The organism is Streptomyces albireticuli, from assembly GCF_002192455.1.
GTDB lineage: Bacteria > Actinomycetota > Actinomycetes > Streptomycetales > Streptomycetaceae > Streptomyces > Streptomyces albireticuli_B.
Genome location: NZ_CP021744.1, coordinates 4,363,479 through 4,417,425, shown reverse-complemented (window position 1 = coordinate 4,417,425; position 53,947 = coordinate 4,363,479). Strand labels below are relative to the sequence as shown.

The window sequence follows — 53,947 nt, the reverse complement described above, 5'->3', positions numbered from 1 at the left end:
CGCCGCGCCCGCGACGCCCGCCCCGCGCCGCCAGGCGGCCGGCGCGGCGGAGGCGGTGGCCTCCGTGGCCGCGGTGGCCGCCGTGAGAACGGAGGCGGCCGTGGCCGCCATGTCCCCGCCCGTGTTCGCGCTGTCGCTCATTCCGTGACCCCCGTGTCCTAGCTCTGCTGCTGGTTCACGCTCTCGTTCACGTTCTTGTCCGTACCCGCGCCCGGGTCCGTGCCCGCGTCCTCACCCACATAGACGCGCGGGACCCGGTTCGAGATGCGCGTCACGACCTCGTACGCGATGGTCCCCGTGGCCCGTGCCCAGTCCTCGGCGGTCGGCTCACCCCGGTCACCCGGGCCGAACAGCACCGCCTCGTCACCGACCCGCGCCGTGTCGCCGCCGAGGTCGACCACGAACTGGTCCATGGCCACCCGGCCGGCGACCGTCCGCCACTTCCCGCCGATCAGCACCGGCCCGGTGCCGGACCCGGCGCGCGGGATCCCGTCCGCGTAGCCGACGGGAACCAGGGCGAGAGTAGTGGGTCCCGGGGTGATGTAGTGATGCCCGTACGAGACACCGTGCCCGCCCGGCACCCGCTTGACGGAGGCGAGGGAGGCCGACAGCGTCATCACCGGGCGCAGGCCCAGCTCCTGCGGGGTGCCGATCTCGGGGCTCGGCGAGACGCCGTAGGCCGCGACACCGGTCCGCACCAGGTCGAAGTGGCTCTCCGGCAGGGTGAGCATGGCCGGGGAGTTGGCTATGTGCCGCACCTCGGGCCGCACGCCCTGCCGCTCGGCGTAGGCCACCGCGTCCCGGAAGACCCGCAGCTGGGCCTGGATGGAGGGGTGGCCGGGCTCGTCCGCGCAGGCGAAGTGCGACCACACGCCGGTGACGCGCAGGACGCCCTCGTCCTCGGCGGCGCGGGCGGCGGCGATCAGTTCCGGCCAGTCGTCGGGCTGGCAGCCGTTGCGGCCCAGACCGGTGTCGATCTTCAGCTGGACGCGCGCGGGCCGGCCCGCGGCCCGGACGGCCGCCCGGACCTCCTCGACGGCCCACACACCGCTCACGGTGACGTCGATGTCGGCCTCGATCGCCTCCCGCCACGGCCCGCCCGGGGTCCACAGCCAGCACATCAGCCGACCCTCGTCCCCGGCCGCGCGCAGCGCGAGCGCCTCCTGCGGGGTGGCCGTGCCGATCCACGTGGCACCGGCCTGGCGGGCCGCGCGGGCGCAGGGCACCGCGCCGTGGCCGTACGCGTCCGCCTTGACCACGACCATCAGCTGCGCCTGGGGCGCGCGGGCGCGCAGCACACGTACGTTGGCCCGCAGGGCGGCCAGGTCGACCAGGGCACGGGCGCGCATCGGAGTCTCGTTCATCCCCGTCAGTGTCTCAGGACGTCCGGGATGGGCGTGAGGGGTGGGGCGCCGGGGGCGTGCGCCGGTGCCTCGTCGGTGTCCCGTCCGGTGGCCTGTCCGGTGCCTCGTCCGGTGCCTCATTTCGGGGGCGGGCGCCGGGCCCGACGGTGACACTGGGGGCATGAGGACTGCCTACAGCGTCGAGACCGTACGGGCCGCCGAGCGCGCGCTCATGGCACAGCTCCCCCCGGGCGCCCTGATGCAGCGCGCCGCCGCCGGGCTGGCGGCGGCCTGCGCGGACCTGCTGGGACGCACGTACGGGGCACGGGTGGCGCTCCTCGTGGGGAGCGGCGACAACGGCGGGGACGCGCTCTACGCCGGCGCGCGCCTGGCGCGCCGGGGGGCCGGGGTGACGGCGGTGCTCCTCTCCCCGGAGCGGGCCCACGCGGGCGGCCTGGCCGCGCTGCGGGCGGCGGGCGGCCGGGTGGCCTCGGCGGAGGAGGGCGACCGGGCGGTGCGCCGCGCGGACCTGGTCGTGGACGGGATCGTCGGCATCGGCGGCCGCGGCGGGCTGCGCCCGGAGGCCGAGGCGCTGGTCACGGCCGCCGAGGGCGCCCTCGTCCTCGCCGTGGACCTGCCGAGCGGCGTCGACGCGGACAGCGGCGAGGTGCGCGGCGCGACGGTGCGCGCGGACGCGACGGTGACCTTCGGCGCGTACAAGCCGGGCCTGCTCGTCGACCCGGCCCGGGAGCGGGCCGGCGCCCTGCGTCTGATCGACATCGGCCTCGGGCCGCACCTGCCGCGCGTCCCCGCGGCCGAGGCGCTCCAGCACGCGGACGTCGCGGCGCTGCTGCCGCGCCCGGGTGCGGAGAGCGACAAGTACCGGCGGGGCGTGGTCGGCGTGGTGGCCGGCTCCGCCCGCTACCCCGGCGCGGCCGTCCTGGCCGTGGCGGGCGCCCTGCACGGCGGCGCGGGCGCGGTCCGCTACGCGGGCCCGGCGGCGGACGCCGTGGTCACCCGCTTCCCCGAGACCCTCGTCTCGGAGGGCCCGCCGTCGAAGGCCGGCCGGGTCCAGGCGTGGGTCGTCGGCCCCGGCGTCGGCGACGACGCGGCGGCCCGCCGGGCCCTGGACGACGTCCTCGCCTCGGACGTCCCCGTCCTGGTGGACGCGGACGGCCTGCGGCTGCTGTCGGAGGAGACCGTACGGGCGCGGGACGCGGAGACCGTCCTGACCCCGCACGCGGGCGAGGCCGCCGCCCTGCTGGGCGTCACCCGCGCCCGCGTCGAGTCCGCCCGCCTGTCCGCCGCCCGCGAGCTCGCCGCCCGCTTCGGCGCGACCACCCTCCTGAAGGGCTCGACGACGGTCGTCGCCGCCCCCGGCCGCAAGGCGGTCCGCGTCAACCCCACGGGCACCCCCTGGCTGGCCACGGCGGGCAGCGGCGACGTCCTCTCGGGCGTCACGGGCTCCCTCCTGGCGGCGGGCCTGCGAGGGCTGGACGCGGCGTCGGTGGGGGCGTACCTGCACGGGCTGGCGGCGCGCTCGCTGGGCGGGGCGCCGCTGACGGCTTCGGGGGTGGCGGGGGCGCTGGCGGGGGCTTGGGAGGAGGTGCGGGGGCGCTCGGAGGAGTGACGGGGACCGTCCTGGACCGGCGGCCGGCCGAGGCTAGAAGGTGATCCAGGGCTGGGCGGTCAGTTCGACGCTCTCGGGGAGCTGGTCCTGGTTGAGCAGGGGCCCTCGATGGACGACGTCCAGCTTCAGCGCGTGGCCGAGCTCCCGGAAGACCGCCAGGTCGACGGGGTCCGACGTGGTCACCCGCAGGAAGAGGGTCTTCAGCCGCGGATAGGCCCGGAAGAGCTGGGACGGATCCGGCAGCCGGACGGGGTCGGTCAAGGTCACCCGCTCCACCTGGGGCAGCGGGGGCGCCTCGTCGAGGAGGTCCGGATGCTCCGCCGTCACTTCGAGCGCCCTGAGCTCGTCGAGCGCGTCCAGGGCGAGCTGCCGCCTCAGGACCGAGTCGGGAACGGCGTGGAAGGCGACCGTTTCGAGGCGGTGATGCCCCCGCACCCCGGCCGACCACAGAGCCGCGCACAGGCCCGGCCCCAGGTCGAGACGGGTGAGCCCGGGCGGCAGCGACAGCGTCTGCCACCGCTGGTGCCCGCGCTCGGGCCAGTGCAGCCGCAGCGACGTGAGCTCCGGCATGTCCGCCAGGACGTCCAGTCCTTCCGGGCACTCGTCCAGGGAGACATGGAAGGTCCGCAGCGCGCTGCTGTCCAGCTCCGCCAGGTGCGAGATCCCCTTCGTGGCCCCGATCCACAGGCCGTGCAGCGGCGCGCAGTGGCCGAGCGTCCGCAGGTCGACGACCTCCGGGCACTGCTGGAGGGACAGGTCCACGAGCGCCGGCGTGGCGAGGTCCGCCGGACCGGCCGCCGCCAGCGGCCCGTTCAGCTGGATCCGGGGCCGTCCGCCCCAGCGCTTGAGCACGCGCAGCTGCTCCGCCGTCTTGGCGACGAACTGAAGCTGTTCGAAGTCCTCACCGGCCCAGGGAAGCGCGCCGACCACCGCCTCCGCGTAGTGCTCCGTGTCGAACCGGTCCCACGACCACGCCAGCTGCGCCCGCACCCGGACCGACGGATGCGTCGCGTACCGCGCCAGCAACGGAATAGCCCGGTCGTCCGCCACCACCGTCGCCGCCACGACCACCGCGTGGGCGACCACGTCGTCGAGCCCCTCCGGCCCCGGCAGCAGGTCCAGCACCACCTGCCCCGCCGCCGCCAGCGCCTTCGCCGCCTCCTGGTCACGGGGCGGGACCAGCTCCGCCGCCGCCTTCTCGACCCGCGTACGGACGTCCGCGTCGACCTCCGTCGCCTGCTCCAGGCAGGCGGCGGCCAGCAGGTGCAGCCGGTACCGGTTGGGCTCCTCGCGCTCGCCGCGCTCCAGCAGCTTGCGGAGGAGCTCCGCGCGGGCGCGCGGCGGGGCGTGGCCGACGGCCATCCGGAGGACGTCCTCCCACTGGTCGTCGTGGGCGTGGTTGACGAGCAGGTCGAAGTCCCAGTCGTCGACGGCGGCCTGGGCGCCCAGGTAGTCCTGGAACGTCCGGTGGATGAAGTCCAGGGTCTCGCTGGTCGGCTGCCGCAGCAGCCCGCTGCGCAGCACCAGATGGCGCAGGATCTCCTCGGCGCTGCCCCGGGCCGCGACCGCGGGCATCGCGGGGAGGGCACGGTCGAGGATCTCCACGGCCCGGTCCCACTCGATCTCGGAACGGCCGTTGCGGATCAGCCAGTACGCGATCTTCTGGAGGAGCGCGGTCTGGGCCTGTTCCAGCTCCGGGCCCTCCAGGCCGACGACGATGTCGCGCTCGCGGTCCCGGCGGATCAGGAGGAGCTCCAGCGCGGCCCGGTAGAGCTCCATCCGGCCGTGCGGCAGGTAGCCGCGCCGGGAGCGGTTGAGGGCGCAGATCAGCGCGCACATCAGGGGGTTGGTGGCCAGCCGGCCGAGGTCGCGTTTGGTGACGACCGCGGCGGTCAGGGAGTCGCGGAACGCCCGTAGCCGCTCGTCGTGCGCCTGCCCGGCGGCGGTGTGCCAGCGGTCGATGAAGTCGGCGACGTCGGCCCGGCTCATCGGCTGGAGCTCCAGCTCGGTGAACCCGGCGTCCGACAACCAGCCCTCGCGCACGGCGGAGGGCCGGGTGGTGAGGACGTAGCGCGCGTCGGGGTATGCGGCCAGGAGGTCCTTCAGCCAGGACAGGGTGCGCCGGCGGTCGGCCTCGGGGACCTCGTCCACGCCGTCGATCAGGATCAGCGCGGTGCCCTCGGCCAGCCGGCGGGTCACCCAGCCCTGCGCGGCGGGCAGCCCGGCGAGCGGCCGGGCCGCGGCGGCCAGGAACTCCTCGGGCTGCGGAAGTTCACCCTGACGTATGAGGGTGCGCAGCGGCAGGGTGAGCGGCATGCAGCCGCTGAGGTGGCCGAGGCCGGGCGGCAGGTCACCGCGGGCGGTGACGGTGGCCAGCCATTGCAGGAGGGTGGTCTTGCCCGACCCGGCCGCGCCCCGCAGCAGGACCCGCCGCTGCCCGGCGAGGGCCTCCTCGGCGCGCTGCGGCGCGGGTACGGACCGGGCGGGGCCCGCCGGGTCGCCGGTGGGCGGCTCGAAGCCCTGCCCGTCCGCCGGGCCGCCCGCGCCGACCAGTTCGAGGCTGAGGTACGCGGCGTCCAGCGGCCAGGTCTCGCCCTCGCCGTCGGAGAGGGTGAGGCCGATGATGGTGAGCGCGCCGGCCTTCTCGACGAGGTAGTCCCGCAACCGCTGTTCGAACACCTCGACCTCCAGCTGCCGGTGCGAGGTGAGCGAGCGCGACTCCGGTTTGTGGCCCGCCATCAGGCACTCGCTGAGGAACCGGAAGTGCGACCACAGGGTGGCCGAGGGGGTGACGGTGAGGCGTCCGTGCCGCCAGCCGCCGGGGTCGGCGCAGACGACGCCGGCGAGGAGGCCGTCGACGAAGACGGCGGAGCCGGACATGCCCGCCCACGGCGAACCGCCGCCACCGGGCTCCTCGGGGGCGGCGTGCTCGCTGTCGAGGACGTGGCGGCCGCCGATGAGGTTGCTGCCCGGCTTGAAGGTGCCGACGATCTGCTCGGTGTCGAGCTCGTCGTCCCCGTCCCGCTGGACCTGCGGGAAGCCGACGGCCTGGGCGCCGGGCCAGGCCCGCAGGTCGTAGGCGCGGCCCCAGACGAGCGGCTCGAAGGCCGCCGCGGTCTCCACGTCGACGAGGTCCCGCTCGGCGACCAGCAGGGCGGCGTCGCAGCGCCGGCTGTCGTCGCGCGCCCAGACCGTACGGCAGCGGACCGGGCCGGTGCCGCCGGGCACGACGGCCCGTGGGGTGTCGCAGTCGCCGATCACGTGTGCGGCGGTCAGTACCAGGTTCGGTGTGAGCAGATAGCCGCTGCCCTGGGCCCGGCCGAATACGGCCGCGATGCGTTCCTTCGCCGGGTGCACGCCCCGCTCCCTCCTGGCCTCCGCCTGACTGAGCGCGGCGCTGACGATACGCCAGATGAGGGGCGGGTGTGGGGGATCGGAGGGGGACGGCGGTACGGAGCCGCGGACTCCGCCCGGCCCGTCCCCTCCACCGTCTCAGCCCTCGGTGGCGGCCCCGGCGCCCCTCGCCCGCAGCCCGGCGCTCAGCCACTCCACGGCCGGGCCCATGCCGGGCGTCACCGGCCAGCCGTTGACGACGGCGACGAGCCGCCAGTACCGCTCGTACCGCGAGTCATTGCCGATCTCCAGCCGTCCCAGCAGCCACTCCCGGAACTCCGGCCCGTCCTCCCGGCCGGACAGCTCGGCGCTCCGCCGGACGAGCTCGTCGACGATCGGCCCGGCGGCCTCGGAAGCCGGGTCGATGCCCGCCTCGCGGGCCGCGTCCGTCCGGGCCCGCATGATTTCGGCCAGTTCCCGGGTCTCGTCCGGGCCCGGCCGCCCGACCTCCTCGGCTGCCCGGACCTGGTCCTCGGCGGCGCGCCGCATCCCGGCGCGGAACTCGTCGTCCTGGACGAGCTCGGCCAGCTCGACCCAGGCCGCGACCTGCTCCGGGGCCGGGTCGTCCGGCAGTACGGGCACGGAGCCGCGCATCGTCGTCATGAACGCGTCGTCGACGTCGACGCCTTGGAAGGCGTGGTCGATGAAGTCGTGGATCAGGCGGCGGCGTTCCTGGTCCGAGAGGTTCGCGAGCTTGTGCATGAGTTCCGTCTCCTCGGGTGTCGCCCCGCGTCCGGCCACCGCTCTCAGCACGGCCCGGCGCAGCCGCAACGTGCGGATCTGCACCTCCAGCGCCTCGGCGTGCGCCGCGGCGACCTCGGTGACGGTGATCTCGCGCTCCAGCACACGCCGGATGTCCACGAGCCCGACGCCGAGGTCGCGCAGCGTCCTGACGAGGCCGAGGCGGGCGAGCGCCTCCTGACCGTAGAGCCGGTAGCCCGCGGGGGTGCGGGCGGTCGGCGGCACCACTCCGGCATCGGACCAGAACCGGATGGTCTTGACCGTGAGACCGGTCAGCCGGGCCAGGTCACCGATGGAATGGAGGGCGTCGTCGTCCATGTCCGCCACCTTGGGGTCTCCCTCAGCTGGAGGGTCAAGCGTAGGCGGCGACGACCTCGCGCAGGACGCGGAACGCGGCCGTCCGAGCCCCGCCTGGGCCCCGCCCCCCGCTCAGTGCGGGTGCCCGCCGGCCCCCTCCCGCAGCTCGAACCAGACCCGCTTGCCGACGAGGTCCAGCCCGTCCCACACCCACGTCACCCCGGAGGCGTGCGCGAGCCGCCGCACGAGCCCGAGCCCCCGGCCGCCCTCCCCCACGTGCTGCGGGCCGCGCGGCCACGGCGGCCGGGCGGGGTCGTCGTCCCGTACGGCCACCACGACGTGCCCCTCGCCGACGGTCATCTCCACGCTGAGCTCGGGCACGCGCGCGTGCCGCACGACGTTCGCGACGGCGTCGGAGACGCAGATCCGCGCGTCCTCGATCAGCGGCCGCCGCTCCGCCGCGACGAGGGCGGCGGTGACGAAGTCCCGGGCGAGCCGGGCGGTGGCGGGGCTGGTGGGGGCCACCATCTTGTAGCTTTCCTGCCGGACGGGCACGGCGACGACGCCGGGGCTCGCGCTCATCGGGCCTCCCCCTCCGCGTACATCAGGTTGATCCCGTGCGCCCCGACCACCATGCGCGGTACGGGTCCGCCGTCCGGCGTGGGTGCCGCTCCCCGTTCTGTCCTGAAGCCGAAACGGGCTCTCGCCCAGAGGGTGATCCGGCGGCTAAGGTCTCGCATGTCGACGCTCCTTGTAAGCGTGGGCCACGCCCCCGGGCCGTTCACGCGGTCGCGGGGGACTTCGCTGACCCGGTCAGCCTGCCGCCGTTCGGCTGCCGGAAGTTGCACCGATCTGTGCAACGTCCGGACGTGACTTCTGGCGTCAGACGCCGACCCACTCGGCGAAGTGGGCCAGGGTCCCCCGGCTCTGCCGCTCACGCTTCCGGAGCTGTACGACCGTCTCGCGGACCTGCGGGTGGTATCGCGTCTGCTGGGGTGCCACCCGCTGGGCGTCCAGCAGGCTGCGGAACGCCGCGTCGTCCTGGCCGGTCCACAGGTGCGAGCGCGCCAGGTCGATGTGCACCTGGCCGGCGCGCATGGCGGGCCAGCCCTCGGGAATGCGGAGCGTCCGGCCGACGCGCACCGCCTGGGCGTGGTCGTTGTGGTCGGCCAGGGCTGAGATGCGGTGCGCCGCGACGTTGGTGGGGCCGAACGCGTACCAGTGCACGCCCCTCTCCCGGAAACCGATCCGGTCCGGCGCGACCACCTCCGGGGGGTCGGAACCGAGCCAGCGGGCCGGTGTCACGTCCCCGGTGCGCCGCGCGTACCGCTCGGCCTCCTCAAGGTGACCGTGCGCCGCGTCCATGTCACCGCACCGGACGTCGAGGAGCGCGGCCGCGAGCTCCATCTGCCCTGTTGCCGCGTCCCGTTCAGGCCCTTCGGCCACGTCCTCCACGTACCGCATCCCGACCGCGTGCAGGCGCCTACCGGTGGCGAACTCGCCCGAGCGCAGGCACGCGATGGTGTGCATCCACTTCGCCATCGCCGCAAGCGACGGATCCTGGGCGCGCTCACACGCGTACTCCGCACGGCCGGCGGCGACGAGCGAGAGGTCGTGGAACCCGAACTTCGCCGAGACATTGAACGCCACCCGGTCCAGCCCCGCCAGCAGGGCCCACGCCCGAGGGTCGCCGGTGGCATGGGCGACGGCGATCGCCTCCACCATCAGGGCGGGCAGATCCGCCGCGGCCTTCCGGAGATCGGTCTCATGTACGAGCAGGCAGACACGGTCACGATCACCGGCCAGTTGTTCCAGTGGGCGAGGCCGAACGCTCGGATCGTGACCGAGGTTGTGCAGATTCAAGGCCTCCCGGATGGGCTGGATCAGCAGATCCAGCTGATCCCGCCGCAGCTCGTCGAGATAGGGCTGCCCCAGCAGATCGGCGGGCATAACCCCAGGCCACGAGCACACGCCGCCACTAGCTCGGGCGACGCGGGCCGCTGCCCGCACTCCACCTTCGACAGCAGCGACTTGGAGACATGGGCCCGCATCGCCAACCCCTGCTGAGTGAGCCCCCGGTCCGCGCGCCGCTCCGCGATCCGCGCGCCGATGTACTTGTCAATCTCGTCAGGCATACTGAGCTCCGTTCTGACTTCGACACTCGGAACGGTACTCCTGGCACACCCGGGAGTAAGGCCAACGGCCCCCAAACCGGGGGCCGTTCGTCTTTGCGGGCGAGCCCGGACGGCTCCCTGCACGGCAGCCGACCGCGATGTGGTCAACCGGTGATCTTTTATTCCGGAACGGGAATAGTTCGCGGTGCACGTGGACGCGCCACCCGACGCTTCACTAGCGTCGACCGGCGGCCTCGGGCGAGGCCGGGACAAGGGGGCACCATGGCGCGCCAGGAACTGACCCGGCTCACCGGCAGGTCCGGTGGACCCCAGTGCGATGACGACGACTGCCCCAACGTGTACCGCCATGAGGGCAGGAGCAGCGTCGTCGTCCAAGGCGACATCTACCGCGGCTTCGTCGCGCCGGAGGGCGAAGCCCTCGTAGAGATCCCGGAATCGGTACTGAAGGAGGCGGTCCGTGCACTTGGATGGCGAGGAGTGGCGGAAGGCCTTCGACGCCTTCCAGACGGACGCGTGGCGATTCGAGGCGCAGCCGACCTACACCATGCCCCGGGAGGCCGAGAGCGTGGCCGCGTTCCTGCGGGGCGAGCCGATGCCGCCGGGACACAACGCCCGCTGGCACGAGCGCATTCGCGAGTACGTGGCGTCCGGGCGCCGCATAGGCCGAGTACGCATCGTCCGGCAACCGCTCACCGCGTACCAGAGGTACCAGTTCGCCTGGGGCATCCCCGAAAACATCCGGGCCGGGGAGGACATCCGCGTCCTCGATGTCACCCATGACGACCACGGGCTGCCGTTGACGACCACCGACTGGTGGATGTTCGACGACGCCCGCGTGGTGCACCTGAACTTCCGGACCGACGGGACCCAGATCAACCGCGAAACCGTCAGCGGCGACACCTCGCCGTACCGGGAGTGGAAACGCCTGGCGCAGGCCGCATCCGTGCCGTTCGCCGAGTATGTGAAGACGGCGGGTGACATTCGAGCCTGAGCAGCTGGGTCAGTCGCAGACGGATCTGGCGGAGAAGCTCCGTGAGCTACGCAGGCGGGCCGGCCTCACCGGGGACCGGCTCGCCAAACGCTGCAACATGTCCCAATCGCAGATCAGCAAATTCGAGACAGGCAAGAAGACACCCCGGCTCCTGGACGTCGAGCGGATCCTTCGGGCTCTCGACGCTCCTCCCGCCTTGATCGCCGAGATCACCGCACTCGCCCGGATCGCCAATACCGAATGGCAGGACAAGCGCTCCTCCTGGCGGCGCGGGCTGGAGAAGCGCCAGGCGGAACTCCTGGCCCTGGAATCCGAGTCGACCACATTCCGATTCTTCCTGCCCGCCATGATCACCGGGTTGCTGGCGACCCCGGAATACGTGCGAGCGAGCCTGACTCACTCCCCGGGAGACACGTCGAGGACGGTCGCACGGAAGCTGGAGCGGCAGGCCGTGCTCTACGACACCTCCAAGTCCTTTACGTTCCTGCTCACCGAGCAGGCAGTGCGATGGGCGATCATGCCCGCACCGGCCATGGCCGTGCAGATCGACCGGATCGTGTCGCTCTCCCATCTACCGAACCTGCGATTCGGCGTCATTCCCTGCGGCACCGTCATGACGCGAGGCCCTATGAACACCTTCACGGTGTACGACGAGCGGCTCGCGACGGTGGAGAACTTCACCGGCAGGCTGGTGTTCCGCGACCCCAGGGACATCGCGGAACATCTCGACGTGTTCGCCGGGTACGAGCGTAGGGCGCTCACCGGGGATCCGGCCCGGGAGCTCCTTTCCCTATGGGCTGACGCATACCGGTCTTGATCTTTATTTCACTACGGAAATTCCTCTGGAAGAGTCGCAGCCCCGCCGGGAACATTGCGCCATGACCGCCCGGAAGGCGGCCGGATACCCGAGAGAAACAGGTGGACCATGGCGCGGATCGATTTCTACGACCTCCCCATCGAGGGAATCCAGTTCGCAAAGGCATGCGGGGGCAACACGCACCCCGACGGCGAATCGTGCGTCACCCTCGCCCGCGTCGACGACGGCGTCTGGGCCGTAGGCGACAGCAAGCGGCCCGAGCAGGAGCCGCTGAGGTTCAGCACCGCCGAGCTGCGGGCCGCCGGAATCGACCCCGGACGCTTCGGCCTCTCGGCCTAGCTGTACGTCCGCGGCCCCGGCCCGTCGCCACAGCGCTCGGCGCCGGGGCCCATCGGTCCACGGAGCGGTGACATCGTTGCACGTGCACGGATACATGTGGGTCGGCGAGAAGTCGACATTCGACAAGGAAGGCGTCCGGAGACCGGAGAGCCCGGCATTCACACGGTCGGAGGTTCCGCCGATGCAGACGGCGCATTGGCTGTTGAAGCCGGCCGGGGTGGTCCGGGGCACCTGGACGGACCCGGAAACGGCCGTGGACTGGCTCACGGCGCGGCTCGCCGAGCACGCCCCCAGGTTCCTTTCACCACAGGACAGAGACGCACGGCGGCTGGCGGGACAGGGCCGTGCCGCCCGGGAGAGGTTGAGCTGGGGCGGGGACGTGTCGCTCGGGCATTACCTGAACCAACCGCTGTTCCTGTCACTGGCGTTGGTGACCTGCTCGCCGAACCGAGCCGCACCGGCGCTGCCCTGCCCGGCTCCCTGACCGGTGCGGCCCCCACACACAGAGGCCGCACCGGCAAAGCGACAACGCCCCCTACCGCTCCGCGATCACCACAGCGGAAGCGACCCCGCGTCATGGCTCAGCGACACATGCCACGACGTCACCCCCAGCTCCTCCGCCCGCGTCGCCACCGTCCCCGTCACCACCAGCCGCGGCTGCCCGCTGCTCTCCGTCGTGACCTCGGCGTCCGTCCACAGCAGATTGCCGGGGGCGCCCAGCGCCTTGGCCACAGCCTCCTTCGCGGCGAAGCGGGCGGCGAGGGAGGCGATGCCGCGGCGCTCACCGCTCGGGAGGTACAGCTCGCGCTCCAGGAACAGGCGTTCGGCCATGGCCGGGGTGCGGCGGAGGGCCGCGTCGAAGCGGTCGATCTCGGCGACGTCGATGCCGACTCCTACGATCATTCGACCGTCACCGACTTCGCGAGGTTGCGCGGCTGGTCGACCTCGTTGCCGCGGGCCGTGGCCAGCTCGCAGGCGAAGACCTGCAACGGCACGGTGGCGACCAGCGGCTGGAGCAGGACGGGCGTCGCGGGGATCTCGATCAGGTGGTCGGCGTAGGGGTGGACCGACGAGTCGCCGCGCTCGGCGATGACGATCGTACGGGCGCCCCGGGCGCGGATCTCCTGGATATTGGAGACGATCTTGTCGTGCAGGACGGAGCGGCCCCGGGGGGACGGGACGACCACGACCACCGGCACGTCGTGCTCGATGAGCGCGATCGGGCCGTGCTTGAGCTCGCCCGCCGCGAAGCCCTCGGCGTGCATGTACGCCAGCTCCTTGAGCTTGAGGGCGCCCTCCAGGGCCACGGGGTAGCCGACGTGCCGGCCGAGGAAGAGGACGGTGTTCTTGTCGGCCAGGGAGCGGGCCAGCTCGCGCACCGGCTCCATGGTCTCCAGGACCTCCTCCACCTGCGTGGCGATCTCGGAGAGCTCGCGGATCACCGAGACGATCTCGTCGCCCCACTTGGTGCCGCGCACCTGGCCCAGGTACAGGGCGACCAGATAGCAGGCCACCAGCTGGGTGAGGAAGGCCTTCGTCGAGGCGACGGCGACCTCGGGGCCCGCGTGGGTGTAGAGGACCGCGTCCGACTCCCGCGGGATCGTCGAGCCGTTCGTGTTGCAGATCGCGAGCACCTTCGCGCCCTGCTCCCGGGCGTGCCGCAGGGCCATCAGGGTGTCCATGGTCTCGCCCGACTGGCTGATGGCGATGACGAGCGTCCGCGGGTCGAGGATCGGGTCGCGGTAGCGGAACTCGCTGGCGAGCTCGGTCTCGCAGGGGATGCGGGTCCAGTGCTCGATGGCGTACTTGGCGATCATGCCGGCGTGGTACGCCGTGCCGCAGGCCACGATGACGACCTTGTCGACCTCGCGGAGCACGGACGCGGGGATCCGCACCTCGTCGAGGGAGAGCGCGCCCGCCGCGTCGATGCGGCCCAGGAGGGTGTCGGCGACGGCCTTCGGCTGCTCGGCGATCTCCTTCAGCATGAAGTAGTCGTAGCCGCCCTTCTCGGCGGCCGAGGCGTCCCAGTCGACGTGGTACGCCCGGACGTCCGCGGGCGCGCCGTCGAAGTCCGTGACCGTGACGCCGTCCCGGCGGGCCTCCACGACCTGGTCCTGGCCGAGCTCGATCGCCTCCCGGGTGTGGGCGATGAAGGCGGCGACGTCGGAGGCGAGGAACGCCTCGCCGTCCCCGACGCCGACGACGAGGGGGGAGTTGCGGCGGGCGCCGACGACCACGTCCGGCTCGTCCGCGTGCACCGCGACCAGCGTGAACGCGCCCTCCAGCCGGCGGCACACCTGCCGCATGGACTCGGCGAGGTCGCCGCAGGAGGAGAAGGCCTCGGAGAGCAGGTGCGAGACGACCTCGGTGTCGGTCTCCGAGGCGAGGTCGTGGCCCCGCTCCAGAAGCTCCGCGCGCAGCTCCGCGAAGTTCTCGATGATGCCGTTGTGGACGACCGCGACCCGGCCCGCGTTGTCGAGGTGCGGGTGGGCGTTGGCGTCGGTGGGGCCGCCGTGGGTGGCCCAGCGGGTGTGGCCGATGCCGGTGGGCCCGGAGGGCAGCGGCCGGTCCGAGAGCTCCTTCTCCAGGTTGGCGAGCTTGCCCGCCTTCTTCGCCGAGGCGAGCCCGCCGTCGGCCAGGACCGCCACCCCGGCCGAGTCATAGCCGCGGTACTCCAGGCGCCGCAGCCCTGCCAATACGACGTCGAGGGCGCACTGCCCTCCCACATAGCCAACGATTCCGCACATGCGCAGCAGCGTACGGCTCAGGCCCCGCCGGAGGTGCCACCAATGGCTCAACGGCCCCGTTCGATGCGGTCGATGGCCTCCTGGACGAGCTCCAGGTACTCCACCTCCTCGCAGCGCGGCTTGCTGCCCAGCTGGTAGCGGTCCAGGCAGTCGTCGAGGTCCTGGCCCAGGTCCTCGTCCGGCAGCTCCGCGCACAGCTCCCCGCACACCTGTGCGGCGAACGCGTCCCGGCCGCCGGGCCCGGTCCCGGACCCGGCCCCGCCCGGGCGCACGGCGCGGCGCGGGCCCGAACGGCCGCGCCCGTCCGCGCACCCCGGCGGGGCGGCGCGCTCACGCACGTCACGGCGATCGCGGCGATCACGGCATACGAGCCTGCGCACGGCGGCCCGCACGGAAAGGATGACCAACACGGCGTCCCCAGCATGGTGCGGCGGTCAGGAGGCAGGGACGCTAGTACTGACCGGCCAGTAGGTACAGGGCTCTCGGAGAACTTCACCTTCTGGAGCCGCCTGGAACCGCACGAGCCACACAAACCGCACAAGAACACCCTCACCCAGCACCCGGAAGTGAGCACCGAGCGTCACCCGCGCACAATGGGCCCGTGCCGACCACCACAGAGCAGCCGCAGCACCGTCGCCGCGCCGACTCGTCCCCGTACGTGGACCTCACCCGCGCGGAGTGGAGCGCGCTGCGGGAGAACACACCGCTGCCGCTGACCGCCGACGAGGTCGAGCGGCTGCGCGGGCTCGGCGACGTCATCGACCTCGACGAGGTCCGCGACGTCTACCTGCCGCTGTCCCGCCTGCTCAACCTCTACGTCGGCGCGACCAGCCAGTTGCGCGGCACGCTGAACACCTTCCTCGGCGAGGCGGGCGACCGCGGGCACGGCTCCCAGCCGGGCACCCCCTTCGTCATAGGCGTCGCGGGCAGCGTCGCGGTCGGCAAGTCGACCACGGCCCGCCTCCTCCAGGCGCTGCTGGCCCGCTGGCCGGAGCACCCCCGCGTGGAGCTCGTGACCACGGACGGCTTCCTGCTGCCCAACGCCGAGCTGCACCGCCGCGGCCTGATGTCGCGGAAAGGTTTCCCCGAGTCCTACGACCGGCGCGCCCTGACCCGCTTCGTCGCGGACGTGAAGGCGGGCCGGGACGAGGTCTCCGCGCCCGTCTACTCCCATCTGATCTACGACATCGTGCCCGGCGAGCGGCTGACCGTGCACCGCCCGGACATCCTGATCATCGAGGGCCTGAACGTCCTCCAGCCGGCCCTGCCCGGCACCGACGGCCGCACCCGGGTCGGCCTCGCCGACTTCTTCGACTTCAGCGTGTACGTGGACGCGCGCGCCGAGGACATCGAGCGCTGGTACTACGAGCGCTTCAAGAAGCTCCGGAAGACCGCCTTCCAGGACCCCGACTCGTACTTCCGCAAGTACACCCAGGTCTCCGAGGAGGAGGCCCTGGACTACGCGCACCGCAACTGGCGGACCATCAACAAGCCGAACCTGCTGGAGAACGTGGCGCCCACCCGCGGCCGGTCGAACCTGATCCTGCGCAAGGGCCCCGACCACAAGGTGCAGCGGCTCTCCCTGCGCAAGCTCTGACACCCGCGAGGACGTGACCCATGCTGCACCTGCGGATGATGACCCCGGCGGACCGCACCGAGGAGGTCGTGGCGCTCGTCGAGAAGACCGTGGGCGTCACCCATCTGGCCGTCCTCACCGGCGCCGCCCGCAGCCCGCGCGGCGACATCGTGCTGTGCGACGTGGCGCGCGAGGCGGCCGACGGGCTGCTGGGCGAGCTGCGCGCGGCCGGGCTGCCGGAGTGGGGCTCGGTCTCCGTCGACGACATCGGTCTGATGCTCTCGCGGCGCGCCGACGCGGCCGAGGAGGCGGCCCCGGGCGACGGGGCCGACGCGGTCGTCTGGGAGTCGCTGGTCGAGGAGACGCACGAGGAGTCCACGCTCACCGTCACGTTCCTGGCGTTCCTCACCGTCGCGACGATGCTGGCCGCCTGCGGCGTGATCATGGACAGCGCGATCCTGATCGTGGGCGCCATGGCGGTGGGCCCGGAGTTCGGCCCGCTGGCCGGGCTGTGCACGGCGATCGTGCGGCGGGCGCCCCGGCTGGCCTGGCGGTCGATGGCGGCGCTGCTGGTGGGCTTCCCGGTGGCGATGGCGCTGACCGGCGGCTTCAGCGTGCTGATGGACTGGGTGGGGCTCTTCCACGAGGCGAGGTTCCTCGCGGACCGCCCGCAGACCTCGTTCATCTGGCAGCCGGACGCCTTCTCCTTCGTGGTGGCGTTCCTGGCCGGCATCGCCGGGATCCTCTCCCTGACCTCGGCGAAGTCGGGGGCGCTGATCGGGGTGGCGATCTCGGTGACGACGGTCCCGGCGGCGGCGAACGCGGCCGTGGCGCTCTCGTACGGCAACTGGTCGGAGACCCGTGGCTCGGCCGTACAGCTCGCGCTGAACCTGCTGGGGATCATCGCCGCGGGCACGCTCACGCTCCTCGCCCAGAAGTGGTTCTGGGCGAGGCGGCGCGTCGTCACGGCCCGGGGCTGACCCGGCGGGGCGTGCGCCCCGGCCCCGGGGCTAGCCCAGGGCGGACTTCACCACGTCGGCCAGGCGCTGCGCGACCGCGCGCGCCTGCTCGATGTCGGCGGCCTCGACCATGACCCGGACGAGCGGCTCGGTGCCGGAGGAGCGCAGCAGCACCCGGCCGGTGGAGCCCAGCTCGCGCTCGGCGGTCTCGACGGCCTCGGTGAGCTCGGGCGAGGACGTGACCCGGGTCTTGTCGACGTCGCGGACGTTGATGAGGACCTGCGGGAGGCGCTCCATGACGCCGGCCAGGTCGGCCAGGGACCGGCCGGTGGCGGAGACCCGGGCGGCCAGCATCAGGCCGGTCAGGGTGCCGTCGCCGGTGGTGGCGTGGTCGAGGACGATGACGTGGCCGGACTGCTCGCCGCCGAGGGCGTAGCCGTGGGCCTTCATCTCCTCCAGGACGTAGCGGTCGCCGACCGCGGTCTGGACGAAGTCGACGCCCTCGCGCTCCATGGCCAGCTTGAAGCCCAGGTTGGACATCACCGTGGCGACGACGGTGTTCTTGCGCAGCGAGCCGGCCTCGCGCATGGCGAGGGCGAGGACGGCCAGGATCTGGTCGCCGTCGACCTCGTTGCCCTTGGCGTCCACGGCCAGGCAGCGGTCGGCGTCACCGTCGTGGGCGACACCGAGGTCCGCGCCGTGCTCGACGACGGCCTGCCGCAGCTTCTCCAGGTGGGTGGAGCCGCACTCGTGGTTGATGTTGAGACCGTCGGGCTCGGTGCCGATGGTGACCACCTCGGCGCCGGCCCGCGCGAAGGCCTCCGGGGAGACCCGGGCGGCCGCGCCGTGGGCGCCGTCGATGACGACCTTGAGGCCGTCGAGGCGGTTGGGGAGCACACCGATCAGGTGGGCGACGTAGTTGTCGAAGCCCTGGTCGTAGTCGCGGACACGGCCGACGCCGGCACCGGTGGGCCGGTCCCAGGGCTCGCCGGAGGCGTGGGAGCGGTAGGTCTGCTCGATCCGGTCCTCCAGCTCGTCGGCGAGCTTGTGACCGCCGCGGGCGAAGAACTTGACACCGTTGTCCGGCATGGCGTTGTGGCTGGCGGAGAGCATCACGCCGAGGTCCGCGCCGAGCGCGCCGGTGAGGTACGCGACGGCCGGCGTGGGCAGCACGCCCACCCGCAGGACGTCGACGCCGGCGCTGGCGAGACCGGCCACGACGGCGGCCTCCAGGAACTCCCCGGACGCGCGCGGATCTCGTCCGACGACGGCCACGGGGCGGTGGCCCTCGAACGTACCCGCCTCGGCGAGCACATGCGCCGCGGCGACCGACAGGCCGAGCGCGAGCTCAGCCGTCAGATCGGCGTTCGCGACGCCGCGCACACCGTCCGTACCGAAGAGTCGTCCCACTGGTGTCCTCCGAAAAACGCGGTACGGGTCCCACGAGCGGGCCCCCGCACATCAAGGTGTCGAGTCCGGGACCGGAGCGTTGCAGCCGGATACATCCAGGTATACGCCCCGTGCCGCCGATAGCCGAACGCCCCGGCGGGCACGGAGTGTGCCGCCGGGGCGTTCGAGCAGAAGCAGCGAAGCCGCGTGTTTAGCGCTTGCTGTACTGCGGGGCCTTGCGGGCCTTCTTGAGACCGGCCTTCTTGCGCTCGACCGCACGGTCGTCGCGGCTCAGGAAGCCGGCCTTCTTCAGCGGGCCGCGGTTGTTGTCCACGTCCGCCTCGTTCAGGGCGCGGGCCACACCGAGGCGCAGGGCGCCGGCCTGGCCGGACACGCCGCCACCCGCGATGCGGGCGATGACGTCGTAGCGGTCGTCGAGCTCGAGCACCTTGAAGGGCTCGTTGACTTCCTGCTGGTGCACCTTGTTGGGGAAGTAGTCCTCAAGGGTGCGACCGTTGATCTTCCACTTGCCGGAGCCCGGAACGATCCGGACGCGGGCGATGGCGTTCTTGCGACGGCCCAGGCCGGCGGCCGGCTGGGGGTCACCGAAACGGGAAGCGAGCGACTCGGAGGTGTACTCCGACTCCACGACCTCGGTCTCGGTGGTGTACTCCTCGACGCCAGCCTCGTCGTCGATGACGGGGGTCTCGGCGGTGGTCTCAGCCACGATTCTCCTCAGATACTTTCTGTCTGGTCGGCGGTGGCCGGGACTAGCCCTGCTTGACCTGGGTAATCTCGAACGGGACGGGCTGCTGGGCGGCGTGCGGGTGCTCGCTGCCCGAGTAGACCTTCAGCTTCGAGAGCATCTGACGGCCGAGGGAGTTCTTGGGAACCATGCCCTTGATGGCCTTCTCGACGGCCTTCTCGGGGCTCTTGTCGAGCAGCTCGTCGTAACGAACGGCACGGAGACCACCCGGGAAGCCGGAGTGGCGGTACGCCAGCTTCTGGGTCTTCTTGTTGCCGGACAGGTGAACCTTGTCGGCGTTGATGATGATGACGAAGTCACCCATGTCCATGTGCGGGGCATACACGGGCTTGTGCTTGCCACGCAGGAGGTTGGCGGCCTGAGAGGCCAGACGGCCCAGGACGACGTCCTGCGCGTCAATGATGTGCCACTGGCGCTGGACATCGCCGGGCTTGGGGCTGAACGTACGCACGGTCGTAGCCTTCGCTTCTTCGAGTGGGGTCTCCCCAAGCCCGCTAAGGCTGAGGGGACGGGTCCTGACACGGTCCTCCGGGCGGACAGTCCACCCTGGCGGCGGTCCGGGGACGCAACCCGAACACGCGCCGGCGGAATGTCGACCGACGAACAAGCGTAAGGGCCCCTCGCGTGAGAACGACTAGCCAATACGCATAACGAACTCGTAGAGTACCGGCCGCCTGCGTGCTGGGTCAAAACATGGTCCCACTAGTCGCCGCGGGCGGCGAGCCCGGCGGCCGCGGCACCGCTGTGACCTGCGGGTCCGGTGTTCCCGATCTTCCGGCGGGGCGGAGGGCGCCCCGCGCGGGCCCTACCGCCGGCGGGCCACCCGGCCCTCGTCCCACACCGGCTCCGGGACCTCCCGCACCAGCCCGTCCGCGCCGAACACCACGAAACGGTCGAAAGACCTCGCGAACCAGCGGTCGTGCGTGACGGCGAGCACAGTGCCCTCGTACGCCTCCAGCCCCTCCTGGAGCGCCTCCGCGCTCTCCAGGTCGAGGTTGTCCGTCGGCTCGTCCAGGAGCAGGGCCGTCGTGCCGGCCAGCTCCAGGAGCAGGATCTGGAAGCGCGCCTGCTGGCCGCCCGACAATTTCTCGAAGCGCTGGTCGCCCTGCTTCTCCAGCTCGTACCGGCGCAGCACGGACATCGCGCCGCCGCGGTCCTTCGCGTGCTCCGTCCACAGGATGTCGACGAGCGTGCGGCCCAGCAGCTCGGGGTGGGCGTGGGTCTGCGCGAAGTGGCCGGCCACGACCCGCGCGCCCAGCTTCCACGCGCCCGTGTGCGCGACGTCCTCACCGGCGAGCAGCCGCAGGAAGTGGGACTTCCCCGAGCCGTTCGAGCCGAGGACCGCGACCCGCTCGCCGTAGAAGACCTCCAGGTCGAACGGCTTCATCAGGCCCGTGAGCTCCAGGCCCTCGCAGGTCACGGCGCGCACGCCGGTGCGGCCGCCGCGCAGCCGCATCCGGATGTCCTGCTCGCGCGGCGGCTCCGGCGGCGGCCCGGCCTCCTCGAACTTCCGCAGCCGGGTCTGGGCCGCGGCGTAGCGGGAGGCCATCTCGTGGCTGACCGCGGCGGCCTGCCGCAGATTGATCACCAGCTTCTTCAGCTGGGCGTGCTTCTCGTCCCAGCGGCGGCGCAGCTCCTCGAAGCGGGCGAAGCGCTCCTTACGGGCCTCGTGGTACGTGGCGAAGCCGCCACCGTGCACCCAGACGTCGCTGCCGGCCGGGCCGGGCTCGACGCTGATGATCTTCTCGGCGGCGCGGGCCAGCAGCTCGCGGTCGTGGGAGACGAAGAGGACGGTCTTCTTCGTCTCGCGCAGCCGCTCCTCCAGCCAGCGCTTGCCGGGGACGTCCAGATAGTTGTCCGGCTCGTCGAGCAGCAGCACCTCGTCCGTGCCGCGCAGCAGCGACTCCAGCACCAGCCGCTTCTGCTCGCCGCCGGAGAGGGTGCGGACCTGGCGCCACTGCGCCTTGTCGTAGGGGACGCCGAGCGCGGCAGTCGTGCACATGTCCCAGACGGTCTCGGCCTCGTACCCCCGCGCCTCGGCCCAGTCGGAGAGGGCCTGGGCGTACGCCATCTGCGCGGCCTCGTCGTCCCGCTCCATGATCGCGGTCTCGGCCTCGTCGACCGCCCGCGCGGCTTCCCTGATGCGCGGCTGGGCCACCGAGACCAGCAGGTCACGGACCGTACGGTCGTCCCGCACGGACCCCACGAACTGCGGCATGACACCGAGGCCGCCGGTGACCGACACGGAGCCGCCGTGCGGCTGGAGCTCACCGGCGATCAGCCGCAGCAGCGTCGTCTTGCCCGCGCCGTTCGCGCCGACGAGGGCCACCGCGGCGCCCTCCCCGACCCGGAACGAGACGTCGCCGAGCAGCACCCGTCCGTCGGGAAGGTAGTACTCCAGATGTGCCGCGTCCACGTGTCCCATGAGAGGGATTGTCGCCGCCGTCGAGGCTCCCGACCAACACGATTACGATGCGCCCCATGAGTTTTGGGCAGGGAGGGCCGCAGGGGGCCCCGGGGGATCCCCATCAGCCGATGCCGCAGCCGCAGTGGGGTCCGCCCCCGCCGCCGCAGCCGCCCGCCCCCTGGGGGCCCGGCGTCCCCGGCGCGGCGACCGGCGCGCCGCAGACACCCGACTGGGCGGCGCTCGCGGACAACACCGCGCACCGGGGCCGCCGGCGCAAGCTGCTCTTCGTGGGCGGCGGCGTGCTGGCCGCGGGCGCGGTCGCGGCGATCGTGGTGACGGCCGTGGCCTCCCAGGGCAGCGGCGGCGGCAAGAAGGCGGCCGGCCCGACCGCCCCGGCGTCCCCCGAGCCGTCCTTCTCCCCGGTAGCGCCCCCGGCCCCGCCGAACCCGGACGAGTTCATAGCCAGCGCCGACAAGGACAAGGCGACGCTGAGCACGAAGACGCTCTTCCCGCACTCCAGGCCGGTCCTCGACAAGCGCAAGTACAAGCGCGTCGACACGGCCACCACCACGGACTGCGCCTCGGCCACCCAGGGCGGCCTCGGCTCCGTCCTTACGGACAACGGCTGCCGCAAGATGCTGCGCGCGACGTACGTACGGGACGGCGTCGCGGTGACGGTCGGCGTCGCCGTCTTCGACACGAAGGCCGCGGCGGACAAGGCGAAGGAACAGTCGACGGGGAACATCACCTCCCTGTCGGACGACGACACCCCGGCCTTCTGCCGCTCCACGGCCTGCCGCCTCACGGCGAACGCGGAGGGGCGCTACGCGTACTTCACGGTCGCCGGCTACACCAACGGGAAGGCCGTCGGCGAGGACGACAAGGCGGCGCTGACGGCGGGACGCGACGTGGCCGGCTACACCTTCCGCCGCATCAGGGCCCGCGCGGACCAACAGGCGAAGGCGTCGGTGGCGTCCCCGAGCACGGCCCCGACGGCAGGGAAGCAGAAGCAGGCGTAGGGCGGCGGTGGGGGGTGCCCTGCCGGGGCTTTCCCCTACCCACCCCTTCCCGCTGCATCCGATGTGCGGCTCCGCCGCGTGGCGGGGGCAAGCCCCCGGGCCCCCTTTTCCGCGCTGACGCGCGGTGTCCTCAACGCCGGCCGGGCTGAATTTCGCCCGGTTCCGGGCAACAATTCAGCCCGTCCGGCGTTTGAGGACCGGGGCCTGGGGCGGAGCCCCGGTTCGGGAAGGGGCGGGGTGGGGAAAAAGCCCGCCGCAGGCGCCCCCTACCCCACGCTGTCCCCCGCCTCGCCCCCCTCCCCCGGCCCCCCGGAAGACGGCGGCGGCGGCACCGTAGGCGCCTTCCGCTCCGCCCCCTCCACCTTCGCCACCTGCGCCCGCACCAGCTCCGGCGGGATCTCCACGCCCTCCGGGTCCGACAGGCTCGTCGCGAAGAACATCGCCAGCGTGCTGCCGGACCGCACCACCGTGATCAGGCTCGGGGCCCGCTCCGCCGCGTTCTCCAGGCGGTACGCCACCGCCTCGTCGCCCAGCTCCGGCGCCGGCAGCGTCCGCACGGACGCGAACTCCTGCGGCTCGCCCTCGCCCGTGCGCATCCCGAAGCCGTCGGCGCACGCCTCGGCGGCCGACCGCAGCCCCCTGAGGGTGGCGGCCGCGCCGTCGCGCCCGTACGTGGAGACCCGGATCATGCCCATCAGGCCCTCGAAGTCCAGGCCCTCCCCCGCCTTGGCGAAGGTGTTCACCACGGACGCCGCGGGCTTCGGCCGCGGCTGCGAGCCCAGCACGTCGACCAGCGGGCGGCACGGCGCCCGGTCCGTGCCCGGCCGGCCGCCGCCGGCCGCGCTCTCGCCCGCCTTCTCGATCTGGAAGCCGGGCACCTCACGCGCCCCGAGCTCGACGTGCTTCAGCTGCGCCGGGCTGAGCACCCGCACGGCGTCGCGCGCGTCCTTGCCCTCGCCCCGGACCCCGCCCGAACGCCCGGACCTTCCGGTCCCGTCCGCCGCGCCGTCACCGCCCACGCATCCGGCGGTCAGCCCGAGGGCCACGACCGCGGAGACCGCCACCATCGCCTTCACAACTTCCACCCTCCCAGCGCCCTCGGGGTCCGTCCGCTCGCCACGCCCGGAACCACGGTTACCCTCTGAACGACTGTCCGATACAACCGGCTACAACCGGCAGGGAGGGGGCCGGCGTGGCGTTCATGGAGCTCCGCCCGTCCGCACGCTCATGAAGATCGCGCTTCTCGTCCACCACGCCTACGGCGCCGGCGGCACCGTCCGCGCCACCACCGGCCTCGCGAACGCGCTGGCCACCCGCCACGACGTCGAGCTCGTCTCCGTCTACCGCGGCGCGGACGCCCCGAAGCTGCCCCCGCACCGCCGGGTCCGGCTGATCCCCCTGATCGACGTCCGCGAGGACGCCCCGGGCTCCGAGAACGACAACGAGCTCCAGCACCAGCCCAGCGCCGTCCTGACCGGCGCCGAGGGCTCGCCCCGGATGTTCAGCCGCCTCGCCGACCTCCGGATCACGCAGTACCTCCAGGCCACCGACGCCGACGTGGTGATCGCCACCCGCCCCGGCCTGACCGGCTACCTCGCCCGGGCCGCCGACGACCGCGGGACCGGCCCGGACGGCCGGGCCCCCGCCTTCCTGCGGCTGGCCCACGACCACCTGACGTACGACGCCCACGACCCCGAGGTCCGCGCCGCGCGCGACGCGGCCGTCGCCCGGCTCGACGGCTTCCTCACGGTCACCGAGCAGGACGCCACCGCCTACCGCGCCCGGCTCCCCCGGCCGCCCCGCCTCGTCCGGTGCCTGCCCAACGTCGTCCCCGCCCCCGCCGTCGAACCGTCCGACGGCACCTCCCGGATCGTCGTCGCCGTCGGCCGCCTCGTCCCGGCGAAACGGTTCGACCTGCTGATACGCGCCTTCGCCAAGATGTCCGCGGAGCGCCCCGACTGGTCCCTGCGGATCTACGGGCGCGGCCCCGACCGCGCCCGGCTGCGCGCCCTCGTCGAACGGCTCGGACTGAGCGACCGCGCCTTCCTGATGGGCCCGCACCCCACCACCGAGACCGAGTGGGCCAAGGCCGCCATCGGCGTCTCCGCCTCCGACGCCGAGTCCTTCGGGCTCACCATCGTCGACGCCATGCACTGCGGCGTCCCCGTGATCTCCACCGACTGCCCCGTCGGCCCCCGAGAACTGATCACCCACGGGGTCGACGGCCTCCTCGTACCCGTCGGCGACGAGGAAGCCCTCGCCACCGCCCTCACCGCACTCGCCGGCGACCCGGCCCGCCGCGCCGACCTCGGCACCGCCGCCCGCGCCACCGCCCGGCACTACACCCCCGACCGCATCGCCGAGCGCTTCGAGCGGATCGTCCAGGAGCTCCGCCCCGAACTGCTGCCCCCGCCGCCCGAACCCCTGCCCACGGCCGACGCCAAGGCCGCGCCCGCACCCGCGCTCGCCCTGCGCCGCACCGCCGCCCGCATCGTCCGCCCGCTGCGCCGCAAGCCGGAACCCCCGGCACCGGCACCCGCGCCCACCCCCGCCGCCCCCGCGCCGCTCAAGCCCCTGCGCCCCCGGGCCACCGCCCGCGCGACCCCCGACGGCGGGCTCGCCGTCCGGCTGCCCCGCGCCGGGCTCGGCGGCGAGCGGCTGACCCTCGTCGCACTGCTCCGCGGCACCGACGGCACCGGCCCCGGGGAGCGCGTCGAGCTGCCCCTGCCCCGCCCGGAGTCCGGCAAGGGCCCGTACACCGCCACCCTCGACCGGGCGACCGTCCCGCTCGCCGAGGGCCGCTGGGACTTCTACCTGGAGCGCGCCGACGACCGCACGCGCGCCCGCGTCCGCAGCACCCTCGTCGAACAGGCCAGGCTGCTCAACCTCTCCCTGGCCTCCGACGCCTCACAGGTCACCGCCTGGGTGCCCTACACCACCGCGGCCGGCTCCCTCACGCTCCGCGCCTGGCACCGGCCCGCCCACGCCGAGCTCGACGGCATCCACGTCGGCACGGACTCCCTCACCGTCGCCGCCACCCTGCACGGCGCCGCCGGCCCGCTCCCCGCGCACGGCCCCGTCACGCTCGTCGCCGTGTCACCCCTGGACAGCGCCTACGACATCGAGCTGCCCGCCGCCGTCCAGGACGCCCGGCGGGTCCGCGCCGCCCTGCCCTACCCGCTCCTCCTGGGCCGGCGCGGCACCGCCCACGACGTCTGGCCGCTGCGCCTGCGCCTCGCTCCGGGCGGCCCGCTCGTCCCGCTCGGCCGCCTCGCGGGCGACAGTGTGGACCGCAGGCGCACGGACGTGCACCCCGCCCGTACCCTGGAGCACGCGATCCGCGGCCCCGTGGCCGTACGACCCGTGTTCGATCCTGAGAACGATCTCACCCTTGACGTACGGGATGTGACTCAAGCCACAATGTAGGCTTCGCAGGCAACCGAAATCCCTCCCAAGGGTCTTAACCGACGGATCGGACCGCACCCGACGTAGACAAGTCCAGTGGTCCTCGCAAAGGGGACGACCCGGACACCCAGGCCCAGGGGGAAGGACGGACGCGACGCCCGAGACGCGCCGCGCAGACACCGCCATGAAGATCTCTTTCCTTTTGCAGAACGCCTACGGCATCGGCGGCACGATCCGCTCCACGTTCAACGTCGCCGGCGCCCTCGCCGCGCGGCACGACGTGGAGATCGTGTCGATCCACCGGACCGGCGGCACGCCCAAGCTCCCCCTGGACCGCAAGGTCAAGCTGGTCCATCTGATCGACCAGCGCGCCGACACCGGCGCCGACCGGGACAACCCCCTGCTCCAGCAGGACAGCGCGCACATCCCGCCGGTCGAGGCCAAGGGCGCCCACTTCAGCGCCCTCACCGACAAGCGCGTCGCGGAGCACCTCGCCCGCACCGACGCCGACGTCGTGATCGCCACCCGCCCCGGCCTCGTGATGTACCTCGCCGAGTTCGGCCAGGACCGCTATCTGCGGATCGGCCAGGAGCACCGGATCTACGGCACCCACGAGCCGAACATCCGCGCCGCCCAGGACCTCGCGATCCCGCACCTGGACGCCCACACGGCCGTCTCCGACGCCGACGCCGCGACCCACCGCGAGCACTTCCCCGACGTCAAGACCAAGCTGATCGCCCTGCCGAACGGCGTCCCGGCCTCCGAGGTCGAGCCCTCCGACGGCAGCGCCAAGCTGGTCGTCGCCGCCGGCCGCCTCATCCCCGTCAAGCGGTACGACCTCCTCGTCAAGGCGTGGGCCACCGTGGCCGCCACCCGCCCCGACTGGAAGCTGCGCATCTACGGCCGCGGCCCCCAGCAGGCCAAGCTCCGCGAGCAGATCGACCAGCTCGGCCTCAACGACCAGATCACGCTCATGGGTGCCCACTCCCCCATCGAGACCGAGTGGGCCAAGGGCTCCATCGCCGCCGTGACCTCCCGCGAGGAGTCCTTCGGCATGACGATCGTGGAGGCCATGAACTGCGGCGTGCCCGTCGTCGCCACGGACTGCCCGCACGGCCCCGGCGAGATCATCAGCGACGGCCACGACGGCCTCCTCGTCACCAACCTCGACAGCGACGCCATCGCCAAGGGCCTCCTCAAGCTCATCGAGGACGACGAGCTGCGCCGCGCCATGGGCCGGGCCGCCCTCGTCTCCGCCGAGCGCTACCACCCGGACGCCATCGCCCGCCGCTACGAGGAGCTCATCGCGAGCCTCGGCGGCGACACCGGCGCCACCACCGCCAAGGCCCCGGCCGGCGCCGACGCACAGGCCGAGCCCAAGCCCGCGCCCGTACCGCTGTCGAAGATGCTGCGCCGCACCGCTGGCAAGATCCTCCGGCCGCTCCGCCGGGGCGTCGCCAAGCCGGCCACCCCGCCGGTCAAGGCCGCCCTCAAGGAGATCGTCCGCAAGCCGCTGCGCTGCACCGCCTCCTGCCGCGTCGACGCCGACGGCAACATCGTCGTCTCCGTCGACCGCAAGGGCCTCTCCGGCGACAAGCTCTCCCTGACGGTCACCCGGCGCAAGGAGGGCAAGCCCGTCGCGGTGCCCCTCAAGGCACCGGCCACCCCCAAGGGCCCCTGGACCGCCGTCCTCGACCGCCGCGAGCTCAAGCTCGGCGAGGGCCGCTGGGACCTCCACGTCGTCCGGGGCGAGGACGGCGCCCGCCGCCGCGTCGTCTCGCACCTCGCCGAGGGCCGCGGCCTGGTGGAGCTGGAGCCGCTGACCGGCGCTCCCTTCACCTGGTGGGTGCCCTACCCGACCGTCGACGGCTTCCTCGCCCTGCGCGCCTGGCACCGCACCGCCCACGCCGAGGCCCGCGCCGTGCGCCAGGACAAGACCACCCTGACGGTCGAAGGCACCCTGCACGGCACGGAGTTCACCGCCGACAGCAACCCCGTCGTCGTCGGCACCCCGCGCGTGGACACCGCCGAGAAGCTCACGGCCGAGGTCACCGTCGTCGACGAGTCGAGCTTCACGGTCACCCTGCCGTACGACAAGATCCGCGCCTCCCGCAGCGTCGGCGACGAGGGCACCATCTGGGACCTGGCCCTGCGCCTGACCCCGGACGGCGAGCCCATCAAGATCGCCCGCCTGATCGGCGACATCGTCGACCGCAACAAGACCGATCTGTACCCGACGGTCGACGGCGTGAAGCCGTACTTCACGGTCAACAGCGACCTGGCGGTCAGCGTCCCGGCGTCCTGACGCCCGGAAAAGACGAAAGCAGGGCGGGCCGCTGTGTGCGGCCCGCCCTGCTTCTTTGCCCCGGCGGCTTCCCTGAGCCGGCCCGGCGAAGTCCGGTGCGGTTCGGCAACGCCCCGAAGGGGCGCGGGGAACTGCGCGACCAGCCACGACGCACCCGCGGATGACTCGCCGGAGTTCCAGCGGAGCGCCTAGCAGCAGCCGGCGCCCGGCAGCGTCCTGCGGTTCCGCGCCTCACGATTGCGCGCGGCGAGCTCGGAGTCCGCCGGATAGCCGACCTCCTCCAGCGTCAGCCCGTGCGGCCGCACCACATGCACCGCCGAGTCCCGCACGCCCGCGGCCAGCACCTTGCCCGGCCAGTCCACCGGCCGGTGCCCGTCGCCGACGAACAGCAGCGCGCCCACCAGCGAACGCACCATGTTGTGGCAGAACGCGTCCGCCCGCACGGTCGCGGTGACGACACCGGACGCGTCGCGCTCCCAACTCAGCTGCTGGAGCGTGCGGATGGTCGTCGCGCCCTCGCGCTTCTTGCAGTACGCGGCGAAGTCGTGCTCCCCGAGCAGCGCCCGCGAGGCGGAGTTCATCGCCTCGACGTCCAACGGCCAGTCGTGCCACAGGACATGACCACGCAGCAGCGGGTCCACGCCGCCCACGTGGTCGGTGACCCGGTAGGCGTACCGGCGCCAGATCGCCGAGAAGCGCGCGTTGAACCCGGCCGGCGCCTCGGAGACCTTCCACACCCGCACATCGTGCGACAGCCGGCCGGCCAGCCGGCGCAGCAGCTTCTCCTCGTGCTCGGCCCACACCTCGGCCGGCAGGTCGACGTGCGCGACCTGGCCCCGGGCGTGCACCCCGGAGTCCGTACGGCCGGCGACCGTCAGCTCGTAGGTCTCGGACGACCGCGTCACCGTACGCAGGGCGGACTCGATCTCGCCCTGCACCGTGCGCAGACCCGAGCGCTGCTTGGCCCAGCCGGAGAAGTCCTTGCCGTCGTACGACAGATCCAGCCGCACCCGCACAAAGCCGGGCTCAACTTCGTCACTCACCGCGTTCCTCTTTCAAGAAAATGCGGGACGGGCCCGCCCCCTCGAAAGAGGGAACGGACCCGTCCACTGCACGCATCAGATGCGTCAGGCGTCCTTGGACTCCTCGGCCGGAGCCTCGGCGGCAGCCTCGGACTCCTTGACCGCACGCTTGGTGGCGGCCTCGGCCTCGGCGACGGTCGCCTTCTTGGCGATCTCGCCCTCGACGAGCTCGATCACGGCCATCGGGGCGTTGTCGCCACGACGGTTGCCGATCTTGGTGATACGGGTGTAACCACCCGGACGCTCGGCGAAGCGCGGGGCGATCTCGGTGAAGAGCACGTGGACGATGCTCTTGTCCGTGATCGTCTGGAGCACCTGGCGACGGTTGTGGATGTCGCCCTTCTTCGCCTTGGTGATCAGACGCTCGGCGACCGGACGAAGGCGACGGGCCTTGGCCTCGGTGGTCGTGATGCGGCCGTGCTCGAAGAGCGACTTGGCGAGGTTCGCCAGCATCAGCTTCTCGTGCGCGGCACCGCCGCCCAGACGGGCACCCTTGGTGGGACGCGGCATGGTGTTTCTCCTAGGTGTCTGCCCCGGCCGTATCAGGTACCGGAGTCAGTATCCGAGCGGGCGGTCGCCCGTCGGAGACCGCGCCCCCGAAGGGGCGCGGGGAACTGCGCGGCCGGCCGAAGCCGGCCCGCAGCCAAGATCAGACCGTAAAGGTCCGAGCTCTTAGTACTGCTCGGTCTCGACGAAACCGGCGTCCGCGTCGTCATCGGCGCCGAAGGCGTCCGCCGCGGCGGTCGGGTCGAATCCGGGCGGGCTGTCCTTGAGGGCCAGGCCCATGCCGGCCAGCTTCGCCTTGACCTCGTCGATCGACTTCGCACCGAAGTTGCGGATGTCGAGCAGGTCGGCCTCGGAGCGGGCGACGAGCTCACCCACGGAGTGGATGCCCTCACGCTTGAGGCAGTTGTACGAGCGGACCGTGAGCTCGAGCTCCTCGATCGGCAGCGCCAGGTCGGCGGCAAGGGCGGCGTCCGTCGGGGACGGGCCCATGTCGATGCCCTCGGCGTCGATGTTGAGCTCGCGGGCCAGACCGAACAGCTCGACCAGGGTCTTACCGGCGGACGCCATGGCGTCGCGCGGGCGCATGGCCTGCTTGGTCTCGACGTCGACGATCAGCTTGTCGAAGTCGGTGCGCTGCTCGACTCGGGTCGCCTCGACCTTGTAGGTGACCTTGAGAACCGGCGAGTAGATGGAGTCGACCGGGATACGGCCGATCTCCTGGCCCACCTGCTTGTTCTGGACGGCGGAGACATAGCCGCGACCGCGCTCGACGGTCAGCTCCATCTCCAGCTTGCCCTTGGCGTTCAGGGTCGCCAGGACCAGGTCGGGGTTGTGCACCTCGACGCCGGCCGGGGGGGCGATGTCAGCAGCGGTGACCAGGCCGGGACCCTGCTTGCGCAGGTACATCACGACCGGCTCGTCGTGCTCCGAGGAGACGACCAGCTGCTTGATGTTCAGGATGAGGTCGGTGACGTCCTCCTTGACGCCCGGCACGGTGGTGAACTCGTGCAGGACACCGTCGATGCGGATGGACGTGACCGCCGCACCCGGGATCGAGGAGAGGAGCGTACGACGCAGGGAGTTGCCGAGGGTGTAGCCGAAGCCCGGCTCCAGCGGCTCGATCACGAACCGCGAGCGGAACTCGTCGACGACCTCTTCGGTCAGCGAGGGACGCTGAGCGATCAGCATGCGATGAATCCTTCAGTCATGGGCACCCACTATTTGATGCCCTGAGGTACTACAAGGGTACGGGCGATACGGCCCCGAGGAGCCGTACCGCCCGTGTGCCGTACGAAGCGGCGCGAAGAACCAAGCGGGTCAGTGACCCCTTGACTCGGACGCGTCGGCGCGGGCCACCTCCGCTCGCGCGGAGAAGGCCTCAGCGTCAGACGCGGCGGCGCTTCGGCGGACGGCAGCCGTTGTGCGGGGTGGGGGTGACGTCCTGGATGGAGCCAACCTCGAGGCCGGTCGCCTGGAGCGAACGGATGGCGGTCTCACGACCGGAACCCGGACCCTTGACGAAGACGTCGACCTTGCGCATGCCGTGCTCCTGCGCGCGACGGGCAGCCGACTCGGCGGCCATCTGCGCGGCGAAGGGGGTGGACTTGCGCGAGCCCTTGAAGCCGACGTGGCCGGCGGAGGCCCAGGAGATCACGTTGCCGGACGGGTCCGTGATCGAAACGATGGTGTTGTTGAACGTGCTCTTGATGTGAGCGTGCCCGTGGGCGACGTTCTTCTTTTCCTTGCGGCGCACCTTCTTGGCAGCGCCCTGACGTCCCTTGGGGGGCATGTCTGACTCCTGAATGGAGGGAGGTGGTCGGTCCTACAGCGAAGACCGCTGGTGAGCGTCCGCTGAGGACTACTTCTTGCCCGGCTTCTTCTTGCCGGCGATGGCGCGACGCGGGCCCTTGCGGGTACGAGCGTTCGTGCTGGTGCGCTGACCGTGGACCGGCAGGCCACGGCGGTGACGCAGACCCTGGTAGCAGCCGATCTCGACCTTGCGGCGGATGTCGGCCTGGATCTCGCGACGGAGGTCACCCTCGGTCTTGAGGTTGGCGTCCACGTACTCGCGGATCTTGACCAGGTCCTCTTCGGGAAGGTCACGAACGCGGGTGTTCGGGTTCACACCGGTGGCGGCGAGAGTCGCCTGCGACTGGGTGCGGCCGATGCCGAAGACGTAGGTGAGTGCAACCTCCACACGCTTGTCGCGCGGGATGTCAACACCGGAAACGCGTGCCATTCAATGGCTCCAGATGTTCTCGGGGGTCTGACACAGAACCGATCCCGGCCGCCGTACTAGGTACGTTCCGGGTCCCCGGCCCCCGCCGGAGGTATCGCCAGTGAGCACTGGACGGGTTCTGCGTATGTACGTTTTTGCTCGCGTCGCGCGAAGTAACTGCGGAGTGCAGGTCCTGCGTCAGCCCTGGCGCTGCTTGTGGCGCAGGTTGTCGCAGATGACCATGACCCGGCCGTGACGGCGGATCACCTTGCACTTGTCGCAGATCTTCTTGACGCTCGGCTTGACCTTCATGGGATGTCAGGTTCTCCGGGTCAGTGCCGCCACCCCGCGGAACGCGGGGCACCGACAAGATCTACTTGTAGCGGTAGACGATCCGGCCACGCGTCAGGTCGTAGGGAGACAGCTCCACGACGACCCGGTCATCCGGGAGAATACGGATGTAGTGCATCCGCATCTTGCCGCTGATGTGCGCGAGGACCTTGTGACCGTTCTGGAGCTCCACCTTGAACATTGCGTTCGGCAGAGACTCGATCACGGTGCCCTCGATCTCGATGGCACCTTGCTTCTTGGCCACGCTTCGCCTTTCGAATCGGCTACCTTGATCAACTCTCGTGCTGTGCGGCCCACTGACCAGTTACTGCCAAGTGGGCATGCGGATACACGAGAGCCGACGCGTCAGTCTACGTCAGGGCAACCGGAAAGACTAATCCAGGGGTGACTGCCCAGCCGCGTTGATCCTTACGCCGACCGGCCCGCGGCTTACGCCGGCGGGTCCGGCGCCGCCACCACGCCGTACTCCGCCGGCTTCGCCTTACCGCCGTCGACCGCGGTCAGGACCAGCGGCCCCTCCTCCGTCAGCGCGACCGACTGCGCCGCTCCCCCCAACGCCGCCCTCGCGGGTCCGGCGCCGGGGCGCCTCACAAGCTTCGGCCGGCTGCGCCGGACTCCGTCCGTCGAGTCGATGGCCGAGGCTCAGGCCAGCGGGTCCGGCGCCACCGCCACCCCGTACTCCGCCAGCTTCGCCTTGCCACCGTCGACCGCGGTCAGGACCAGCGGGCCCTCCTCCGTCAGCGCGACGGAGTGCTCCCAGTGCGAGGACCAGGTCTTGTCGTCCGTGAGGACCGTCCAGTCGTCGGCCAGGACGTGCGTGCGCGCCGTGCCGAGGCTGACCATGGGCTCGATCGCGATGCAGAAGCCGGGGATCAGCTTGGGGCCCTTGCCGCGCTTGCGGGAGACGTAGTTCAGCAGGTGCGGGTCCATGTGCATCTCGGAGCCGATGCCGTGCCCGCCGTAGTCCTCGATGATCCCGTACTTCCCCGACGCCGGACGGGGCTGGCGGCGGATGTAGCCCTCGATGGCCTTGGAGATGTCCACCAGGCGGTTGCCGTTCCTCACGGCGGCGATACCGGCCCACATCGACTCCTCGGTCACCCGGGAGAGCTCGATCAGCTCCGGAGCGTGACCGGTGCCCACGAAGGCCGTGAAGGCCGCGTCACCGTGCCAGCCGTCCACGATCGCGCCGGCGTCGATGGAGATGATGTCGCCGTCCTTCAGGACGGTCTTCGTGTCCGGGATGCCGTGGACCACGACCTCGTTCACCGAGGTGCAGATCGTGGCGGGGAAGCCGCCGTACCCGAGGAAGTTCGACTTCGCGCCGTGCTCGGCCAGCACCTTGCGGGCGACCTCGTCCAGATCCTTGGTGGTGGCCCCCGGCACGGCCGCCTCACGGGTGGCCGCGTGGATGGCGGCGACGACCAGCCCCGCCTCGCGCATCTTCGCGATCTGGTCCGGGGTCTTGATCTCGACCATATGGGCGCCTTCCTTGGTATCGCGACGGTGCCGCGCGCGTCCGCTGCCGTACCGCTACGGGCCCGCTCGGGCCGCTCGGCCCCCGGTGGCGCTGCCGCTGCCGCTGCTTGCTGTTCAGCCACCAACACTACGGCCGCGGTACCCCGAGGGGCACCGCGGCCGTGGAGAAGCCGTCGATCAGGCGGTCAGGAGGCGCTCTCGCGCTCCAGCGCGGCCATCGCGCGCTGAGTGACCTCGCCGACCTTGCCGAGCGCGGAGATCGTCACCACGAGGCCCTGGGCCTTGTAGTAGTCGATGATCGGCTCGGTCTCGCTGTGGTAGACCTCGAGCCGCTTGCGGACGGTGTCCTCGCTGTCGTCCTCGCGCTGGTACAGCTCGCCGCCGCAGGCGTCGCAGACGCCCTCGGTCTTCGGCGGGTTGTAGATCACGTGGAAGATGTGGCTGCTGTCCTTGCGGCACATCCGGCGGCCGGCGATCCGCTTGACCACCTCGTCCTCCGGGACCTCCAGGTCCAGGACGCCGTCGAGGCGGAGGTCGTCGGCCTTGAGGATCTCGTCCAGCGCCTCGGCCTGGGCCAGGTTGCGCGGGAAGCCGTCCAGCAGGAAGCCGCCGGCGGCGTCGGCCTGCTGCATGCGGTCCTTGGCCATCCCGATGGTGACCTCGTCCGGCACCAGCTGACCGGCGCGCATGTACTCCTGCGCCTTCTGACCGAGCGGCGTGCCCTGGCTGATGTTCGCCCGGAAGAGGTCGCCCGTCGAGATGTGCGGGATCGCGAGATTCTTGGCGAGGTACGCGGCCTGCGTACCCTTGCCGGCGCCGGGAGGTCCGACGAGGACGATTCGCATCAGCGGAGGAACCCTTCGTAGTTGCGCTGCTGAAGCTGGCTCTCGATCTGCTTCACAGTCTCCAGACCGACACCCACGATGATCAGGATGCTGGTTCCCCCGAACGGGAAGTTCTGGTTCGCGTTGAGTGTGACCAGTGCCACGGTGGGCACCAGGGCGATCAGCCCCAGGTAGAGAGACCCCGGCCACGTGATGCGGTTCAGCACGTAGCTCAGGTACTCCGCGGTGGGACGACCGGCCCGGATGCCCGGAATGAACCCACCATACTTCTTCATGTTGTCGGCAACTTCTTCGGGGTTGAAGGAGATGGCGACGTAGAAGAAGGCGAAGAAGACGATCAGCAGGAAGTAGGTGACCATGTAGATCGGGTGGTCACCCTTGACGAGATTGGCGTTGACCCAGTTCGCCCAGCCGGCCTTGGAGCCGGTGAACTGGACGAGCAGCGCCGGGATGTAGAGCAGCGACGAGGCGAAGATGACCGGGATCACGCCCGCCTGGTTGACCTTGAGCGGGATGTAGGTCGACGTACCGCCGTAGGAACGGCGGCCGATCATGCGCTTGGCGTACTGCACCGGGATCCGCCGCTGGGCCTGCTCCACGAAGACCACCAGCGCGACCATGGCCAGACCGCAGATGATGACCAGCGCGAACTCCAGCCAGCCGCCCATCAGCTTGCCCTGGAGCTTGATGCCCCACAGGCCGCTGGGGAAGCCCGCGGCGATCGACGTGAACATCAGGATCGACATGCCGTTGCCGATGCCGCGGTCGGTGATGAGCTCACCGAGCCACATGATCAGCGCGGTACCCGCGGTCATGGTGATGACCATGGTGGCGGTGGTGAAGATCGACTGGTTCGGGACGATCTGGTTGCCGACCGTGCAGTTGCCGAAGAGGGCGCCGCTACGGGCGGTGGCCACCAGGCCGGTGCCCTGGAGGATGGCGAGCGCGACGGTCAGATAACGCGTGTACTGCGTGATCTTCGCCTGGCCCGACTGTCCCTCCTTCTTGAGGGCTTCCAGCCGTGGGATGACGACGGTGAGCAGCTGGAGGATGATGCTCGCCGTGATGTAGGGCATGATCCCGAGCGCGAAGATCGTGATTTGCAGCAGCGCGCCACCGCTGAACATGTTCACGAGGCCGAAGAGGCCCAGACCACTCTTGGCCTGATCCATGCACGTCTGGACGTTCTGGTAGTCAACACCCGGTACCGGTACATGAGCACCGAGCCGGAAGAGCACCATGATGCCGAGCGTGAACAGCAGCTTCTTGCGCAGGTCGGGCGTCTTGAACGCTCGGGCGAACGCGGTGAGCACGGTGCCTCCTGCGCCTCTCACGCAGCGACGCGAGAGGTGACGGTCTTGAGGATCGACGAATACATATCAGTCAAAATCCGCACGGACAGGGCCCGTGCGGAGGTTAACAGTGCACGCCACCTTACCGGCGACCGTGCCCCCCTAGGAACGACCAACCGGGGATGCCCCTTTTGGGACATCCCCGGTAGTCGGTTCAACGAGCTCAGACGAGCTCGGTGACGGTGCCGCCAGCGGCGACGATCTTCTCCTTGGCGGAGCCGGAGACGGCGTCAACCGAAACCTGAAGCGCCACGGAGACCTCGCCCTGGCCCAGGACCTTGACGAGCTGGTTCTTACGAACCGCACCCTTGGCGACCAGGTCGGCCACCGTGACCTCGCCACCCTGCGGGTAGAGCGCGGCCAGCTTGTCCAGGTTCACGACCTGGAACTCGGTACGGAACGGGTTCTTGAAGCCCTTGAGCTTCGGGAGACGCATGTGGAGGGGCATCTGCCCACCCTCGAAGCGCTCCGGAACCTGGTAACGGGCCTTGGTGCCCTTGGTGCCACGACCGGCGGTCTTACCCTTGGACGCCTCACCACGACCCACACGGGTCTTGGCGGTCTTGGCGCCCGGGGCGGGCCGGAGGTTGTGGACCTTCAGCGGGTTCTGCTCCGCCATGTCAGTCGACCTCCTCAACCGTCACGAGGTGGCGGACGGTCTGCACCATGCCGCGGATCTCGGGACGGTCCTCCTTGACAACCACGTCGTTCAGGCGCTTGAGCCCGAGCGAACGCAGGGTGTCGCGGTGGTTCTGCTTGCTGCCGATGTAGGACTTGACCTGCGTGACCTTGAGGCGAGCCATTACGCACCCACCCCGGCACGCGCCCGCAGCAGTGCGGCGGGGGCGACGTCTTCCAGCGGCAGACCACGACGGGCGGCGATCTCCTCGGGGCGCTGAAGCCCCTTGAGCGCTGCCACCGTGGCGTGCACGATGTTGATCGGGTTCGACGAACCGAGCGACTTCGACAGGATGTCGTGAACGCCGGCGCACTCGAGGACCGCGCGGACCGGGCCACCGGCGATAACACCGGTACCGGGGGACGCGGGCTTGAGCAGGACGACGCCCGCCGCTTCCTCACCCTGGATCGGGTGGGGGATGGTGCCCTGGATACGCGGGACCTTGAAGAAGCTCTTCTTGGCCTCTTCGACGCCCTTGGCGATGGCCGCGGGAACTTCCTTGGCCTTGCCGTAACCGACACCTACGGTGCCGTCACCGTCGCCCACCACGACCAGCGCGGTGAAGCTGAAACGACGACCACCCTTGACAACCTTGGCGACGCGGTTGATCGCGACAACGCGCTCAACGTACGCGGTCTTCTCGGCGGCAGCGCCACCGTCGCGACCCTTCCGGTCCCGCCGCTCGCCGCCACCGGCACCGCTTCCGCGGCGCTGGGGTCCAGCCATTGGATTACCTCTCTCTGTTACGTCCGCTAGCTCCGGAACCGGGGCTTAGAACTTCAGCCCGGCTTCGCGGGCGGCGTCCGCCAGAGCGGCAATGCGCCCGGCGTACTGGTTGCCACCGCGGTCGAACACGACGGCCTCGACGCCGGCAGCCTTCGCGCGCTCGGCGACGAGCGCGCCGACCTGCTTGGCCTGCGCGGACTTGTCGCCCTCGCCACCGCGGATCGAGGTGTCCAGGGTCGACGCCGACGCAAGGGTGTGACCCTTGAGGTCGTCGATGACCTGAGCAACGATGTTGCGGTTCGAACGCGTCACGACCAGGCGCGGACGCTCGGCCGTACCCGACACGTTCTTGCGGATGCGGATGTGGCGACGCTGCTTGGCGGCGCGCTTGTACGCGTCACCCTTGGCGATCTTTACACCGTATGCCATGGCTTACTTACCCGCCTTTCCGACCTTGCGGCGGATGACCTCACCCGCGTACTTCACGCCCTTGGCCTTGTAGGGGTCGGGCTTGCGAAGCTTGCGGATGTTGGCGGCGACCTCGCCGACCTTCTGCTTGTCGATGCCCTCGACGCTGAGCTTCGTCGGGGACTCCACCTTGAAGGTGATGCCCTCGGGGGCCTCGATCAGGATCGGGTGGCTGTAGCCCAGGGAGAACTCCAGGTTGGAGCCCTTCGCCTGGACGCGGTAACCGACACCGCTGATCTCAAGAGCCTTGCTGTAGCCCGCGGTCACGCCGGTGATCATGTTCGCCACCAGCGTGCGGGACAGGCCGTGCAGGGCCTTGTTCTGACGCTCGTCGTTCGGACGAGAGACGACAAGGGTGCCGTCCTCGGCCTTAGCGATCTCGATGGGCGCGGACACGGCGTGCGTGAGGGAGCCCTTGGGACCCTTCACGTGGACCGTACGGCCATCGATGGTGACGTCCACACCAGCGGGAACCTGGATGGGCAGCCGTCCAATACGCGACATTGGCTATTCCTCCGTTCCCTGGTTACCAGACGTAGGCGAGGACTTCCCCACCCACGCCCTTCTTGCTGGCCTGCTGGCCGGTCAGGAGACCGTGGGACGTGGAGATGATCGCCACGCCCAGGCCGCCGAGGACCTTCGGCAGGTTGGTGGACTTTGCGTAGACCCGCAGGCCCGGCTTCGAAATACGCTTGATGCCGGCGATCGAGCGCTCGCGGTTCGGGCCGAACTTCAGCTCGAGGGTCAGGGACTTGCCGACCTCGGCGTCCTCGACCTTCCAGCCGGTGATGTAGCCCTCCTGCTGGAGGATCTCCGCGATGTGCGACTTGATCTTGCTGTGCGGCATCGACACGGAGTCGTGGTATGCCGAGTTAGCGTTTCGCAGACGCGTCAGCATGTCTGCGATCGGATCGGTCATGGTCATGTTTGGCCTTCGGCCTCTCTCGCCGTGGTTTCCTATCTGCGCCATCCCTCTCCCCGAGCTGTGTCGGAGCGGGTGCGGTGCGGGGACCTACGGCGTAGTAAGACGGTCATGGGCGGCGGGCGCCCAACCCTTCCACTCTACGCGAGCGCGAACGCCACGCGTGGAGATCGAGGTCGGGCGACCACCGTCCAGGATGCTTACCGAGAGCCCTGGTCAACCCAAGTGGGTTGTTACCAGGAGCTCTTGGTCACGCCCGGCAGCTCGCCACGGTGAGCCATCTCACGAAGGCACACGCGGCACAGGCCGAACTTGCGGTACACGGAGTGCGGACGGCCGCAGCGCTGGCAGCGGGTGTACGCGCGCACACCGAACTTGGGCTTGCGGGCGGCCTTGGCAATCAGAGACTTCTTCGCCATCTCGGTCACGCCTCCTTGAAGGGGAAGCCGAGGTGACGAAGGAGGGCGCGGCCCTCGTCGTCGTTGGTCGCCGTGGTGACCACGGTGATGTCCATACCCCGGACGCGGTCGATCTTGTCCTGGTCGATCTCGTGGAACATGACCTGCTCCGTGAGACCGAAGGTGTAGTTGCCCCGGCCGTCGAACTGCTTGGGGGACAGACCACGGAAGTCGCGGATGCGCGGCAGCGCGAGCGACAGGGTGCGGTCCAGGAACTCCCACATGCGGTCACCACGGAGGGTGACGTGGGCACCGATCGGCTGACCCTCACGCAGCTTGAACTGCGCGATGGACTTGCGAGCCTTGGTGACCGCCGGCTTCTGGCCCGTGATCGTGGTGAGGTCGCGGATGGCGCCCTCGATCAGCTTGGAGTCGCGGGCGGCGTCGCCCACACCCATGTTGACCACGATCTTGGTCAGACCGGGCACCTGCATGATGTTCTCGTAGGAGAACTCCTCACGCAGCTTGCCGATGATCTCTTCGCGGTAGCGCAGCTTGAGACGCGGCGCGTTGGTGGTGGCAGTCATCAGATGTCCTCACCGGTGCGCTTGGCAACGCGGATCTTGTTGCCCTCGTCGTCGAAGCGGTAACCGACACGAGTGACAACCTTGTTGCCGTCCTTCTCCACAACCAGCTGAACGTTGCTGACGTGGATGGGGGCCTCGGTCGTGACGATGCCGCCGGTCTTGGCACCACGGGCCGTCTGACCGGCCTTGGTGTGCTTCTTGACCCGGTTGACACCCTCGACGAGGACACGGTCCTGAGCCGGGTAGGCCACGATGACCTTGCCCTGCTTGCCCTTGTCCTTACCGGTGATGACCTGAACCAGGTCGCCCTTCTTGATCTTCATCGGTTACAGCACCTCCGGCGCGAGCGAGACGATCTTCATGAACTTCTTCTCGCGCAGCTCTCGGCCCACGGGGCCGAAGATACGGGTGCCGCGGGGGTCACCGTCGTTCTTGAGGATGACGGCCGCGTTCTCGTCGAAGCGGATGTACGAGCCGTCGGGACGGCGGCGCTCCTTGACGGTGCGAACGATGACCGCCTTGACGACGTCACCCTTCTTCACGTTGCCACCGGGGATCGCATCCTTGACGGTGGCGACGATGACGTCACCGATGCCCGCGTAGCGGCGACCCGAACCACCGAGAACACGGATGCAAAGGATCTCCTTGGCACCAGTGTTGTCGGCGACCCGAAGTCGCGACTCCTGCTGGATCACGTCTATCTCCTGATCGTCTGCCGGTTCCCGGCGGGGGCCTCAAACAGGTGAACACCCGTTCGAGGACCCCACGCCGAGCCTGGCGGAACTTATCCGAGGGAAAACCCCTCAGAAATTACTTGGCCTTCTCGAGGATCTCGACGATGCGCCAGCGCTTGCTGGACGACAGCGGACGCGTCTCCATGATGAGGACGCGGTCGCCGACGCCGGCAGCGTTCTGCTCGTCGTGCGCCTTGAGCTTGTTCGTACGGCGGATGACCTTGCCGTACAGCGCGTGCTTGACACGGTCCTCGACGGCGACGACGACGGTCTTGTCCATCTTGTCGCTGACGACGAGACCCTCACGGGTCTTGCGGAAGCCGCGCTCGTTCGTCTCAGTCACATTCTTCTCGCTCATCAGGCGCTCTCCACCGTCTCGATGCCGAGCTCGCGCTCACGCATCAGGGTGTAGATCCGGGCGATGTCCTTACGGACGGACTTGAGCCGACCGTGGTTCTCGAGCTGTCCGGTCGCCGCCTGGAAGCGGAGGTTGAACAGCTCTTCCTTGGCCTCACGGAGCTTCGCGACGAGGTCCTCGTCGTTCAGCTCACGCAGCTCGGTCGCCTTGATACCAGCGGCCATCACGACTCACCTGCCTCGCGCCGAACAATGCGGCACTTCATCGGAAGCTTGTGCGCGGCGCGGGTAAGCGCCTCACGAGCGACCTTTTCGTTCGGGAAGGACAGCTCGAACATCACCCGACCGGGCTTGACGTTCGCGATCCACCACTCGGGGGAACCCTTACCGGAACCCATGCGGGTCTCGGCCGGCTTCTTCGTGAGCGGACGGTCCGGGTAGATGTTGATCCAGACCTTGCCGCCACGCTTGATGTGACGGGTCATGGCGATACGAGCGGACTCGATCTGCCGGTTCGTCACGTAGGCCGGGGTCAGGGCCTGGATGCCGTACTCACCGAAAGCGAGCTCGGTGCCACCCTTGGCCATGCCAGAGCGCTTGGGGTGGTGCTGCTTGCGGTGCTTGACCCTGCGAGGGATCAGCATGTCGGTCAGGCCTCCGTTCCGGTGGACTCAGCCGGAGCAGCGGCAGCGGCCTCGGCCTTGGGGGCCTCGGCAGCGGCGTTCTGCTGCGGCTTGCGGCCGCGGCCGCCACGCTCGCCACCACGGCCACCACGGGCCGGGCGGTCGCTGGCGCCACCACGCGACGGGCGGTTGCCCGCACGGGCGGCGGCGTTCTCGGCGCGGACCTCGGCGATGTTCTTGACGTCGCCCTTGTAGATCCACACCTTGACGCCGATGCGACCGAAGGTGGTCTTGGCCTCGAAGAAGCCGTAGTCGACGTTCGCGCGGAGCGTGTGCAGGGGCACACGGCCCTCGCGGTAGAACTCCGAGCGGGACATCTCGGCGCCGCCGAGACGGCCACCGCACTGGATCTTGATGCCCTTGGCGCCGGCCTTCATCGTCGACTGCATGCTCTTACGCATGGCGCGACGGAAGGAGACGCGGGAGGACAGCTGCTCGGCGACGGCCTGGGCCACCAGCTGAGCGTCGACCTCGGGGTTCTTGACCTCGAGGATGTTCAGCTGGACCTGCTTGCCGGTCAGCTTCTCCAGCTCGCCGCGGATGCGGTCGGCCTCGGCGCCGCGGCGGCCGATGACGATGCCCGGACGAGCGGTGTGGATGTCAACGCGGACGCGGTCGCGGGTGCGCTCGATCTCAACCTTCGAGATACCGGCGCGCTCCATGCCCTTCGTCATCATGCGACGAATGGCGACGTCTTCCTTGACGTAGTCCTTGTACAGCTTGTCGGCGTACCAGCGCGACTTGAAGTCGGTGGTGATGCCGAGCCGGAACCCGTGCGGGTTAACCTTCTGGCCCATTACCGGGTTCCTTCCTTGCTGCTGACGACCACGGTGATGTGGCTGGTCCGCTTACGGATCCGGTAGGCACGGCCCTGGGCACGCGGACGGAACCGCTTCAGGGTCGGGCCCTCGTCCACGTACGCCTCGCTGATTACCAGCGTGGAGGCGTCCGTGTGGTCGTAGTTGTGTGCAGCGTTGGCGATGGCGCTGTCAAGCACCTTGCCAACCGGCACGCTCGCGGCCTGCGGGGCGAAACGCAGGACCGCCTGAGCCTCCGTGGCATCCATGCCACGGATGAGGTCCACCACGCGGCGGGCCTTCATGGGCGTGACGCGGATGTACCGCGCCTGGGCCCTGGCTTCCATGGTTGTCCCTTCGGTGTCAGTCATAGTCGTTCACACCCCGCCTTAGCGGCGCTTCGACTTGCGGTCGTCCTTGACGTGGCCGCGGAAGGTGCGGGTCGGCGAGAACTCGCCGAGCTTGTGGCCGACCATCGACTCGGTGACGAACACCGGGACGTGCGTCTTGCCGTTGTGCACCGCGAGCGTGTGGCCGAGCATGGCCGGCACGATCATGGAGCGACGGGACCAGGTCTTGATGACGTTCTTGGTGCCGGCTTCGTTCTGGGCGTCCACCTTCTTGATGAGGTGGTCGTCGACGAAGGGCCCCTTCTTGAGACTACGCGGCATCTAAACCCGCTCCTAGCGCTTCTTGTTCGTCTTGCGGCGGCGGACGATGTACTTGTTGCTCGCCTTCTTGGGAGAACGAGTACGACCCTCCTTCTGACCCCACGGGGAGACCGGGTGGCGACCACCGGAGGTCTTACCCTCACCACCACCGTGCGGGTGGTCGACCGGGTTCATCGCGACACCGCGGACGGTCGGGCGAACGCCCTTCCAGCGCATGCGGCCGGCCTTGCCCCAGTTGATGTTCGACTGCTCGGCGTTGCCGACCTCGCCGACCGTGGCGCGGCAGCGGACGTCGACCAGGCGGACCTCACCGGACGGCATACGCAGGTGGGCGTACTGGCCCTCCTTCGCCAGCAGCTGCACGGACGAACCGGCGGAGCGGGCGAACTTGGCGCCACCACCGGGACGGAGCTCGATCGCGTGGATCGTGGTACCGACCGGGATGTTGCGGAGCGGGAGGTTGTTGCCCGGCTTGATGTCGGCCGTGGGGCCGTTCTCAATCCGGTCGCCCTGGCTCAGCTTGGCCGGGGCGATGATGTAGCGCTTCTCGCCGTCTGCGTAGTGCAGAAGCGCGATGCGCGCGGTGCGGTTCGGGTCGTACTCGATGTGAGCGACCTTGGCCGGCACGCCGTCCTTGTCGTGACGACGGAAGTCGATCACGCGGTAGGCGCGCTTGTGGCCACCACCCTGGTGGCGAACGGTCACACGACCGGCGTTGTTACGGCCGCCCTTGCTGTGCAGCGGGCGGACCAGCGACTTCTCCGGCGTGGACCGCGTGATCTCGACAAAGTCGGCGACGCTGGAGCCACGACGGCCCGGGGTCGTCGGCTTGTACTTGCGGATACCCATTTCTCAGTCCTCGTCCGATTCCGGACGACTCGGACTCCGTTAGGAGACCGGGCCGCCGAAGATGTCGATACGGTCGCCCTCGGCGAGGGTCACGATGGCGCGCTTGGTGTTGGCGCGCTTGCCGAAACCGGTCTTGGTGCGCTTGCGCTTACCCTGACGGTTGATCGTGTTGACCCCGGTGACCTTGACCGAGAAGACCGCCTCGACGGCCTGCTTGATCTGGGTCTTGTTGGCGCGCGGGTCGACGATGAACGTGTACTTGTTCTCGTCCAGCAGCGCGTAGCTCTTCTCGGAGACAACCGGCTTGACCAGGAGGTCGCGCGGGTCCGAGAACGTCTTGCTGGTGACGACGGCCTCAGTCATCAGGCCTCGCTCCCTTCGGTCTCAACGGCCTTGGGGCCAGACACGAAGGACTCGAAGGCGGCCTGGGTGAAGACCACGTCGTCGGAGACGAGCACGTCGTACGTGTTCAGCTGGCCCGGCTCCAGGATGTGAACCTGGGGCAGGTTGCGGGCGGACAGCCACGCGGCCTCGTTGGAGCGCTCGACGACCAGGAGCAGGTTCTTGCGCTCGCTGATCTTGCCGAACAGGCTCTTGGCGGCCTTGGTGGACGCCGCACCCTCGACCACGTCGGAGACGACGTGGATGCGGGAGTGACGAGCGCGGTCCGAGAGGGCACCGCGCAGGGCGGCGGCCTTCATCTTCTTCGGGGTGCGCTGCGAGTAGTCACGCGGCACGGGACCGTGCACGACGCCACCACCGGCGAACTGCGGCGCGCGGGTCGAGCCCTGACGGGCGCGACCGGTGCCCTTCTGGCGGTAAGGCTTCTTGCCACCGCCGCGGACCTCGCCACGGGTCTTGGTCTTGTGCGTGCCCTGACGGGCAGCGGCCAGCTGCGCGACGACGACCTGGTGGATCAGCGGAACGCTGACCTTCGCGTCGAAGATCTCCGTGGGGAGCTCGACGGTCCCGGCCTTGTCGCCTGCCGGCGAAAGGATGTCAATGGTGCTCATCGTTACCTCAGGCCCCCTTGGCCGCGGTACGGACCAGGACGAGGCCGCCGTTCGGACCAGGAACCGCGCCCTTGATCAGGAGCAGGCCCTTCTCCGCGTCAACGGCGTGGACGGTCAGGTTCTGGGTGGTGACCCGCTCGTTGCCCATGCGGCCCGCCATGCGGAGGCCCTTGAACACGCGGCCCGGGGTGGCGCAGCCACCGATGGAACCGGGCGAGCGGTGCTTGCGCTGGGTGCCGTGACCGGCGCCGAGGCCCTTGAAGTTGTGACGCTTCATGACACCGGCGAAGCCCTTGCCCTTGCTCTTGCCCGTGACGTCAACCTTGACGCCGGACTCGAACACGGCCGCGGTGATCTCCTGGCCCAGCGTGTACTCGCTGGCGTCAGGGGTGCGGAGCTCCACCAGGTGACGGCGGGGGGTGACGTCGGCCTTGGCGAAGTGACCCTTGAGGGGCTTGTTCACCTTGCGCGGGTCGATCTCGCCGAAGGCGATCTGGACCGACTCGTAACCGTCGACGTCGTTCGTGCGCACCTGCGTCACGACGCACGGCCCGGCCTTGACGACGGTCACCGGGACGACCCGGTTGTTCTCGTCCCAGACCTGGGTCATGCCGAGCTTCTCGCCCAGGACGCCCTTGATGTTCTTGGTCATCTTGGTCGTCACCTCAGAGCTTGATCTCGATGTCGACGCCCGCCGGCAGGTCGAGGCGCATGAGCGAGTCAACCGTCTTCGGCGTGGGGTCGAGGATGTCGATGAGGCGCTTGTGCGTGCGCATCTCGAAGTGCTCGCGCGAGTCCTTGTACTTGTGCGGCGACTTGATGACGCAGTACACGTTCTTCTCAGTGGGCAGCGGCACCGGGCCTGCGACCGACGCACCAGTGCGGGTCACCGTCTCGACGATCTTCTTCGCCGAGGAGTCGATGACCTCGTGGTCGTAGGCCTTGAGCCGGATGCGGATCTTCTGTCCCGCCATGGCTACTTCGTAGTCCTGTCTCTCGTACGCTCTGGGACTCGGTGTGTTGCGCCTCAGTGAAGCGCCGTCCTTCTCCGACCCACGCGGTCGGGCGTGTCGCACCCGCTCCAGCAAATTTCCCGAAGGAAAGTCCCTGACGAGGGCTGTGGGGGAAGGACACCCACCGAGTGCCTGGAAGGGGCCCCGCTGACACTTCCCGGAAGATTCCCGTACTTCCACCCTTGAAAAAGGGTGACGAGTACTGCGGGACTCGCTTCCAGTCCTCCCGGCGGGAGGCGCGCAGCATCGGCACTCAACCGAGCAACCTGAACAGTGTGCCATACGTGCCCGAAGAGGCGCCAATCGTGGCCGAAGAAGGTACCCCGACCGGCTCAGTTGTCAAACCACCCCGCCGACATACAGGACACTATGGTCGCAGTGATCCAGGCTGCACAGCAGCCCGCACCGTTTACACCAGCCAGCTCCAGTTGTCCTGCGCCTCGTCCGTCGCTCTATCCTCCTAGGTTCGCCCGGGTCGCTCATCCCCCGGCGGTCCTTACCCACCCTTGCCGTGGTTTGCCGTGGTCTTGGGCAACCGACGCGAGGCCCCCGTCGTCCCCTATCACGCCGGGACAGCCGGGGACTGCGTGTGCACAACGGGACGGAGTCATGTAGTTGAACATCTCACAGCGCATGGTGATATCCCGCCGGGCCGCGCTCGCGGGCCTCGTCGCCGGCTCGGCGGCCCTGGCCGCGGGCTGCTCGGGCGGGGGCGGCTCCGGCAAGCCCAAGGCCTCCCCCAGCGTCCCCATAAGGGCCGTGGACCCCCGTGCGACGCAGTCGTTCAACAACGCCAAGGCCTCCCTGCTGCTCCAGGTGATGGCCCACCCGGACGACGACCTGTACTTCATGAACCCCGACGCGGAGCACATCGTGCACGCCGGGGTGCCCGTCGTGTCCGTCTACGTCACGGCCGGTGAGGCCGTGGGCCAGAACTGGATCGAGGGCATGCCCAAGGGCAAGCCCGACAAGGCCGCCTACTCCTCCGCGCGCCACCAGGGCCTGCGCCAGGCCTACGCCGAGATGCTGGGCCTGGACCGGTTCGCGCCCTGGAAGAAGTCCGTCCTGGACCTGGGCGGCGGGGTGAAGGCGGAGACGAACGAGCTGGTCAACGGCGCCCGCAAGGCCCAGCTGGTGTTCCTCAACATCGCCATGCTCTCGGCCGGCGACATGCGCCTGCCGCTGCTCTGGGAGCGCCCCGCGGGCGCCATGCAGTCCCTGGTCGCCACCGGCTCGCCGTGCACCACCAGCAGCACGTACCGGCACGACACCCTGGTGGACACGCTGGCCACGCTCATGGACCGGTTCAAGCCGACCGTGGTCCACACGATGGATCCGGACCCCGACTACCAGGTCCACGACGCCACCCACCCCAAGGACAACGACTACGGGGCCTGCTCCGACCACCGCGACCACACCCCGACCGCGCTCTTCACCTGGAAGGCGCTCTCCCAGTGGGTGGCCGACAGCACCGAGCGCGACGGCCACCCGCCGCGCTTCGTCACCACGGCCTTCCGTGGCTATTACAACCAGCGCTGGCCGCACAATCTGCCGCCCGAGGTCGTGGAGCAGAAGCACCGCCTGGTCGAGGCCTACGGCGGCGACCCGTCCTGGGACTGCGACAACCCCGCGGGCTGCGGCGACTACGGCCAGGGCGGCGACCGCCCGATGAAGAACCGCAAGGGCTGGATCCGCTCCACCCACTACCGCTACGAGGGCCCGGCCGCGGCCCCCGGCACCGACAAGGCCGGCCGCCTGGAGGCCTACGGCGTGCTCGGCACCCAGGCCGTCCGCTGGGCGGAGACCTCCCCCGGCAGCGGCCGCTGGGGCGAGCCGCAGAACCTCGGCGGCGGCCCGCTGGCCCCCGCCCTCGCCTCCGTCCGGGACTCCGAGGGGCGCCGGCTGCTGTTCGCCCTGCGGTTCTCCGCCCTGGAGGGCCGGGGCCGCCCCGACACCCGCGAGATCGTGGTGCTGGAGCAGCGCTCCCCCGACGGCCCCTTCAAGGCCTGGCAGGGCCTCGGCAACCCCGAGCACCGGCCCGACCGCGGCCGCCGGGTGGGCATGCCCGCCGCCGTGGCGGGCCCCGACGGCCGGGTGCACCTCTTCGTGCGCAACGCCGGGAAGGGCGTCTCCAGCCGGGTCCGTGAGGCCGACGGCAGCTGGGGGAAGTGGCAGAGCCTGCACGGCCAGGAGATCCAGGACGGCCTCACGGCGGTGCTGGACGCCGAGCAGCGCGTGCACGTCTTCGGCACGGGCCGCGACACGGTCCACCACTGGGCCCAGGACGCCCCCGGGCAGCCGGTCCGGCACCAGCCCCTCAAGGGCCTCCCCCAGCCCGGCGGGCTGCCCGGGGCCGCCCTCGGGGGCGACGGCGAGCTGGCGGTCGTCTACCGCGGCCCGGCGGCCGAGCAGCCCACCGTGCACCGCCTCACGCCGGGCTCGGAGTCGGTCGCCAGCACCGAGCTGCACGACTTCGCCGGCTACGGACCGCTGGCCGCGCACCCGCTGGCCGTGCGCGGGGCCGGGGACGCTGTGATGGTGCTGGGGCGGGCGGTGAACGGCGAGATACAGCTCACGGACGCCTCCGGCGACTCCGAGACCGTCCGCGCGGACGCGAAGCTGGTGCCCGTGGGCACCGCCGCGATGGCCATGGACGCCGGGCACCGGCTCTGTGTCGCGGGCATGAGCCCGGACGCGAGCCCGTGGCTGTGGCGTCCGGAGGTCCCGCACAGCTGAGCCCGCCGCCGGCCCGCGGGACGGCCGGCCGTGCGACGGGAACGCGAAAGGGCCCGCACATCCGAGGATGTGCGGGCCCTTTCAGACCTTCAAGTAAGAGGACTTACTTGTTGATCTTGGTGACCTGGCCGGCGCCGACGGTGCGGCCGCCCTCACGGATGGTGAAGCGCAGGCCCTCCTCCATCGCGACGGGCTGGATCAGGTTGACGGTCATCTCGGCGTTGTCGCCGGGCATGACCATCTCCGTGCCCTCCTTGAGGGTCACGACACCGGTCACGTCAGTCGTACGGAAGTAGAACTGCGGACGGTAGTTGTTGAAGAACGGGGTGTGACGGCCACCCTCGTCCTTCGACAGGATGTAGGCCGTGGCCTCGAACTCGGTGTGCGGGGTGACCGAACCCGGCTTGATGATGCACTGGCCGCGCTCGACGTCCTCGCGCTTGATGCCACGGAGGAGCAGACCGACGTTCTCACCGGCCTGGCCCTCGTCGAGCAGCTTGCGGAACATCTCGATGCCGGTGACCGTGGTGGTGGTCTTCTCGGTCTTGATGCCGATGATGTCGACGGTCTCGTTGACCTTGAGGACACCACGCTCGATACGACCGGTGACGACGGTGCCACGACCGGTGATCGTGAAGACGTCCTCGATCGGCATCAGGAACGGCTTGTCGACGTCACGCTCGGGCTGCGGGATGTTCTCGTCCACGGCCTTCATGAGGCCGAGGAGCTTCTCGCCCCACTCCTTGTCGCCCTCGAGCGCCTTCAGCGCCGAGACCTGGACGACGGGAGCGTTGTCGCCGTCGAACTCGTACTCGGAGAGGAGCTCACGGACCTCGAGCTCGACGAGCTCCAGGATCTCCTCGTCGTCCACCATGTCGGCCTTGTTCAGGGCGACGACGATGTACGGAACGCCGGACTGGCGGGCCAGGAGCACGTGCTCCTTGGTCTGCGGCATCGGACCGTCGGTCGCGGCGACCACGAGGATCGCGCCGTCCATCTGGGCGGCACCGGTGATCATGTTCTTGATGTAGTCCGCGTGACCCGGGCAGTCGACGTGGGCGTAGTGACGCGACTCGGTCTGGTACTCAACGTGAGCGATCGAGATCGTGATACCGCGCTGACGCTCTTCCGGCGCCTTGTCGATCTCGTCGAACGGCGTGAAGGGGTTCAGGTCCGGGTACGCGTCGTGCAGCACCTTGGTGATCGCCGCGGTAAGAGTGGTCTTACCGTGGTCGACGTGACCGATGGTGCCGATGTTGACGTGCGGCTTAGTCCGCTCGAACTTCGCCTTCGCCACTGGGTCCTCCTACGGAGTGGTTCTGTACGCCTTACTTCATCGGCGCCAGGTGATCTTCTGGGGTGCCGTCCGCCGGGGCACCCGACACAAACCTTACGGTTTGCGGCGGTATGCCCCGACAGTCGGTGTCAAGCCTAAAGCGTGAGCTTCGTCTGTGGAGACGGGAGCTGGATTACTCGCCCTTGGCCTTCGCGATGATCTCCTCGGCGACGTTCCGGGGAACCTCGGCGTAGGAGTCGAACTGCATCGAGTAGCTTGCGCGACCCGAGGTCTTGCTGCGGAGGTCGCCGACGTAGCCGAACATCTCCGACAGCGGGACCAGGCCCTTGACGAGCTTGGCGCCGTGACGGTCCTCCATGGCCTGGATCTGGCCACGGCGGGAGTTGATGTCACCGATCACATCGCCCATGTAGTCCTCGGGGGTGGTGACCTCGACGGACATCATCGGCTCGAGAAGAGCCGGGGACGCCTTGCGAGCACCCTCCTTGAACGCCATGGAACCGGCGATCTTGAAGGCGAGTTCGGACGAGTCGACGTCGTGGTAGGCGCCGTCGAGCAGCGTCACCTTCACGCCGGTCAGCGGGTAGCCGGCCAGCACGCCGAACTCCATGGCCTCCTGGCAGCCCGCGTCCACGGACGGGATGTACTCCCGCGGGATACGGCCACCGGTGACCTTGTTCTCGAACTCGTAGCCATCGCCCTCGAGGGGCTCGATGGCCATCTGCACCTTGGCGAACTGGCCGGAACCACCAGTCTGCTTCTTGTGCGTGTAGTCGATACGCTCGACGGCCTTGCGGATCGTCTCGCGGTACGCGACCTGGGGCTTGCCGACGTTGGCCTCGACCCGGAACTCACGGCGCATACGGTCGACCAGCACGTCGAGGTGCAGCTCGCCCATACCCGCGATGATGGTCTGGCCCGTCTCCTCGTCCGTGTGGACCTGGAAGGACGGGTCCTCCTCGGCGAGACGCTGGATGGCGACACCCAGCTTCTCCTGGTCGCCCTTGGACTTCGGCTCGATGGCGACCTGGATCACCGGGGCCGGGAAGTCCATGGACTCGAGGATGACCGGCTTGCCCGCGTCACAGAGGGTCTCACCGGTGGTGGTCTGCTTCAGACCCATGACGGCGACGATGTCACCGGCACCCACCGACTCGATCTCCTCACGCTTGTTCGCGTGCATGCGGTAGATCTTGCCGATGCGCTCCTTCTTGCCCTTCACGGAGTTCTGCACCTGGGTGCCGGTCTCCATGCGGCCCGAGTAAACCCGGACGAAGGTGAGCTTGCCGAGGTGCGGGTCGCTCATGATCTTGAAGGCAAGGCCGGCGAACGGCTCGTCGTCGGAAGGCTTGCGCTTCACGACCTCGTCGGGGTTGTTGACGGCGTGACCCTCAACAGCCTCGACGTCGAGCGGCGACGGCAGGTAGCGCACGACCGCGTCGAGCAGGGGCTGAACGCCCTTGTTCTTGAACGCGGTGCCACAGAACACCGGGGTGACCGTGACGGAGTCGGCGCTGCCGCGGGAGGCCAGCGTGATGCGGCGGATGGCCGCCATCAGCTGCTCCTCGGTGGGCTCCTGGCCCTCGAGGAAGAGCTCCATCATGGCGTCGTCGTGCTCGGCGACGCCCTCGAGGAGCTTGCCGCGCCATTCCTCGGCCGCCTCGGTGTGCGTGTCCGGGATGTCGACGACGTCGTACATCTCGCCCTTGGCGGCCTCGGCGGACCAGACCAGAGCCTTCATCTGGACGAGGTCGACCACGCCCTTGAAGTCGGCCTCGGTACCGATCGGCAGCTGCATGACCAGCGGCACCGCACCGAGGCGGTCGACGATCATGTCGACGCAGCGGTGGAACTCGGCACCGGTGCGGTCGAGCTTGTTGACGAAGCAGATACGCGGAACGCCGTAGCGGTCCGCCTGACGCCAAACGGTCTCGGACTGTGGCTCAACACCGGCGACGCCGTCGAACACCGTCACGGCACCGTCGAGGACGCGCAGCGAACGCTCCACCTCGACGGTGAAGTCGACGTGGCCCGGCGTGTCGATGATGTTGATCGTGTGGTCGACGTCGTTCAGCGGCCAGTGGCAGGTCGTCGCGGCAGACGTGATCGTGATGCCGCGCTCCTGCTCCTGCTCCATCCAGTCCATGGTGGCAGCGCCATCGTGGACCTCACCGATCTTGTACGAAACACCGGTGTAGAACAGGATCCGCTCGGTGGTGGTCGTCTTGCCCGCGTCGATGTGGGCCATGATCCCGATGTTGCGGACCTTGGCCAGGTCAAGCGAAGTGGTGGCCATATGGCTCAGTCTTCTCTCGGATCTCGATGGGGGTAGCGACTACCAGCGGTAGTGCGCGAAGGCCTTGTTGGACTCGGCCATCTTGTGGGTGTCCTCGCGCTTCTTGACCGCAGCGCCCAGACCGTTGGAGGCGTCCAGGAGCTCGTTCATGAGGCGCTCGGTCATGGTCTTCTCGCGACGGGCGCGGGAGTAACCCACGACCCAGCGGAGCGCCAGGGTGGAGGCGCGGCCCGGACGGACCTCGACCGGCACCTGGTAGGTGGCGCCACCGACGCGGCGGGACTTGACCTCGAGAGCCGGCTTCACGTTCTCGAGGGCGCGCTTGAGGGTGATGACCGGGTCGTTACCGGTCTTCTCGCGCAGACCCTCCATGGCGCCGTACACGATGCGCTCGGCGGTGGAGCGCTTGCCGTGCAGGAGGATCTTGTTGATGAGCGACGTCACCAGGGGGGAGCCGTAAACCGGGTCGATGATGACCGGGCGCTTCGGGGCGGGGCCCTTACGAGGCATTCTTACTTCTCCTTCTTGGCGCCGTAGCGGCTGCGAGCCTGCTTACGGTTCTTGACGCCCTGCGTGTCGAGGGAGCCGCGGATGATCTTGTAGCGAACACCCGGCAGGTCCTTCACACGGCCACCGCGCACGAGCACGATCGAGTGCTCCTGCAGGTTGTGACCCTCACCCGGAATGTAAGCGGTGACCTCGATGCCGGAGGTCAGACGCACACGCGCGACCTTACGGAGCGCCGAGTTCGGCTTCTTCGGGGTGGTCGTGAAAACACGCGTGCAGACGCCACGACGCTGGGGCGAACCCTCGAGCGCGGGCGTCTTGTTCTTCTCGACCTTGTCCTGCCGGCCCTTTCGGACCAGCTGCTGGATCGTAGGCACCGTTTCTCCGGTTTCTGTGTGCCGATCACGATAAAACTAACCTGGGAGCAAACACCGACCCACGCGGTCGGGTGTGTCGAAGACTGCAGACCCCCGCCGGAGGCGGGTAGGCGCAGATTTCGGTGTCTACGAGCCGGTCGGAACCGGTCGGTACCGGGCCTCCCGCGCGGTTTGAAGGCACGCACGAGAGCCCAGGGACACCCCAGGCACAAGGTCAGAGCGTACCTACCGCATGGGCTGCGGTCAAAACAAATGCACACGCGGTGGACGACCCGATGTGCGACGTATGTCGCAATTAGGGGTACCCCGTTCCGCCGAACGGGTGGCTACCAGCCGGTTTCGGGAGATCGCTCCCGGGTTGTGCGATGGGTCACGGCGGGGGCGGGGGGCGCGCGCAGGCGCCGCTGCGCGGCCTTTCCCCACCCCGCCCCTTCCCGAATGTCCTCAAGCGCCGGACGGGCTGACTTCAGCCCGGCCGGCGCTTGAGGCCACCGCGCGGAGCGCGGAACCGGGGGCCCGGGGGCTCGCCCCCGGTTCGGGAAGGGGCGGGGTGGGGAAGAGGCCCCGCGCAGCGGCACCCGCCCCCTCCCCCGGCAGGGAACGCCGCAGGGCGGCCACCCCCGAAGAGGTGACCGCCCTGCGTGACGTACCGCGTCCTACTGGTTGTACGGACCGTAGTCGTAGTCCTCCAGCGGAACCGCCTGGCCGGAGCCGGTGCCGAAGGGCGAGTAGTCGATGTCGTCG

General features: G+C 70.1%; 61 protein-coding genes and 3 pseudogenes (2 of these 64 only partly in view). 12 read left to right on the top strand and 52 right to left on the bottom strand.

Annotated features, from left to right (window positions below; all coding sequences use genetic code 11):
• Both SMD11_RS19165 and alr read right to left on the bottom strand, forming a co-directional pair.
• Nucleotides 1-111, bottom strand: the 5' end (the start) of a protein-coding gene (locus tag SMD11_RS19165; RefSeq protein ID WP_087930603.1) for an alpha/beta fold hydrolase. 1,101 nt of this gene lie to the left of the window's left edge; only the first 111 of its 1,212 coding nucleotides appear in the window; the start codon lies at nt 109-111; its stop codon lies off the left edge, out of view.
• A gap of 47 nt (nt 112-158) precedes the next feature.
• Nucleotides 159-1,364: an alanine racemase gene (gene alr, locus SMD11_RS19160; RefSeq protein WP_087927602.1), complete on the bottom strand. Its 1,206-nt coding sequence runs from the start codon at nt 1,362-1,364 to the stop codon at nt 159-161.
• A 160-nt stretch (nt 1,365-1,524) separates the two neighbouring features.
• Between alr and SMD11_RS19155 the strand changes: the two genes are divergently transcribed.
• On the top strand, nt 1,525-2,973 hold the full coding sequence (locus tag SMD11_RS19155) for an NAD(P)H-hydrate dehydratase (RefSeq protein ID WP_087927601.1): 1,449 nt from the start codon (nt 1,525-1,527) through the stop codon (nt 2,971-2,973).
• Nucleotides 2,974-3,006: 33 nt separating this feature from the next.
• Here the strand turns inward: SMD11_RS19155 and SMD11_RS19150 are convergent, their stop codons facing one another.
• The 5 genes from SMD11_RS19150 to SMD11_RS37330 all read right to left on the bottom strand — a co-directional run bounded on the left by SMD11_RS19150 (nt 3,007) and on the right by SMD11_RS37330 (nt 9,455).
• A complete protein-coding gene (locus tag SMD11_RS19150; RefSeq protein ID WP_087927600.1) occupies nt 3,007-6,330 on the bottom strand; it encodes a serine protease in 3,324 nt (1,107 codons plus the stop codon).
• Nucleotides 6,331-6,465: 135 nt separating this feature from the next.
• The gene (locus SMD11_RS19145; RefSeq protein ID WP_087927599.1) at nt 6,466-7,425 is read right to left on the bottom strand and encodes a MerR family transcriptional regulator; all 960 of its coding nucleotides are present in this window, start codon (nt 7,423-7,425) and stop codon (nt 6,466-6,468) included.
• A gap of 111 nt (nt 7,426-7,536) precedes the next feature.
• Nucleotides 7,537-7,986, bottom strand: coding sequence for an ATP-binding protein (locus SMD11_RS19140; RefSeq protein ID WP_087927598.1), 450 nt, complete (start codon nt 7,984-7,986; stop codon nt 7,537-7,539).
• 300 nt (nt 7,987-8,286) lie between these two features.
• Nucleotides 8,287-9,354, bottom strand: coding sequence for a transcriptional regulator (locus SMD11_RS19135; protein WP_087927597.1), 1,068 nt, complete (start codon nt 9,352-9,354; stop codon nt 8,287-8,289).
• Nucleotides 9,288-9,455 (bottom strand): hypothetical protein, encoded by a 168-nt coding sequence (locus SMD11_RS37330; RefSeq protein WP_418952530.1) that lies wholly within the window; start codon nt 9,453-9,455, stop codon nt 9,288-9,290. The genes SMD11_RS19135 and SMD11_RS37330 overlap by 67 nt, the downstream gene beginning before the upstream one ends.
• Nucleotides 9,456-9,800: 345 nt before the next feature.
• On the opposite strand from SMD11_RS37330, the pseudogene SMD11_RS36445 reads away from it, so the two are divergent.
• The 5 genes and pseudogenes from SMD11_RS36445 to SMD11_RS19105 form a co-directional block, all read left to right on the top strand.
• Nucleotides 9,801-10,010 (top strand): annotated as a pseudogene (locus SMD11_RS36445) (hypothetical protein); the annotation flags it as partial.
• On the top strand, nt 9,997-10,530 hold the full coding sequence (locus SMD11_RS19120; RefSeq protein WP_087927595.1) for a DUF6879 family protein: 534 nt from the start codon (nt 9,997-9,999) through the stop codon (nt 10,528-10,530). The pseudogene SMD11_RS36445 and the gene SMD11_RS19120, both read left to right, overlap by 14 nt.
• A complete protein-coding gene (locus SMD11_RS19115) occupies nt 10,514-11,347 on the top strand; it encodes a helix-turn-helix domain-containing protein (protein ID WP_087927594.1) in 834 nt (277 codons plus the stop codon). Before SMD11_RS19120 ends, SMD11_RS19115 begins: the two co-directional genes overlap by 17 nt.
• Nucleotides 11,348-11,455: 108 nt before the next feature.
• Nucleotides 11,456-11,686 (top strand): DUF397 domain-containing protein, encoded by a 231-nt coding sequence (locus SMD11_RS19110; RefSeq protein WP_087927593.1) that lies wholly within the window; start codon nt 11,456-11,458, stop codon nt 11,684-11,686.
• A 181-nt stretch (nt 11,687-11,867) separates the two neighbouring features.
• Nucleotides 11,868-12,170 carry a hypothetical protein gene (locus SMD11_RS19105; protein WP_324614755.1) on the top strand — a complete coding sequence of 101 codons (303 nt, stop codon included), beginning with the start codon at nt 11,868-11,870 and terminating at the stop codon, nt 12,168-12,170.
• A gap of 51 nt (nt 12,171-12,221) precedes the next feature.
• Here SMD11_RS19105 and SMD11_RS19100 read toward each other — a convergent pair.
• The 3 genes and pseudogenes from SMD11_RS19100 to SMD11_RS19090 form a co-directional block, all read right to left on the bottom strand.
• A pseudogene (locus tag SMD11_RS19100) lies at nt 12,222-12,589 on the bottom strand (holo-ACP synthase).
• Nucleotides 12,586-14,433: a glutamine--fructose-6-phosphate transaminase (isomerizing) gene (glmS, locus tag SMD11_RS19095; protein ID WP_087927592.1), complete on the bottom strand. Its 1,848-nt coding sequence runs from the start codon at nt 14,431-14,433 to the stop codon at nt 12,586-12,588. The pseudogene SMD11_RS19100 and the gene glmS overlap by 4 nt, the downstream one beginning before the upstream one ends.
• A gap of 47 nt (nt 14,434-14,480) precedes the next feature.
• Nucleotides 14,481-14,705 carry a hypothetical protein gene (locus SMD11_RS19090; RefSeq protein WP_087927591.1) on the bottom strand — a complete coding sequence of 75 codons (225 nt, stop codon included), beginning with the start codon at nt 14,703-14,705 and terminating at the stop codon, nt 14,481-14,483.
• 329 nt (nt 14,706-15,034) lie between these two features.
• Between SMD11_RS19090 and coaA the strand changes: the two genes are divergently transcribed.
• Entirely contained in the window at nt 15,035-16,030 is a 996-nt protein-coding gene (gene coaA / locus SMD11_RS19085) for a type I pantothenate kinase (protein ID WP_087927590.1), read from the top strand.
• Between the two features lie 20 nt (nt 16,031-16,050).
• A complete protein-coding gene (locus SMD11_RS19080) occupies nt 16,051-16,989 on the top strand; it encodes a DUF389 domain-containing protein (RefSeq protein WP_087927589.1) in 939 nt (312 codons plus the stop codon).
• A gap of 30 nt (nt 16,990-17,019) precedes the next feature.
• Here SMD11_RS19080 and glmM read toward each other — a convergent pair whose 3' ends face one another.
• The 4 genes from glmM to SMD11_RS19060 form a co-directional block, all read right to left on the bottom strand.
• On the bottom strand, nt 17,020-18,378 hold the full coding sequence (gene glmM, locus SMD11_RS19075) for a phosphoglucosamine mutase (RefSeq protein ID WP_087927588.1): 1,359 nt from the start codon (nt 18,376-18,378) through the stop codon (nt 17,020-17,022).
• A gap of 190 nt (nt 18,379-18,568) precedes the next feature.
• Nucleotides 18,569-19,084, bottom strand: a complete 516-nt coding sequence (gene rpsI / locus SMD11_RS19070) for a 30S ribosomal protein S9 (protein ID WP_087927587.1) — start codon at nt 19,082-19,084, stop codon at nt 18,569-18,571.
• A gap of 43 nt (nt 19,085-19,127) precedes the next feature.
• Nucleotides 19,128-19,574, bottom strand: coding sequence for a 50S ribosomal protein L13 (gene rplM, locus SMD11_RS19065; protein ID WP_087927586.1), 447 nt, complete (start codon nt 19,572-19,574; stop codon nt 19,128-19,130).
• 354 nt (nt 19,575-19,928) lie between these two features.
• On the bottom strand, nt 19,929-21,548 hold the full coding sequence (locus tag SMD11_RS19060; protein ID WP_087927585.1) for an ABC-F family ATP-binding cassette domain-containing protein: 1,620 nt from the start codon (nt 21,546-21,548) through the stop codon (nt 19,929-19,931).
• A 110-nt stretch (nt 21,549-21,658) separates the two neighbouring features.
• Between SMD11_RS19060 and SMD11_RS19055 the strand changes: the two genes are divergently transcribed.
• Entirely contained in the window at nt 21,659-22,549 is an 891-nt protein-coding gene (locus SMD11_RS19055; RefSeq protein WP_234366088.1) for a hypothetical protein, read from the top strand.
• Nucleotides 22,550-22,815: 266 nt separating this feature from the next.
• On the opposite strand, the gene SMD11_RS19050 is transcribed toward SMD11_RS19055, so the two are convergent.
• Nucleotides 22,816-23,634 (bottom strand): hypothetical protein, encoded by an 819-nt coding sequence (locus SMD11_RS19050; RefSeq protein ID WP_159395321.1) that lies wholly within the window; start codon nt 23,632-23,634, stop codon nt 22,816-22,818.
• A gap of 142 nt (nt 23,635-23,776) precedes the next feature.
• Here SMD11_RS19050 and SMD11_RS19045 point away from each other — a divergent pair, with 142 nt between their 5' ends.
• The gene (locus SMD11_RS19045) at nt 23,777-25,975 is read left to right on the top strand and encodes a glycosyltransferase (protein WP_087927582.1); all 2,199 of its coding nucleotides are present in this window, start codon (nt 23,777-23,779) and stop codon (nt 25,973-25,975) included.
• A 163-nt stretch (nt 25,976-26,138) separates the two neighbouring features.
• Nucleotides 26,139-28,259, top strand: a complete 2,121-nt coding sequence (locus SMD11_RS19040; RefSeq protein ID WP_087927581.1) for a glycosyltransferase family 4 protein — start codon at nt 26,139-26,141, stop codon at nt 28,257-28,259.
• Nucleotides 28,260-28,447: 188 nt separating this feature from the next.
• Here the strand turns inward: SMD11_RS19040 and truA are convergent, their stop codons facing one another.
• The 32 genes and pseudogenes from truA to rpsJ all read right to left on the bottom strand — a co-directional run bounded on the left by truA (nt 28,448) and on the right by rpsJ (nt 45,951).
• The gene (gene truA / locus SMD11_RS19035; protein ID WP_087927580.1) at nt 28,448-29,302 is read right to left on the bottom strand and encodes a tRNA pseudouridine(38-40) synthase TruA; all 855 of its coding nucleotides are present in this window, start codon (nt 29,300-29,302) and stop codon (nt 28,448-28,450) included.
• Between the two features lie 84 nt (nt 29,303-29,386).
• Nucleotides 29,387-29,851 (bottom strand): 50S ribosomal protein L17, encoded by a 465-nt coding sequence (gene rplQ, locus SMD11_RS19030; protein WP_087927579.1) that lies wholly within the window; start codon nt 29,849-29,851, stop codon nt 29,387-29,389.
• Nucleotides 29,852-30,013: 162 nt separating this feature from the next.
• Nucleotides 30,014-31,036 (bottom strand): DNA-directed RNA polymerase subunit alpha, encoded by a 1,023-nt coding sequence (locus tag SMD11_RS19025; RefSeq protein WP_004946635.1) that lies wholly within the window; start codon nt 31,034-31,036, stop codon nt 30,014-30,016.
• A 196-nt stretch (nt 31,037-31,232) separates the two neighbouring features.
• A complete protein-coding gene (rpsK, locus tag SMD11_RS19020; protein WP_003956432.1) occupies nt 31,233-31,637 on the bottom strand; it encodes a 30S ribosomal protein S11 in 405 nt (134 codons plus the stop codon).
• Nucleotides 31,638-31,706: 69 nt separating this feature from the next.
• Nucleotides 31,707-32,087 (bottom strand): 30S ribosomal protein S13, encoded by a 381-nt coding sequence (gene rpsM / locus SMD11_RS19015; RefSeq protein WP_030368393.1) that lies wholly within the window; start codon nt 32,085-32,087, stop codon nt 31,707-31,709.
• A gap of 177 nt (nt 32,088-32,264) precedes the next feature.
• Complete coding sequence (gene rpmJ, locus SMD11_RS19010) at nt 32,265-32,378, bottom strand: 50S ribosomal protein L36 (RefSeq protein WP_003956441.1); 114 nt, start codon at nt 32,376-32,378, stop codon at nt 32,265-32,267.
• Nucleotides 32,379-32,439: 61 nt separating this feature from the next.
• Nucleotides 32,440-32,661, bottom strand: coding sequence for a translation initiation factor IF-1 (infA, locus tag SMD11_RS19005; protein WP_003956442.1), 222 nt, complete (start codon nt 32,659-32,661; stop codon nt 32,440-32,442).
• Nucleotides 32,662-32,846: 185 nt separating this feature from the next.
• Nucleotides 32,847-32,954: pseudogene (locus SMD11_RS34980) on the bottom strand (type I methionyl aminopeptidase); the annotation flags it as partial.
• Nucleotides 32,955-33,059: 105 nt separating this feature from the next.
• A complete protein-coding gene (gene map / locus SMD11_RS19000) occupies nt 33,060-33,896 on the bottom strand; it encodes a type I methionyl aminopeptidase (RefSeq protein ID WP_087927578.1) in 837 nt (278 codons plus the stop codon).
• Nucleotides 33,897-34,081: 185 nt separating this feature from the next.
• Nucleotides 34,082-34,741: an adenylate kinase gene (locus SMD11_RS18995; protein ID WP_087927577.1), complete on the bottom strand. Its 660-nt coding sequence runs from the start codon at nt 34,739-34,741 to the stop codon at nt 34,082-34,084.
• Entirely contained in the window at nt 34,741-36,054 is a 1,314-nt protein-coding gene (gene secY, locus SMD11_RS18990) for a preprotein translocase subunit SecY (RefSeq protein WP_087927576.1), read from the bottom strand. Before secY ends, SMD11_RS18995 begins: the two co-directional genes overlap by 1 nt.
• A gap of 202 nt (nt 36,055-36,256) precedes the next feature.
• Entirely contained in the window at nt 36,257-36,712 is a 456-nt protein-coding gene (gene rplO, locus SMD11_RS18985) for a 50S ribosomal protein L15 (RefSeq protein ID WP_087927575.1), read from the bottom strand.
• 1 nt (nt 36,713) lies between these two features.
• The gene (gene rpmD, locus SMD11_RS18980; RefSeq protein ID WP_087927574.1) at nt 36,714-36,896 is read right to left on the bottom strand and encodes a 50S ribosomal protein L30; all 183 of its coding nucleotides are present in this window, start codon (nt 36,894-36,896) and stop codon (nt 36,714-36,716) included.
• A complete protein-coding gene (gene rpsE / locus SMD11_RS18975; RefSeq protein WP_087927573.1) occupies nt 36,896-37,498 on the bottom strand; it encodes a 30S ribosomal protein S5 in 603 nt (200 codons plus the stop codon). The genes rpmD and rpsE overlap by 1 nt, the downstream gene beginning before the upstream one ends.
• A gap of 45 nt (nt 37,499-37,543) precedes the next feature.
• A complete protein-coding gene (gene rplR, locus SMD11_RS18970) occupies nt 37,544-37,927 on the bottom strand; it encodes a 50S ribosomal protein L18 (RefSeq protein WP_087927572.1) in 384 nt (127 codons plus the stop codon).
• Nucleotides 37,928-37,930: 3 nt separating this feature from the next.
• Nucleotides 37,931-38,470 carry a 50S ribosomal protein L6 gene (rplF, locus tag SMD11_RS18965; RefSeq protein ID WP_087927571.1) on the bottom strand — a complete coding sequence of 180 codons (540 nt, stop codon included), beginning with the start codon at nt 38,468-38,470 and terminating at the stop codon, nt 37,931-37,933.
• Between the two features lie 22 nt (nt 38,471-38,492).
• Nucleotides 38,493-38,891, bottom strand: coding sequence for a 30S ribosomal protein S8 (rpsH, locus tag SMD11_RS18960; RefSeq protein ID WP_087927570.1), 399 nt, complete (start codon nt 38,889-38,891; stop codon nt 38,493-38,495).
• Nucleotides 38,892-39,121: 230 nt separating this feature from the next.
• Nucleotides 39,122-39,307: a type Z 30S ribosomal protein S14 gene (locus tag SMD11_RS18950; RefSeq protein ID WP_030368403.1), complete on the bottom strand. Its 186-nt coding sequence runs from the start codon at nt 39,305-39,307 to the stop codon at nt 39,122-39,124.
• 5 nt (nt 39,308-39,312) lie between these two features.
• The gene (gene rplE, locus SMD11_RS18945) at nt 39,313-39,873 is read right to left on the bottom strand and encodes a 50S ribosomal protein L5 (RefSeq protein WP_087927569.1); all 561 of its coding nucleotides are present in this window, start codon (nt 39,871-39,873) and stop codon (nt 39,313-39,315) included.
• On the bottom strand, nt 39,873-40,196 hold the full coding sequence (gene rplX, locus SMD11_RS18940) for a 50S ribosomal protein L24 (RefSeq protein WP_087927568.1): 324 nt from the start codon (nt 40,194-40,196) through the stop codon (nt 39,873-39,875). The genes rplE and rplX overlap by 1 nt, the downstream gene beginning before the upstream one ends.
• Before the next feature lie 3 nt (nt 40,197-40,199).
• Nucleotides 40,200-40,568 carry a 50S ribosomal protein L14 gene (rplN, locus tag SMD11_RS18935; protein WP_087927567.1) on the bottom strand — a complete coding sequence of 123 codons (369 nt, stop codon included), beginning with the start codon at nt 40,566-40,568 and terminating at the stop codon, nt 40,200-40,202.
• Between the two features lie 115 nt (nt 40,569-40,683).
• Nucleotides 40,684-40,965, bottom strand: coding sequence for a 30S ribosomal protein S17 (gene rpsQ / locus SMD11_RS18930; RefSeq protein ID WP_087927566.1), 282 nt, complete (start codon nt 40,963-40,965; stop codon nt 40,684-40,686).
• Nucleotides 40,965-41,189 carry a 50S ribosomal protein L29 gene (rpmC, locus tag SMD11_RS18925; protein ID WP_030368408.1) on the bottom strand — a complete coding sequence of 75 codons (225 nt, stop codon included), beginning with the start codon at nt 41,187-41,189 and terminating at the stop codon, nt 40,965-40,967. The genes rpsQ and rpmC overlap by 1 nt, the downstream gene beginning before the upstream one ends.
• On the bottom strand, nt 41,189-41,608 hold the full coding sequence (gene rplP / locus SMD11_RS18920; protein ID WP_087927565.1) for a 50S ribosomal protein L16: 420 nt from the start codon (nt 41,606-41,608) through the stop codon (nt 41,189-41,191). Before rplP ends, rpmC begins: the two co-directional genes overlap by 1 nt.
• 5 nt (nt 41,609-41,613) lie before the next feature.
• Nucleotides 41,614-42,444, bottom strand: coding sequence for a 30S ribosomal protein S3 (gene rpsC, locus SMD11_RS18915; protein ID WP_087927564.1), 831 nt, complete (start codon nt 42,442-42,444; stop codon nt 41,614-41,616).
• Nucleotides 42,444-42,791, bottom strand: coding sequence for a 50S ribosomal protein L22 (gene rplV / locus SMD11_RS18910; RefSeq protein WP_009997296.1), 348 nt, complete (start codon nt 42,789-42,791; stop codon nt 42,444-42,446). Before rplV ends, rpsC begins: the two co-directional genes overlap by 1 nt.
• 42 nt (nt 42,792-42,833) lie before the next feature.
• Nucleotides 42,834-43,115, bottom strand: coding sequence for a 30S ribosomal protein S19 (gene rpsS / locus SMD11_RS18905; RefSeq protein WP_030368412.1), 282 nt, complete (start codon nt 43,113-43,115; stop codon nt 42,834-42,836).
• A 12-nt stretch (nt 43,116-43,127) separates the two neighbouring features.
• Entirely contained in the window at nt 43,128-43,964 is an 837-nt protein-coding gene (gene rplB / locus SMD11_RS18900) for a 50S ribosomal protein L2 (RefSeq protein ID WP_087927563.1), read from the bottom strand.
• Nucleotides 43,965-44,003: 39 nt separating this feature from the next.
• Entirely contained in the window at nt 44,004-44,327 is a 324-nt protein-coding gene (rplW, locus tag SMD11_RS18895; RefSeq protein ID WP_058046827.1) for a 50S ribosomal protein L23, read from the bottom strand.
• Nucleotides 44,327-44,977: a 50S ribosomal protein L4 gene (gene rplD, locus SMD11_RS18890; RefSeq protein WP_087927562.1), complete on the bottom strand. Its 651-nt coding sequence runs from the start codon at nt 44,975-44,977 to the stop codon at nt 44,327-44,329. The genes rplW and rplD overlap by 1 nt, the downstream gene beginning before the upstream one ends.
• A 7-nt stretch (nt 44,978-44,984) precedes the next feature.
• Nucleotides 44,985-45,629, bottom strand: coding sequence for a 50S ribosomal protein L3 (rplC, locus tag SMD11_RS18885; protein ID WP_087930601.1), 645 nt, complete (start codon nt 45,627-45,629; stop codon nt 44,985-44,987).
• Nucleotides 45,630-45,642: 13 nt separating this feature from the next.
• Nucleotides 45,643-45,951, bottom strand: coding sequence for a 30S ribosomal protein S10 (gene rpsJ, locus SMD11_RS18880; RefSeq protein WP_003948644.1), 309 nt, complete (start codon nt 45,949-45,951; stop codon nt 45,643-45,645).
• Nucleotides 45,952-46,623: 672 nt separating this feature from the next.
• On the opposite strand from rpsJ, the gene SMD11_RS18875 reads away from it, so the two are divergent.
• Nucleotides 46,624-48,726, top strand: a complete 2,103-nt coding sequence (locus SMD11_RS18875; RefSeq protein ID WP_087927561.1) for a PIG-L family deacetylase — start codon at nt 46,624-46,626, stop codon at nt 48,724-48,726.
• Between the two features lie 103 nt (nt 48,727-48,829).
• On the opposite strand, the gene tuf is transcribed toward SMD11_RS18875, so the two are convergent.
• From tuf to SMD11_RS18850, 5 genes are all read right to left on the bottom strand, one after another.
• Nucleotides 48,830-50,023, bottom strand: a complete 1,194-nt coding sequence (gene tuf / locus SMD11_RS18870) for an elongation factor Tu (RefSeq protein WP_087927560.1) — start codon at nt 50,021-50,023, stop codon at nt 48,830-48,832.
• 172 nt (nt 50,024-50,195) lie between these two features.
• Complete coding sequence (fusA, locus tag SMD11_RS18865; RefSeq protein ID WP_087927559.1) at nt 50,196-52,319, bottom strand: elongation factor G; 2,124 nt, start codon at nt 52,317-52,319, stop codon at nt 50,196-50,198.
• Nucleotides 52,320-52,358: 39 nt separating this feature from the next.
• Entirely contained in the window at nt 52,359-52,829 is a 471-nt protein-coding gene (rpsG, locus tag SMD11_RS18860; protein WP_030368420.1) for a 30S ribosomal protein S7, read from the bottom strand.
• A 2-nt stretch (nt 52,830-52,831) separates the two neighbouring features.
• Nucleotides 52,832-53,203, bottom strand: a complete 372-nt coding sequence (gene rpsL, locus SMD11_RS18855; protein ID WP_003948652.1) for a 30S ribosomal protein S12 — start codon at nt 53,201-53,203, stop codon at nt 52,832-52,834.
• A 656-nt stretch (nt 53,204-53,859) separates the two neighbouring features.
• On the bottom strand, nt 53,860-53,947 hold the end of the coding sequence (locus SMD11_RS18850) for a DNA-directed RNA polymerase subunit beta' (protein WP_087927558.1). Its footprint extends 3,812 nt past the window's final position; only the last 88 of its 3,900 coding nucleotides appear in the window; the start codon falls outside the window, past its right edge; the stop codon is at nt 53,860-53,862.

Excerpts from the sequence above, each read along its gene's own strand:
- alr (WP_087927602.1), bottom strand. The coding sequence starts at position 1,364 with ATGAACGAGACTCCGATGCGCGCCCGTGCCCTGGTCGACCTGGCCGCC.
- SMD11_RS19155 (WP_087927601.1), top strand. The coding sequence starts at position 1,525 with ATGAGGACTGCCTACAGCGTCGAGACCGTACGGGCCGCCGAGCGCGCG.
- SMD11_RS19145 (WP_087927599.1), bottom strand. The coding sequence starts at position 7,425 with ATGGACGACGACGCCCTCCATTCCATCGGTGACCTGGCCCGGCTGACC.
- SMD11_RS19140 (WP_087927598.1), bottom strand. The coding sequence starts at position 7,986 with ATGAGCGCGAGCCCCGGCGTCGTCGCCGTGCCCGTCCGGCAGGAAAGC.
- SMD11_RS19135 (WP_087927597.1), bottom strand. The coding sequence starts at position 9,354 with ATGCCCGCCGATCTGCTGGGGCAGCCCTATCTCGACGAGCTGCGGCGG.
- SMD11_RS37330 (WP_418952530.1), bottom strand. The coding sequence starts at position 9,455 with ATGCGGGCCCATGTCTCCAAGTCGCTGCTGTCGAAGGTGGAGTGCGGG.
- SMD11_RS19110 (WP_087927593.1), top strand. The coding sequence starts at position 11,456 with ATGGCGCGGATCGATTTCTACGACCTCCCCATCGAGGGAATCCAGTTC.
- SMD11_RS19105 (WP_324614755.1), top strand. The coding sequence starts at position 11,868 with ATGCAGACGGCGCATTGGCTGTTGAAGCCGGCCGGGGTGGTCCGGGGC.
- glmS (WP_087927592.1), bottom strand. The coding sequence starts at position 14,433 with ATGTGCGGAATCGTTGGCTATGTGGGAGGGCAGTGCGCCCTCGACGTC.
- SMD11_RS19080 (WP_087927589.1), top strand. The coding sequence starts at position 16,051 with ATGCTGCACCTGCGGATGATGACCCCGGCGGACCGCACCGAGGAGGTC.
- SMD11_RS19060 (WP_087927585.1), bottom strand. The coding sequence starts at position 21,548 with ATGGGACACGTGGACGCGGCACATCTGGAGTACTACCTTCCCGACGGA.
- SMD11_RS19055 (WP_234366088.1), top strand. The coding sequence starts at position 21,659 with ATGCCGCAGCCGCAGTGGGGTCCGCCCCCGCCGCCGCAGCCGCCCGCC.
- SMD11_RS19045 (WP_087927582.1), top strand. The coding sequence starts at position 23,777 with ATGAAGATCGCGCTTCTCGTCCACCACGCCTACGGCGCCGGCGGCACC.
- SMD11_RS19040 (WP_087927581.1), top strand. The coding sequence starts at position 26,139 with ATGAAGATCTCTTTCCTTTTGCAGAACGCCTACGGCATCGGCGGCACG.
- rplQ (WP_087927579.1), bottom strand. The coding sequence starts at position 29,851 with ATGCCGCGTCCCACCAAGGGTGCCCGTCTGGGCGGCGGTGCCGCGCAC.
- SMD11_RS19025 (WP_004946635.1), bottom strand. The coding sequence starts at position 31,036 with ATGCTGATCGCTCAGCGTCCCTCGCTGACCGAAGAGGTCGTCGACGAG.
- rpsK (WP_003956432.1), bottom strand. The coding sequence starts at position 31,637 with ATGCCCCCCAAGGGACGTCAGGGCGCTGCCAAGAAGGTGCGCCGCAAG.
- rpsM (WP_030368393.1), bottom strand. The coding sequence starts at position 32,087 with ATGGCACGCGTTTCCGGTGTTGACATCCCGCGCGACAAGCGTGTGGAG.
- rpmJ (WP_003956441.1), bottom strand. The coding sequence starts at position 32,378 with ATGAAGGTCAAGCCGAGCGTCAAGAAGATCTGCGACAAGTGCAAGGTG.
- map (WP_087927578.1), bottom strand. The coding sequence starts at position 33,896 with ATGGTCGAGATCAAGACCCCGGACCAGATCGCGAAGATGCGCGAGGCG.
- SMD11_RS18995 (WP_087927577.1), bottom strand. The coding sequence starts at position 34,741 with ATGCGAATCGTCCTCGTCGGACCTCCCGGCGCCGGCAAGGGTACGCAG.
- rplO (WP_087927575.1), bottom strand. The coding sequence starts at position 36,712 with ATGGCGGAGCAGAACCCGCTGAAGGTCCACAACCTCCGGCCCGCCCCG.
- rpmD (WP_087927574.1), bottom strand. The coding sequence starts at position 36,896 with ATGGCTCGCCTCAAGGTCACGCAGGTCAAGTCCTACATCGGCAGCAAG.
- rpsE (WP_087927573.1), bottom strand. The coding sequence starts at position 37,498 with ATGGCTGGACCCCAGCGCCGCGGAAGCGGTGCCGGTGGCGGCGAGCGG.
- rplR (WP_087927572.1), bottom strand. The coding sequence starts at position 37,927 with ATGGCATACGGTGTAAAGATCGCCAAGGGTGACGCGTACAAGCGCGCC.
- rplF (WP_087927571.1), bottom strand. The coding sequence starts at position 38,470 with ATGTCGCGTATTGGACGGCTGCCCATCCAGGTTCCCGCTGGTGTGGAC.
- rpsH (WP_087927570.1), bottom strand. The coding sequence starts at position 38,891 with ATGACCATGACCGATCCGATCGCAGACATGCTGACGCGTCTGCGAAAC.
- SMD11_RS18950 (WP_030368403.1), bottom strand. The coding sequence starts at position 39,307 with ATGGCGAAGAAGTCTCTGATTGCCAAGGCCGCCCGCAAGCCCAAGTTC.
- rplE (WP_087927569.1), bottom strand. The coding sequence starts at position 39,873 with ATGACTGCCACCACCAACGCGCCGCGTCTCAAGCTGCGCTACCGCGAA.
- rplX (WP_087927568.1), bottom strand. The coding sequence starts at position 40,196 with ATGAAGATCAAGAAGGGCGACCTGGTTCAGGTCATCACCGGTAAGGAC.
- rpsQ (WP_087927566.1), bottom strand. The coding sequence starts at position 40,965 with ATGAGCGAGAAGAATGTGACTGAGACGAACGAGCGCGGCTTCCGCAAG.
- rpmC (WP_030368408.1), bottom strand. The coding sequence starts at position 41,189 with ATGGCCGCTGGTATCAAGGCGACCGAGCTGCGTGAGCTGAACGACGAG.
- rplP (WP_087927565.1), bottom strand. The coding sequence starts at position 41,608 with ATGCTGATCCCTCGCAGGGTCAAGCACCGCAAGCAGCACCACCCCAAG.
- rpsC (WP_087927564.1), bottom strand. The coding sequence starts at position 42,444 with ATGGGCCAGAAGGTTAACCCGCACGGGTTCCGGCTCGGCATCACCACC.
- rplV (WP_009997296.1), bottom strand. The coding sequence starts at position 42,791 with ATGGAAGCCAGGGCCCAGGCGCGGTACATCCGCGTCACGCCCATGAAG.
- rpsS (WP_030368412.1), bottom strand. The coding sequence starts at position 43,115 with ATGCCGCGTAGTCTCAAGAAGGGGCCCTTCGTCGACGACCACCTCATC.
- rplB (WP_087927563.1), bottom strand. The coding sequence starts at position 43,964 with ATGGGTATCCGCAAGTACAAGCCGACGACCCCGGGCCGTCGTGGCTCC.
- rplW (WP_058046827.1), bottom strand. The coding sequence starts at position 44,327 with ATGACTGAGGCCGTCGTCACCAGCAAGACGTTCTCGGACCCGCGCGAC.
- rplD (WP_087927562.1), bottom strand. The coding sequence starts at position 44,977 with ATGAGCACCATTGACATCCTTTCGCCGGCAGGCGACAAGGCCGGGACC.
- rplC (WP_087930601.1), bottom strand. The coding sequence starts at position 45,629 with ATGACCAAGAACATCAAGGGCGTCCTGGGCGAGAAGCTCGGCATGACC.
- rpsJ (WP_003948644.1), bottom strand. The coding sequence starts at position 45,951 with ATGGCGGGACAGAAGATCCGCATCCGGCTCAAGGCCTACGACCACGAG.
- SMD11_RS18875 (WP_087927561.1), top strand. The coding sequence starts at position 46,624 with ATGGTGATATCCCGCCGGGCCGCGCTCGCGGGCCTCGTCGCCGGCTCG.
- fusA (WP_087927559.1), bottom strand. The coding sequence starts at position 52,319 with ATGGCCACCACTTCGCTTGACCTGGCCAAGGTCCGCAACATCGGGATC.
- rpsG (WP_030368420.1), bottom strand. The coding sequence starts at position 52,829 with ATGCCTCGTAAGGGCCCCGCCCCGAAGCGCCCGGTCATCATCGACCCG.